Origin of the sequence: Bradyrhizobium diazoefficiens, assembly GCF_016612535.1 — a bacterium.
Classification (GTDB): domain Bacteria; phylum Pseudomonadota; class Alphaproteobacteria; order Rhizobiales; family Xanthobacteraceae; genus Bradyrhizobium; species Bradyrhizobium diazoefficiens_C.
Genome location: NZ_JAENXS010000001.1, coordinates 55,501 through 113,171, shown reverse-complemented (window position 1 = coordinate 113,171; position 57,671 = coordinate 55,501). Strand labels below are relative to the sequence as shown.

45 protein-coding genes, 1 tRNA gene and 2 pseudogenes (2 of these 48 only partly in view) are annotated in these 57,671 nt (G+C 62.1%); 30 read left to right on the top strand and 18 right to left on the bottom strand.

What is annotated here, in order from left to right; translation table 11 throughout:
• The 7 genes from JJE66_RS00515 to JJE66_RS00485 all read right to left on the bottom strand — a co-directional run.
• Positions 1-156: the 5' portion of a GCG_CRPN prefix-to-repeats domain-containing protein gene (locus JJE66_RS00515; RefSeq protein ID WP_200512183.1), read on the bottom strand. The gene continues 63 nt to the left of window position 1, outside the view; the window shows 156 of its 219 coding nt (coding positions 1-156); the start codon lies at positions 154-156; its stop codon lies off the left edge, out of view.
• Between the two features lie 170 nt (positions 157-326).
• A complete protein-coding gene (locus JJE66_RS00510; protein ID WP_200512182.1) occupies positions 327-1,637 on the bottom strand; it encodes an ABC transporter substrate-binding protein in 1,311 nt (436 codons plus the stop codon).
• A 184-nt stretch (positions 1,638-1,821) separates the two neighbouring features.
• On the bottom strand, positions 1,822-3,063 hold the full coding sequence (locus JJE66_RS00505; protein WP_200512181.1) for an ABC transporter substrate-binding protein: 1,242 nt from the start codon (positions 3,061-3,063) through the stop codon (positions 1,822-1,824).
• Between the two features lie 70 nt (positions 3,064-3,133).
• On the bottom strand, positions 3,134-4,615 hold the full coding sequence (locus JJE66_RS00500) for an ATP-binding cassette domain-containing protein (RefSeq protein WP_200512180.1): 1,482 nt from the start codon (positions 4,613-4,615) through the stop codon (positions 3,134-3,136).
• The gene (locus JJE66_RS00495) at positions 4,615-5,541 is read right to left on the bottom strand and encodes a branched-chain amino acid ABC transporter permease (protein WP_200512179.1); all 927 of its coding nucleotides are present in this window, start codon (positions 5,539-5,541) and stop codon (positions 4,615-4,617) included. Before JJE66_RS00495 ends, JJE66_RS00500 begins: the two co-directional genes overlap by 1 nt.
• A 1-nt stretch (position 5,542) precedes the next feature.
• The gene (locus JJE66_RS00490; RefSeq protein ID WP_200512178.1) at positions 5,543-6,418 is read right to left on the bottom strand and encodes a branched-chain amino acid ABC transporter permease; all 876 of its coding nucleotides are present in this window, start codon (positions 6,416-6,418) and stop codon (positions 5,543-5,545) included.
• Positions 6,419-6,528: 110 nt separating this feature from the next.
• Positions 6,529-7,773 (bottom strand): ABC transporter substrate-binding protein, encoded by a 1,245-nt coding sequence (locus JJE66_RS00485; protein ID WP_200512177.1) that lies wholly within the window; start codon positions 7,771-7,773, stop codon positions 6,529-6,531.
• A 574-nt stretch (positions 7,774-8,347) separates the two neighbouring features.
• On the opposite strand from JJE66_RS00485, the gene JJE66_RS00480 reads away from it, so the two are divergent.
• Positions 8,348-9,514 (top strand): hypothetical protein, encoded by a 1,167-nt coding sequence (locus tag JJE66_RS00480; RefSeq protein ID WP_246756017.1) that lies wholly within the window; start codon positions 8,348-8,350, stop codon positions 9,512-9,514.
• Between the two features lie 94 nt (positions 9,515-9,608).
• Here the strand turns inward: JJE66_RS00480 and JJE66_RS00475 are convergent, their stop codons facing one another.
• Positions 9,609-10,832, bottom strand: coding sequence for an SMP-30/gluconolactonase/LRE family protein (locus tag JJE66_RS00475; protein ID WP_200512176.1), 1,224 nt, complete (start codon positions 10,830-10,832; stop codon positions 9,609-9,611).
• Positions 10,833-11,109: 277 nt separating this feature from the next.
• On the opposite strand from JJE66_RS00475, the gene JJE66_RS00470 reads away from it, so the two are divergent.
• The 22 genes and pseudogenes from JJE66_RS00470 to JJE66_RS00365 all read left to right on the top strand — a co-directional run bounded on the left by JJE66_RS00470 (position 11,110) and on the right by JJE66_RS00365 (position 35,401).
• Complete coding sequence (locus JJE66_RS00470; RefSeq protein ID WP_200512175.1) at positions 11,110-11,382, top strand: hypothetical protein; 273 nt, start codon at positions 11,110-11,112, stop codon at positions 11,380-11,382.
• Positions 11,383-12,270: 888 nt separating this feature from the next.
• A complete protein-coding gene (locus JJE66_RS00465; RefSeq protein WP_200512174.1) occupies positions 12,271-13,833 on the top strand; it encodes a 2-isopropylmalate synthase in 1,563 nt (520 codons plus the stop codon).
• Positions 13,834-14,059: 226 nt separating this feature from the next.
• Positions 14,060-15,061, top strand: coding sequence for a TRAP transporter substrate-binding protein (locus JJE66_RS00460; protein WP_200512173.1), 1,002 nt, complete (start codon positions 14,060-14,062; stop codon positions 15,059-15,061).
• 208 nt (positions 15,062-15,269) lie between these two features.
• Positions 15,270-15,875, top strand: coding sequence for a Spy/CpxP family protein refolding chaperone (locus tag JJE66_RS00455; protein WP_200512172.1), 606 nt, complete (start codon positions 15,270-15,272; stop codon positions 15,873-15,875).
• Between the two features lie 22 nt (positions 15,876-15,897).
• A complete protein-coding gene (locus JJE66_RS00450) occupies positions 15,898-16,065 on the top strand; it encodes a hypothetical protein (protein WP_200512171.1) in 168 nt (55 codons plus the stop codon).
• Positions 16,056-16,131, top strand: a tRNA-Lys gene (locus tag JJE66_RS00445). Before JJE66_RS00450 ends, JJE66_RS00445 begins: the two co-directional genes overlap by 10 nt.
• 145 nt (positions 16,132-16,276) lie before the next feature.
• Positions 16,277-16,453, top strand: coding sequence for a hypothetical protein (locus JJE66_RS00440; RefSeq protein ID WP_246756015.1), 177 nt, complete (start codon positions 16,277-16,279; stop codon positions 16,451-16,453).
• 506 nt (positions 16,454-16,959) lie between these two features.
• Entirely contained in the window at positions 16,960-18,219 is a 1,260-nt protein-coding gene (locus JJE66_RS00435) for an extracellular solute-binding protein (RefSeq protein ID WP_200512170.1), read from the top strand.
• Between the two features lie 2 nt (positions 18,220-18,221).
• Positions 18,222-19,163 (top strand): carbohydrate ABC transporter permease, encoded by a 942-nt coding sequence (locus JJE66_RS00430; RefSeq protein WP_200512169.1) that lies wholly within the window; start codon positions 18,222-18,224, stop codon positions 19,161-19,163.
• On the top strand, positions 19,156-20,004 hold the full coding sequence (locus JJE66_RS00425) for a carbohydrate ABC transporter permease (RefSeq protein ID WP_200512168.1): 849 nt from the start codon (positions 19,156-19,158) through the stop codon (positions 20,002-20,004). The genes JJE66_RS00430 and JJE66_RS00425 overlap by 8 nt, the downstream gene beginning before the upstream one ends.
• Before the next feature lie 22 nt (positions 20,005-20,026).
• A complete protein-coding gene (locus tag JJE66_RS00420) occupies positions 20,027-21,124 on the top strand; it encodes a Gfo/Idh/MocA family protein (RefSeq protein WP_200512167.1) in 1,098 nt (365 codons plus the stop codon).
• A gap of 10 nt (positions 21,125-21,134) precedes the next feature.
• Positions 21,135-21,779, top strand: coding sequence for a ThuA domain-containing protein (locus JJE66_RS00415; protein WP_200512166.1), 645 nt, complete (start codon positions 21,135-21,137; stop codon positions 21,777-21,779).
• Positions 21,776-22,825, top strand: coding sequence for a LacI family DNA-binding transcriptional regulator (locus JJE66_RS00410; protein ID WP_200512165.1), 1,050 nt, complete (start codon positions 21,776-21,778; stop codon positions 22,823-22,825). The genes JJE66_RS00415 and JJE66_RS00410 overlap by 4 nt, the downstream gene beginning before the upstream one ends.
• Before the next feature lie 49 nt (positions 22,826-22,874).
• A complete protein-coding gene (locus JJE66_RS00405) occupies positions 22,875-23,930 on the top strand; it encodes a sugar phosphate isomerase/epimerase (RefSeq protein WP_200515233.1) in 1,056 nt (351 codons plus the stop codon).
• A gap of 9 nt (positions 23,931-23,939) precedes the next feature.
• Positions 23,940-25,115 carry a Gfo/Idh/MocA family protein gene (locus JJE66_RS00400; protein ID WP_200512164.1) on the top strand — a complete coding sequence of 392 codons (1,176 nt, stop codon included), beginning with the start codon at positions 23,940-23,942 and terminating at the stop codon, positions 25,113-25,115.
• Positions 25,112-26,647, top strand: a complete 1,536-nt coding sequence (locus tag JJE66_RS00395) for a sugar ABC transporter ATP-binding protein (protein ID WP_200512163.1) — start codon at positions 25,112-25,114, stop codon at positions 26,645-26,647. The genes JJE66_RS00400 and JJE66_RS00395 overlap by 4 nt, the downstream gene beginning before the upstream one ends.
• A gap of 5 nt (positions 26,648-26,652) precedes the next feature.
• Positions 26,653-27,657, top strand: a complete 1,005-nt coding sequence (locus JJE66_RS00390; RefSeq protein ID WP_200512162.1) for an ABC transporter permease — start codon at positions 26,653-26,655, stop codon at positions 27,655-27,657.
• Positions 27,658-27,715: 58 nt separating this feature from the next.
• A complete protein-coding gene (locus tag JJE66_RS00385; protein ID WP_200512161.1) occupies positions 27,716-28,663 on the top strand; it encodes a substrate-binding domain-containing protein in 948 nt (315 codons plus the stop codon).
• 538 nt (positions 28,664-29,201) lie between these two features.
• A complete protein-coding gene (locus JJE66_RS00380; RefSeq protein WP_246756013.1) occupies positions 29,202-30,317 on the top strand; it encodes an efflux RND transporter periplasmic adaptor subunit in 1,116 nt (371 codons plus the stop codon).
• A 10-nt stretch (positions 30,318-30,327) separates the two neighbouring features.
• Positions 30,328-33,420 carry an efflux RND transporter permease subunit gene (locus JJE66_RS00375; RefSeq protein WP_200512159.1) on the top strand — a complete coding sequence of 1,031 codons (3,093 nt, stop codon included), beginning with the start codon at positions 30,328-30,330 and terminating at the stop codon, positions 33,418-33,420.
• A 617-nt stretch (positions 33,421-34,037) separates the two neighbouring features.
• Positions 34,038-34,391: pseudogene (locus JJE66_RS00370) on the top strand (hypothetical protein); the annotation flags it as partial.
• A gap of 137 nt (positions 34,392-34,528) precedes the next feature.
• Positions 34,529-35,401 (top strand): acyl-CoA acyltransferase, encoded by an 873-nt coding sequence (locus JJE66_RS00365; RefSeq protein ID WP_200512158.1) that lies wholly within the window; start codon positions 34,529-34,531, stop codon positions 35,399-35,401.
• 131 nt (positions 35,402-35,532) lie between these two features.
• On the opposite strand, the gene JJE66_RS00360 is transcribed toward JJE66_RS00365, so the two are convergent.
• Together JJE66_RS00360 and JJE66_RS00355 are read right to left on the bottom strand one after the other, a co-directional pair.
• Positions 35,533-37,065 (bottom strand): hypothetical protein, encoded by a 1,533-nt coding sequence (locus tag JJE66_RS00360; RefSeq protein WP_200512157.1) that lies wholly within the window; start codon positions 37,063-37,065, stop codon positions 35,533-35,535.
• A 29-nt stretch (positions 37,066-37,094) separates the two neighbouring features.
• Positions 37,095-38,237 (bottom strand): glycosyltransferase family 4 protein, encoded by a 1,143-nt coding sequence (locus JJE66_RS00355; protein ID WP_200512156.1) that lies wholly within the window; start codon positions 38,235-38,237, stop codon positions 37,095-37,097.
• A gap of 291 nt (positions 38,238-38,528) precedes the next feature.
• Here JJE66_RS00355 and JJE66_RS00350 point away from each other — a divergent pair, with 291 nt between their 5' ends.
• Positions 38,529-40,637 (top strand): GumC family protein, encoded by a 2,109-nt coding sequence (locus tag JJE66_RS00350; RefSeq protein WP_200512155.1) that lies wholly within the window; start codon positions 38,529-38,531, stop codon positions 40,635-40,637.
• A gap of 90 nt (positions 40,638-40,727) precedes the next feature.
• Positions 40,728-41,849 (top strand): glycoside hydrolase family 5 protein, encoded by a 1,122-nt coding sequence (locus tag JJE66_RS00345; protein WP_200512154.1) that lies wholly within the window; start codon positions 40,728-40,730, stop codon positions 41,847-41,849.
• Positions 41,850-41,887: 38 nt separating this feature from the next.
• Here the strand turns inward: JJE66_RS00345 and JJE66_RS00340 are convergent, their stop codons facing one another.
• On the bottom strand, positions 41,888-43,234 hold the full coding sequence (locus JJE66_RS00340) for a lipopolysaccharide biosynthesis protein (RefSeq protein ID WP_200512153.1): 1,347 nt from the start codon (positions 43,232-43,234) through the stop codon (positions 41,888-41,890).
• Between the two features lie 306 nt (positions 43,235-43,540).
• Between JJE66_RS00340 and JJE66_RS38795 the strand changes: the two genes are divergently transcribed.
• The gene (locus JJE66_RS38795; RefSeq protein WP_409362787.1) at positions 43,541-45,076 is read left to right on the top strand and encodes a hypothetical protein; all 1,536 of its coding nucleotides are present in this window, start codon (positions 43,541-43,543) and stop codon (positions 45,074-45,076) included.
• On the opposite strand, the pseudogene JJE66_RS00330 reads toward JJE66_RS38795, so the two are convergent.
• Positions 45,072-45,197 (bottom strand): annotated as a pseudogene (locus tag JJE66_RS00330) (IS5/IS1182 family transposase); the annotation flags it as partial. The gene JJE66_RS38795 and the pseudogene JJE66_RS00330 overlap by 5 nt on opposite strands.
• A gap of 411 nt (positions 45,198-45,608) precedes the next feature.
• Here JJE66_RS00330 and bamA point away from each other — a divergent pair.
• Entirely contained in the window at positions 45,609-48,122 is a 2,514-nt protein-coding gene (gene bamA / locus JJE66_RS00325; RefSeq protein WP_200512152.1) for an outer membrane protein assembly factor BamA, read from the top strand.
• Here bamA and JJE66_RS00320 read toward each other — a convergent pair.
• From JJE66_RS00320 to JJE66_RS00295, 6 genes are all read right to left on the bottom strand, one after another.
• Positions 48,119-49,351 carry a Zn-dependent hydrolase gene (locus JJE66_RS00320; protein WP_200512151.1) on the bottom strand — a complete coding sequence of 411 codons (1,233 nt, stop codon included), beginning with the start codon at positions 49,349-49,351 and terminating at the stop codon, positions 48,119-48,121. The genes bamA and JJE66_RS00320 overlap by 4 nt on opposite strands.
• On the bottom strand, positions 49,344-50,129 hold the full coding sequence (locus tag JJE66_RS00315) for an ABC transporter ATP-binding protein (RefSeq protein WP_200512150.1): 786 nt from the start codon (positions 50,127-50,129) through the stop codon (positions 49,344-49,346). Before JJE66_RS00315 ends, JJE66_RS00320 begins: the two co-directional genes overlap by 8 nt.
• Complete coding sequence (locus tag JJE66_RS00310) at positions 50,126-50,899, bottom strand: ABC transporter permease (protein ID WP_200512149.1); 774 nt, start codon at positions 50,897-50,899, stop codon at positions 50,126-50,128. The genes JJE66_RS00315 and JJE66_RS00310 overlap by 4 nt, the downstream gene beginning before the upstream one ends.
• Before the next feature lie 72 nt (positions 50,900-50,971).
• A complete protein-coding gene (locus JJE66_RS00305) occupies positions 50,972-51,916 on the bottom strand; it encodes an ABC transporter substrate-binding protein (protein WP_200512148.1) in 945 nt (314 codons plus the stop codon).
• A 106-nt stretch (positions 51,917-52,022) separates the two neighbouring features.
• Positions 52,023-52,751, bottom strand: coding sequence for a histidine utilization repressor (gene hutC / locus JJE66_RS00300; protein WP_200512147.1), 729 nt, complete (start codon positions 52,749-52,751; stop codon positions 52,023-52,025).
• Positions 52,748-54,106: a formimidoylglutamate deiminase gene (locus JJE66_RS00295; protein ID WP_200512146.1), complete on the bottom strand. Its 1,359-nt coding sequence runs from the start codon at positions 54,104-54,106 to the stop codon at positions 52,748-52,750. The genes hutC and JJE66_RS00295 overlap by 4 nt, the downstream gene beginning before the upstream one ends.
• Positions 54,107-54,204: 98 nt before the next feature.
• On the opposite strand from JJE66_RS00295, the gene hutI reads away from it, so the two are divergent.
• The 3 genes in view from hutI to hutU are tightly spaced (at most 13 nt apart) and all read left to right on the top strand, a layout consistent with a single transcriptional unit that may run on beyond the window.
• Positions 54,205-55,419: an imidazolonepropionase gene (gene hutI, locus JJE66_RS00290; protein WP_200512145.1), complete on the top strand. Its 1,215-nt coding sequence runs from the start codon at positions 54,205-54,207 to the stop codon at positions 55,417-55,419.
• Positions 55,416-56,975 carry a histidine ammonia-lyase gene (gene hutH / locus JJE66_RS00285; RefSeq protein ID WP_200512144.1) on the top strand — a complete coding sequence of 520 codons (1,560 nt, stop codon included), beginning with the start codon at positions 55,416-55,418 and terminating at the stop codon, positions 56,973-56,975. Before hutI ends, hutH begins: the two co-directional genes overlap by 4 nt.
• Positions 56,976-56,988: 13 nt before the next feature.
• A protein-coding gene (gene hutU, locus JJE66_RS00280; protein ID WP_200512143.1) for a urocanate hydratase crosses the window boundary here: on the top strand, positions 56,989-57,671 show its 5' portion. It continues 988 nt past the right edge of the window; the window shows 683 of its 1,671 coding nt (coding positions 1-683); it begins with the start codon at positions 56,989-56,991; its stop codon lies off the right edge, out of view.

Genomic DNA, 57,671 nt, shown 5'->3' with positions numbered 1-57,671 from the left:
CCAGTCTTCGTTTTGACCGCCGGGAACGCAACGGCCTGCCCCATTGCGATGGGCGTTCGGACCGCAGCCGCCCAGAGCAAGAGCAGGCGTCGACGTCAACCACACGCCGGCCGAGAGAACAACGATTCCCAATAGAGCAGCAGAAAGAGCCTTCATGAATATCTCCACTTCTCACGCCATCGTCGGTGAATGGCGGCTTTCTATAGCACGGGCGCGTGAACCTCATAAATGACCGAGGCGCCCGGGCGTTGCGAAATGACATCGGTGTTGCGCGCTGGCCTCTCCCGCATGGATAGGGGCGTACTGTCAGCCTGCTGTCAGGAACCTCACGCCCCGTAGGTCGAGCCTTTTGGCAGCGGAAACACCGGGTCCTGAGTCCGGATGTTGGTCGGCCACACCACGGAAATATGCTTACCTGCGTTCTGCATCACCACCGGAGTCGAGCGTTCGTTCTGGCCGGAGAGCGGCGTGCCCGGCGGGAAGAATTTCACGCCATAGCCCTGGATGGTGCCGCCGGGTGGAATGTCGACGTCGAGGGCGGCCTTGCGAATGGCCTCCGGCTCGAAGCTGCCGTATTTCTCCTTGGCGACCGGCAGCACGTTGTTGAGCAGCACCCAAGTCTGGTTGAAACCCATGGAGCAGTGCGGCGGCACGTCGGTGGCGCCGGTCTTGGCCTGGTAGCGCGAGACCATGGTCTTGATCAGATCGCCAATCCCCGGCGCCAGCTTTGACGGATCGAGCAGCTGCGCCGGAACCGGATCGATGTTGCAGAAATTGTCGATGTCACCCGCGAACGTCGCGCGCAGCTTGTCGAGCTGGCTGTAGCCGGCACCGGCGCCGAACAGCATCTTGAAACGCAATCCGCTCTCGCGCGCCTGGCGCAGGAACAGGGTGATGTCGGGGTTGTAGCCGGCATGCGAGATCACGTCGGCCTTGGCGCGCTTGAGCTTGGTCACCAGCACCGAGAGATCGGGCGCGGAAGCCGAATAGCCTTCGCGCAACACGACCTGGATGCCGGCCTCCTTGGCGTAGGCCTCGTCGGCCGCCGCGACGCCGACGCCGTAGGGGCCGTCTTCGTGGATCAGCGCGACTTTGATGTCCTTCGGCTCCATACCGAGTTTTGTCTTCGCATGCTCGGTGATGAAGCCGGCGAAGGCCTGGCCGTACTGGTCGGAGTGGATCTGCGCGCGAAATACGTAGTGCAGGTTCTTGTCCTTGAACACGGCGGTCGACACCGCGGTCGTGATCCAGAGGATCTTCTTCTGCTGCTCGACCTTCGCCGCCATCGGCACAGCGTGCGCGCTGGAATAGACACCGTTGATGATGTCGATCTTTTCCTGGCTGATCAGGCGCTCGGCCTCGTTTATCGCGACATCGGCCTTGCTCTGGGAGTCGGCTGCGACCGGCACGATCTTGGTCTTGCCGCCAATGCCACCCTTTTCGTTGACGAGATCGATGGCGATCTGTGCACCTACAGAGGAGGCGACCGAGCCGCCGGCGGCGAAGGGGCCGGTGAGATCGTAGATCAGGCCGATGCGCAAATTCTCGGCTTGCGCCTGGGCCCGGGTCCAATCGAGGCTGAGTGTAGCGGCGGCAGCCGCCGTACCCTTCAGCAGCTGCCTGCGTGAAGTCGGCATCCTATCCTCCCTCAAATCCGTCTTATGATTGGTTGTTATTTTTTTTCGAAGTATGGGGAGGGGACAGGCGGAAAGTCAACATCGCCCAAGGTCGATACGGTCGGCGACGACACACGACGCAGCTGCGAAAGGAAAAGCCCGCCGTTCCTTACGGAGCGACGGGCTGAATGTCGGCTGATGCGCGTTACTGCGACAGCTTCACGAAGTTTGGAAACTTCAGCTGGCCTTCGGCAATTTTCTCTGGCCAGACCACGACCTGCTTTTCGTTCTGCCACTGGAAGACGAGGCCGGTGACGTATCCCGGGCCGGACTTGATGCCGTGGGTGAACTCGTCGTCCTTGCCGTAGAACTGGATATGGCCGATCGTGCCTTCGAAATTGGTCTTCTCCATCTCCGCGACCATCTTGTCGGGATCGGTCGAGCCGGCGCGCTTGATAGCGTCGGTGATGATGTAGACGTCGTCATAGGCGGTATAGCCGGTATAGGCCGGCGGCATGCCGTACTTGGCCGCGAAGGCCGCCGCAAACGGCTTTGTCTTCGGTGTCACCGCGACATCCGGCGTCGCGACCGCCAGCGAGGGCACGCCATCGGCGGCGCCATTGGTGTCCTTCCAGAAGGTCGGGCTCAGCGCCTGCGCGCTGATGCCGAACATGGGGATCGGCACCTGCTGGTTCTTCCATTGCACCGTCGGCTGCACGCCGACATGGGAGATGCCGGTGACGATCACGTCCGGCTTCTTGGCTTCCATGTTGTTGAAGATCGGCGTGAAGTCGGTGGTATCCGGCGAGAAGCGGACATGCTCCACCACCTTCAGGCCGGCCTTGGGCAGGCAGGCCTCGTAGCCGACGTCGAGCGGCTTGGTCCAGGCCGCATCCTCGCTCATGATCGCAACCGTCTTCATGTGCATCTTGTCGACGAGGAGATCCTTGGCCGCGTCGCAGACGATCTGGGCCTGCGCCGCCGAGGTCAGATAGCCGTGAAAGGTGTACTTGTTCTTCTCGTAGTCGTTGTGGATCGCCTTGGTGATCTCATTGGAGGCGGCGCCCGGCGTGATCAGCGGCATCTTCAGCCGCGCGGCCCAGGGCTCCAGCGCCAGCACGACCTCGCTGATATAGCTCGCGATCACCGCGGAGACCTTGTCCTCGCTCACCGCCCGCTGGAACGCACGCACGGAATCGGCCGACGAGCTCTTGTTGTCATAGGTGACGATCTCGATCTTGCGGCCCATAATGCCGCCCTTGGCGTTGATCTCGTCGGCGGCGATCTGCGCGCCGCCGGGCGTCGCAGCACCGGCGATCGACTGCACCTCGGCGATGACGCCGATCTTGATCGGATCGTTCGACTGCGCGTAGGCGGGGGCGGCGAGGCACAGCGCCAGCGCGGAGGCGAGGAGGAAGTTGTTGCTCAATGTCGTCGATGATCGCATGGTCGTTTCCCTTTCCTTGTTTTCTTGCCTTGTTTTCTTGCCTTGTTTTGTTGTTGTTGATAGGCGCGACCTAGAGAAAGTCGGCGCCGGCCTCGGTGGCGAAGCGGCCGGGATCGCCCTCCCAGACGATACGGGCGTGCTCCAGCACATAGACGCGGTCGGCATGCGGCAGCGCAAAGGTTACGTTCTGCTCGCCGAGCAGCACCGTGATCGACGTGGTCTGCCGCAGCCTCGTGAGTGCCTTGGACAGGAGTTCGAGGATGACGGGCGCGAGCCCCAGCGTCGGTTCGTCCAGGATCAGGATCTGCGGCTGCATCATCAGCGCGCGGCCGATGGCGAGCATCTGCTGCTCGCCGCCGGAGAGTGTCTGCGCCAGTTGCCCCTGACGTTCTCTGAGGATCGGGAATAGCTCGAACAGCCAGGCGAGCTGGACGGCACGCTTGTCCTCGGTGAGATGCTGCCCGCCGAGATCGAGATTTTCCCGCACGCTCATCTCGCCGAACAATTCACGCGATTCCGGACACTGCACCAGGCCGCTGCGGGCGATTTTGGCCGGGCTCGTGCCGCGCAGCTTGTCGCCGCCGCGGATGATCTCGCCGGTGTAGGGCAGAAAGCCTGAGATGGTGTTGAACAGCGTGGTCTTGCCGGCGCCGTTGAGACCGACGATGGAGACGAACTCGCCCTCGTGGATATGGATCGAGACGTTCTCCAGCGCCTGGGCTTTGCCATAGAACACGCTGACATTCTCGACCTGGAGCAGCGGCACCTTGTCCTTGAAGCTGGTCTCTGGCCGCGCATGGGTCCCAAGCGCGCCGCCGAGATAAACCCGCCGCACAGTCTCGTTCTTCATGACGTCGTCGGCTTTGCCGGTGACGATTTCCTCGCCGAGATACATCGCCAGAACGCGGTCGACCAGCGCCGCGACGCTCTTGACGTTGTGATCAACCAGCATCACCGCGCGACCTTCGTCGCGAAAGCTGCGGATCAGATCGGAGAAGATTTCGACCTCGGCGCGCGTCAATCCGGCAAAGGGCTCGTCCACCAGCACGACCTTGGGATCGCGCGCGATTGCCTTTGCGAGTTCGAGCCGTCGCAGATCGGCAAACGGCAGGGTCGGCGGGCGGCGGTTCATCACCGAGCCTAGCCCGACGCGGTCGGCGATCCATTTGGCGCGCTCGAGCAGCGCCTTGTCCGGAAACAGCATGAACAGGCTGTCCGGCAGCAGCGCGACCATGATGTTCTCCAGCACCGTCTGCCGGTTCAGCGGCCGCGAGTGCTGGAACACCATGCCAAAACCTTTGCGCGCGATCTTGTGCGCGGGCAGGCCGGCGACATTCTCGCCCTCGAAGATGACTTCGCCGGCAGTCGGGCGCTCGATGCCCATCACGGTCTTCATCGCGGTTGATTTGCCCGAGCCGTTCGGCCCGATCAGGCCAAAGATCTCGCCGCTGTTGACCTCGAAGCCGAGGTTCTTGACTGCCGTCAAGCCACCGAAACGCTTGGTCAGGCCGCGGACTTCGAGCACGGGCCGGTTTGAGAGCCTCTGATCCATTACGAGCGAGCCTCGCGCGAGAGGGCCGCTCCGAGGAAGCCGCCGGGGAAGAACAGCACGACGAGGAGGGCGACCGCCGAGACGATGAAGGTCGCAAGCTCGCCGGTGGGGCGGAGGAATTCGCCGGCGACGATCAGGAAGATCGCCCCTAACGCTGCTCCAAGCACGGTACGCCTTCCGCCGAGCACGGCGGCGACGATGACGTTGACGCCGACCGCGACGTCGACGACGGTGCCGACCGACGCCGTGCCGAAGTAGAACACCAGCAGTGCGCCCGACAGGCCCGAGAAGAACGCGCTGACGATGAAGGCGGCGAGCTTGTGCTTGACGATGTTGAAGCCGAGCGCGCCGGCCTGCACCGGGTCCTGGCCGCTCGCCTGCAACACCAGTCCGACCGGTGATTGCGACAGGCCGTAGAGGATCGCGGCCGAGATCGTCATGAAGCCGAGCGCGATCCAGTAATTGGCGCCGGCATTGATGGTGATGACGTCGGGGATGGTGAGACCGATCTCACCGCCGGTGAGGTCGGCGAACACGACGATGAAATTTTGCAGCATCAGCACCGCAACCAGCGTGGTCAGGCCGAAATAGGGCCCGCGTACGCGGAGCGCCGGCAATGCCAGCACGAGGCCGGCGATGACGGAAGCGAGCGCCCCCAACACGATGCAGAGATAGACCGACCAGCCGTATTGGGCATTGAGAATGCCGGCGGTGTAGGCGCCGACGCCGATCAGGAAGGTCGGCCCGAAATTCACTTCGCCTGCGAAGCCGAACAGCAAGTCCCAGGCCATCGCGAACACGCCGAAATAGAACGCGACCGTGAGCAGGCCCAGCACGTAGCCGGAGACATAGAGCGGCAGCGTCGCCGCGATCACGACCAGCGCAAGCGAGACGAAGAACAGGCGCGAGGTAAAGAACGTGCCCATCTCAGCGCCTCCCCAGAAGGCCCTGAGGCCGGATATACATCACGAACACCAGCAGCAGCAGCGCCGGAATGGTACGGTAGGCCGGCGAGACCAGATAGGCCGTCAGCGTTTCGAGATAACCGACCACGAAGGCCGCGATCAGCGAGCCGGAGACGCTGCCGAGGCCGCCGAGCACCACGATCGAGAACGCGCTCGCGGTCAGTGGTCCCACGCTGTAGGAGGAGACGCCGAGAAACATGCCGAGCAGCACGCCGGCGATGCCGGCGAGGATGCCGTAGATCGCCCACACCACGACGTAGATGTTGGTGAGCTCGAGGCCGAGCAGCGTCACGCCGCGCGGGTTCATCGAGGCCGCCAGCACCGCCTTGCCGGTGCGGGTGCGGTTCACCAGCAACCACAGCAGCGCGATGACGAGGCAGCAGACGATCGCGGTGAAAATCTCGTTCTTGGGCGTGCGGACACCGAGCACGTCGACGACGCCCTGGACGATCGGCAGCACGGTCTTGGCATTGTTGGTGAAGAAATAAGCGATCAGCTCCTGGATCATGATGCCCCAGAGCAGCGTTCCCGTGAGGACGAAGATTTCCTTCTCCTCGTTCGGAATGCGCCGGGAGTCCTGGATCGGCTTCACCACCGCGAAGTAGGTGGCAAAGGCAGCTATGAGGGCGACCGCGACCCCGATCAGCGCGCCGGCATAGGTGCCGACACCAAGCACGCTGGCCGCGGCCCAGGCCGCCACCGCTGCGGCCACCATGATGGCACCGTGGGAGAGATTGAGGACGCCGGAGACGCCGAAGATCAGCGTGAAGCCGGTGGCACCGAGAGCGTAGAGAGCGCTGATGGCAAAGCCATCGATCAGAATCTGGAATGCTTGCATCTATGATTGGCCTGGTGGCAGCCAGGCTGCCGCTTTGAGGGAGGGGCTGGCCGCAAGGAGCGCAAGTGGAAGCTCCCGGGAGGTGGTCCCGGGAGCATGTTCCTTGCCGATCAGTTGCTGAGCTTGATGAAGCTCGGGAACTTGATGTCGGCCTTGGCGACATCCTTGGGCCACACCGCGATTTGCTTGCCGTCCTGCCATTGCAGCATCAGCCCGGTGATCAGGCCCTTGCCGTATTTGATCGAGTGGGTGAACGGATCGTCCTTGCCGTAGAACTGGACGCGGCCGATCGTGCCTTCCCAGTCGGTCTTCTCCAGCGCATCGACCAGCTTGTCGGCGTCGGTCGAGCCGGCCCGCTTCACCGCATCGGCGATGTAGTAGACCTCGTCATAGGCGGTGTAGCCGGCATAGGACGGATAATTGCCGAACTTCTTTTTGAAGTTTTCGGCGAACGGCACCGATTTCGGCGTGACCGCGACGCCAGGCCCGGAGACGCCCTGATAGAGCACGCCTTCGGCGGCCTGGTTGGTGTCCTTGCCGAACGTTTCGTTGGTCGCCTGCGAGGAAATGCCGAACATCGGGATCGGCACCTGCTGGTTCTTCCACTGCACCGTCGGCTGCACGCCGACATGGGAGATGCCGGTGATGATCACGTCGGGCTTTGAGCCCTCGATCTTGTTGAAGATCGGGGTGAAGTCGGTGGTGTCAGGCGAGAAGCGGATGTGGTCGAGCACCTTCAGCCCGATCTTGGGCAGGCATTCCTCGTAGCCGACATCGAGCGGCTTGGTCCAGGCGGCGTCCTCGCTCATGATGACCGCCGTCTTCATGTGCATCTTGTCGACGAGCAGGTCTTTGGCGCCGTCGCAGACCGAGAGCGCCAGCGCCGCCGAGGTCAGGTAACCGTGGAAAGTGTATTTGTTCTTCTCGTAGTCGGCATGGACGCTCTTGCTGATCTCGTTGGAGGCGGCGCCCGGCGTGACGAAGGGCGTCTTCAGCCGCGAGGCCCACGGCTCCAGTGCCAGCACGACTTCGCTGATGTAGCTCGCGATGACCATGTTGACCTTGTCCTCGTTCACTGCGCGCTGGAAGGCGCGCACTGAATCCGCCGAGGAGGAGTGGTTGTCGTAGGAGATGATTTCGATCTTGCGACCGTCGACGCCGCCGCTCGCGTTGATCTCGTCGGCGGCGAGCTGTGCCGCCTGCGGGATCGATGCGCCGGCGATCGCCTGCGCCTCCGCAATCACGCCGATCCTGATGGGATCGGCCGCAAATGCCGCGCCTGACGCCGTCACCAGTGCGCCGATCGAGGCCGCACCGAGCGCTATTCGCAATGCAACAGAGAGTGCATTATTCATGTTGTTCTCTCCCTTTAAACAGGCCTCTTCGAGCCATTATGTCGCGACTATAACGGCGAGAGAATCCTCGGCAAGTGAAACTGTATTCAGGTTTGTACGATGGGGACTAAAGTCTAGCGCTGCGCAAATCGCAGGCAGCGGCGGGGCGCGGGCCCGCTATTTTTACGCGCAGGCATGCAGATTTCGTCGACGGGCATGCATTTGCATTGCGGACGCAGCGCGATGCATGGATCGGCCTGGCGTGCTTGCAGCGGCGACGCATCGAGCGGCCGAAGCCCAACGCGAAGCTCGGCGCCGTGCTCACGAGCTACGTCATCACAGCCGAGGCGAACTTGCGTGGACAGCGCGCGTGCTCTCTCTGCCTCGTTGATCACACAGCTCGTGGCGCTGCATCACGTGCACCGTGTTTCAAAATGTTTCACCGGGGCGTCACAACCCGCAGCTACGTTCACCGCGGCAATTCGAAGCTACGGGCGGCCTTTCTCTCATTCCGTAAATCAGGCTTGGCGCAGGACAACGCGACGTTGTCGCTGTGGTGAGTCTTCTTTTGTCAAAAACTATCAGGAGAGCAATCATGATGAGACTTGGTGGCGGGAAGTTGGAAGGCGTTTACCGCAAGCTGCGCAGGATGAGCTTTCTCGTGCTGGCAGCCTGCTTCGCGATTGGTCCGGTGGTCGGCGCGCATGCTGACGATGACGATCGGGACAGGGGCGGCGAGAGCCGGGCTTACGCCATCGGGCTGTGGGGCGATCTGCCCTATTCCGACCTCCAGGCGCAGGTCGGCGTGCCGAACCTGATCGCCGACATGAACGACCAGAAGCTCGCCTTCACGGTGCATGATGGCGACCTGAAAGCCGGCAGCGGCACGCCAGGATCCGTGACGCCGACCACGTGCAGCGACGCTCTCTACCAGCAGGGGCTCGGATATTTCAACGCGCTGAAATCGGCCGCGATCTTCACCCCCGGCGACAACGACTGGACCGACTGCGACCGGCCGGCGAACGGCGCGTTCTCTTCGCGAGAGAGGCTCGACTACGAGCGGAAGCTTTTCTTCAGCACCGACTATTCCCTTGGTCAGCGACCGATCAAGCAGCAGGTGCAGCACGACAAGCTGTGTCTCGACCACAACAACCAATTGACCGGCTGCGTCGAGAATCGCCGATGGATCATGAACGGCGTCGTCTACGCCACGCTCAACATTCAGGGATCGTGCAACAATCGTTGCGATACGCTGCCCGACGACGCCGAATGGGCCGCGCGCAACAACGCCAGCATCCTCTGGATGCAGCAGACCTTCGACATGGCGCGAACCTACCGCGCCTCGGCGATCATGTTCATCTCGCAGGCGGACCCGGGCTGGGATCAGTCGGACGGAACCCGCTCCCCGTTGCGTGACCCGAAGACGCTTGCGGAAACCGATGCCAATCCGGACGGTTTCCAGACCTTCCTGCTGGCGCTACGCGATGAAGTGGTCGGCTTCGGCAAGCCCGTCGCTTACGTCCATGGCGACTCCCACTATTTCCGGATCGACCGGCCGTTTCTCGATGCCAAGGGCCGTCGGCTGGAAAACTTCGTTCGCGTCGAGACCTTCGGCGACAATCAGGCGAACGGCAACAACGATGTGCACTGGCTGAAGGTGTTCGTTGACGACCGCACCCGCGAGGTGTTCGCGTTCCAGCCGCAGATCGTGCCAGCCAATCGAACCGCCGTGCCGGCGCCCCCGAAGCGTGGTGACAACTGACACGCGGTGCCAGGGCCGCTCAATCATCGAGCCCAATCTTCGGAATCTGGTGCCGGCGCATTGCGCCGGCACCATCTTGTGAAGCCGGGCTGCCTCAGCCCGGCCCTGCGCCTTGCGTGGCCGTGTACACGGCATAGAGCGACTGGCTCGCGGCCATGAACAGGCGGTTGCGCTTGGGGCCGCCGAAGCAGATGTTGGCGCAGACTTCGGGCAGGCGAATGCGGCCGAGCAGCTTGCCGTCCGGCGACCACGTTGTCACGCCGTTATAGCCGACCGCGCGGCCGGCATTGCTGGAGGCCCAGACATTGCCGTTGACGTCGCAGCGCACGCCGTCCGGTCCGCACTTGACGCCGTCGATCATGAAGTCGCTGAACAGCTTCTGGTTCGACGGCTTGTTGTCGCTGCCGACGTCGAATACGAAGACCTCGCCCTTACCTCCCGCGCCCGCATCGCCCGGACCCTTGCCGGTCGAGACGACGTAGAGCTTCTTGAAGTCGGGCGAGAAGCAAAGACCGTTGGGATCTGGCACTTGATCTTCGGCGACGACGAGATCGACGCGTCCACTGGGGTCGATGCGATAGCAATTGGTCGGCAGCTCGCGCTTGCCCGGTGTGAAGCCGGCCGGCTGTCCGATCCGCGGATTGAGCTTGCCGCCTGCATTGCTCGCACCGCCTGGTCCGTCCGGCTCGCCCTCGTAGAGCTGGCCGCCATAGGGCGGATCGGTGAACCAGTAGCTGCCGTCGGGATGGGCGACGACGTCGTTCGGCGAGTTCAGCTTCTTGCCATTATAATTGTCGCAGAGGATCGTGGCGGTGCCGTCATGCTCGTAGCGTGTTACCCGCCGGGTCAGATGCTCGCAGGAGAGCTGGCGGCCCTGGAAGTCGAACGAGTTGCCGTTGCTGTAGTTCGACGGCGTGCGGAACACGCTGACGTGGCCGTCGTCCTCGCTCCAGCGCATCTGCCGGTTGTTGGGAATGTCGCTCCACAAGAGATAGCGACCTTGCGCGCTCCAGGCCGGGCCCTCGGCCCACAACACGCCCGTGTAGAGGCGCTTGATCGCGGTGTTGGGCTGCGCGAGATCGTTGAAGGCGGGATCGACCGCGATGATGTCGGGGTCCCAGAAATAAGTGGTCGGTGCGCCGCGCGGGCTGAAATCGCGCGGCGGGGTGGTGATCGTCGTCGGCGGAGCGGCGGGGCTGGTCTGGGCCAGCGCGGTGCCAGCTCCGGCCATCGTGGCTGCGGCACCGAGCGCAAGCCCCTGCACCAGCGTCCGTCGTGAAAGCGCAGCATCCTGCTCACGCTGCTGTTGGCGTGTCATTCGCGTCCTCCCGGTCATGTTCGGCTGGCCGGTTGATCCGGCCGAGCGGCCAGAGGTTAGTCCGGTCCGCGGGCGGTTGCGAGCAATGGATGCGCATCCTTCGCGCGATATCGCAATGATGCCGCGAATTCGTCGCAGGTCTGTCTCAAATGGCGCGAGATAGGCTTGCGTATGTCGGTCCGTCAGGTGTGAACGACTATTCGTTCGGATGAGACAGGTCGGGCCTTGACCCCGCCCACATTGCTGCACACAAACCCGGTGGGGCGAAAGGCCGGAGTTGGTTGTGGGTGTCGTCGTATTGATCGTATTGCTCGGGATTGCGTTCGCGGCCGGTTATTTCACGCGCGAGCTCGTCTCTCAAAAGCGCCGTGCCGAAGCCCGCCGCTGGCGCGGCTACGCACAGCCGGACTGGCTCAACGCCAACGCGCCCGCCAACACCAACGAGGTTACGGCCGCCAACAAGATAACGCCCCCGGCTCCGGTCACGGGCGAACTTGGCCTGATGCTGAACCGTTGGGAGACCAGAGCCCGCGCGCGGCGCACGGGTTAGGGCCAGACGCCACAAGCTCGACCGTCATCCCCGCGCGAGCGCGTAGCGCTCGTCGCTGGAGGTGCGCGCTCTTGCGCGCCTCGAAGGATGGGCCGCGAGCGCCCGTGGCCATCCTTCGAGGCTTCACCTTGCGATCCGTCGCATCGCAAGGCTCGCACCTCCAGCGACGAGCGCTACGCGCTCGCGCGGGCATGACGGCGGCGCCTGTCGCAGGCGCTACAAACCTACAACGGCTTACGCTGCCCGACGGGCAAGACACGCAATCGCTGGGTCAATCGGCGTGCCTGAAAACATTCCACTTTACCGAAATTCGGATGTGTTGCTCCTGCGCTCGCGATGAGCAAGGCTGAGGCGTTGCGCAACTGCTCCTCATCGTGGTCCTGGCGAAAAGCGACGACCCATTACCGCAGGACGTGGTTTGGCGAAGACTGGTCGGTCGGTACTGATATGGTCGCAAAATCGATGGACCTCACGGTATGGGTCGAGCACTTGGCTGCATTTTCGCTTATCCCAACGGCTGTCCCCGGTGAGTCAGCCCCCCTGACCATCTTTTGGCGTTGCGGTTGCTGCCATTTCTCGTCTAGAAGCGATGCACTGAGCCTCCCGGCAACCAACCGTCAACGGTTTTGTCCGAGGATCAAGGGCTCAAAAGGGTCTGGCAATGCTGATTCGCGGCCAAATCGATGGGATTTCGGGGGAGGTGGCTCTGGCCGCCGCCACGATCCCGGCCGCGTCCCTGCTCACCCTTATTAGTGGCGAGCTCCTTCTTAGCTGCCCCTGAGGGCCGGCTGGGCGCACGCGCCTGGGCACTCAGGGGTTGGTCGAGATCACCGGACACCTCCAAGCGCCCAGGACCGACAGGCGCTAAAGCTCAAAAGGAAATTTGCAATGGCCCCCGCGAACAAGTCCGACAAGGACCGCGTCATCATATTCGACACCACCCTGCGCGACGGCGAGCAGTGCCCCGGCGCCACCATGACCTTTGAGGAGAAGCTCGAGGTCGCCGAGATGCTCGACGATATGGGCGTCGACGTCATCGAAGCCGGCTTTCCCATCACCTCGGAAGGCGACTTCCAGGCGGTGAGCGAGATCGCCCGCCGCTCCAAGAACGCTGTCATCGCCGGTCTGTCTCGTGCGCACCCCGCCGATATCGATCGCTGCGCCGAGGCGGTGAAATTCGCAAAGCGCGGCCGTGTTCACACCGTGATCGCGACCTCGCCGCTGCATATGCGGGTGAAGTTGAACAAGACCCCTGAGCAGGTGCTCGAGACCTCGGTCGCGATGGTCGCGCGCGCCCGCAACCAGATCGACGACGTCGAATGGTCGGCCGAGGACGGCACCCGCAGCGAGATGGATTATCTGTGCCGCATCGTCGAGGCCGTCATCAAGGCCGGCGCAACCACGGTGAACATTCCCGATACCGTCGGCTACACCACGCCCGACGAATACACCCACTTCATGAAGACGCTGATCGAGCGCGTGCCGAACTCGGACAAGGCGGTGTTCTCCGTTCATTGCCACAACGACCTCGGCATGGCGGTTGCGAACTCGCTGGCCGGCATCATCGGCGGCGCACGTCAGGTCGAATGCACCATCAACGGCATCGGCGAGCGCGCCGGCAATGCTGCGCTCGAAGAGATCGTGATGGCGATCAACGTGCGCAACGACAAATTCCCCTACTGGAACAAGATCGATACGACGCAGCTCACCCGCGCCTCGAAGGTGGTGTCGGCGGCGACCTCGTTCCCGGTGCAGTACAACAAGGCCATCGTCGGCCGGAACGCGTTCGCGCATGAGAGCGGCATTCACCAGGACGGCGTGCTGAAGGACGCCTCGACCTACGAGATCATGCGGCCCGAGATGGTCGGCCTGAAGCAGTCCTCGCTGGTGCTCGGCAAGCATTCCGGCCGTCATGCCTTCGTGCACAAGCTGGAGGAGATGGGCTACAAGCTCGGCCCGAACCAGCTGGAAGATGCGTTCACGCGAATGAAGGCGCTCGCCGATCGCAAGAAGGACATCTACGACGAGGACATCGAGGCGCTGGTCGACGAGGAGATGGCGGCCTCGCATGATCGCATCAAGCTGACCTCGCTGACCGTCATCGCCGGCACCCATGGCCCGCAGCGCGCGACCATGAAGCTCGACGTCGATGGCCAGACCAGGATCGAGGAGGCCGAGGGCAACGGACCGGTGGATGCGGTGTTCAACTGCATCAAGCGCCTGGTGCCGCACGAGGCCAAGCTCGAACTGTATCAGGTCCACGCGGTGACCGAAGGCACCGACGCGCAGGCGGAAGTCTCGGTGCGTTTGTCGCATGAGGGACGTGCGATGACGGCGCGCGCGGCGGATCCGGATACGCTGGTGGCCTCGGCCAAGGCCTATCTCGGCGCGCTCAACAAGATCGTCATGAAGCGCCAGCGCGACACCGTGACGGCGGCTGCGGCGAGCTGACGCGCGAAGCTGCGAGTTGTTGCACCTCTCCCGCTCTTGTCCGCCGAAGCCCGCCTTCGGGCGAAGACGGATGCGGGAGAGGGGGCGCAGCGGGGCTCGCATTCACCACGAATAGCTGCCCTGCTAACGGCCAATAGCACGCACGGACGCCGGCCTGTATTGATGTGCCCGGCATGAGGACAGACCGCCCGCGCGCCGGGCGGCCCAAGAACAACAGGGAGAGATTATGCGCATCTTCGTGATCGCGGCGTCCGTCGCGGCATTGGCTTTGGGCCTTGCCGGCCCCGCCAGCGCCGACCCGATCATTATCAAGTTCAGCCATGTGGTTGCCGCCGACACGCCGAAGGGCAAGGCGTCGGAGAAATTCAAGGAACTCGCCGAGAAGTACACCGGCGGCAAGGTCAAGATCGAGATCTATCCGAACTCGACGCTGTACAAAGACAAGGAAGAGCTTGAGGCGCTTCAGCTCGGCAGCGTGCAAATGCTGGCGCCGTCCAACTCGAAATTCGGCCCCCTCGGCATCCGCGAATTCGAGGTGTTCGATCTGCCCTACATCCTTCCCGACCTGAAGACGCTGCGGAAGGTGACGGAAGGCCCGCTCGGTGCGCGGCTGCTCAAACTGCTGGATTCCAAAGGCATCACCGGCCTTGCCTATTGGGACAACGGCTTCAAGCAGATGAGCGCCAACAAGAAGCTGGTGAGCCCGGCCGATTATCAAGGCGTCAAGTTCCGCATCCAGTCCTCGCGCGTGCTCCAGGCCCAGTTCAAGGCGCTCGGCTCGTTGCCGCAGGTGATGGCGTTCTCGGAAGTCTACCAGGCGCTCCAGACCGGCGTGGTCGATGGCCAGGAGAACACCTGGTCGAACATCTATACGCAGAAGATGCACGAGGTGCAGAAGTACATCACCGAGACCAATCACGGCTATATCGGCTACGTCGTGATCGTGAATAAGAAGTTCTGGGACGGTCTGCCGGCCGACATCCGCGACCAGCTCTCGAAGGCGATGAAGGAGGCGACCGACTTCAACAACGCGCAGTCGCAGAAGGAGAACGACGACGCGTTCGCCGAGATCAAGAAGAGCGGCAAGAGCGAGATCATCAAGCTCACGCCGGAGCAGGACGAAGCGATGCACAAGGCAATGGAGCCGGTCTACAAGGACGCCGCAAGCCGCGTCGGCCAGCCGTTGATCGACGAATTTCTGAAAGAATCCAAGAGCACGACGAACTAATCTCGACGAACTGATCTCATCGGCGATGAACGAAGGGCTTCCGTGCACTGCACCGAAGCCCTTTTGTTGCGAATGATTTCCGATTGCGACTGAACGGACATTCAGGGGCGTGACGTCCTGGTCAGCACGCTCTTCCTGTCCAAGTTGTAAGTTGCACCTCGGTCGTTCGGCGCTCATCATCACGGGCATCCTTCCAGAGGAGGTCCGGATGAGGAAGTTCACCATCGCCGCCATCGCCGTGCTCAGCATCGCCGGCTCGGGCGCGGTCTATGCCCAATATCACCGTCCGTGGATGCAGCACTTCCACCACATCCGCTTGAACCCGGAAGACCGCGCCGCCCTCGTCGACGCGCGGATCGCCGCCGTCCATGCCGGGCTGAAGCTCAACGCCGATCAGGAAAAGCTGTGGCCGCCGGTCGAGGCCGCCGTGCGCGAGTTCGCCAAGCTGCGCCTCGACCGCGCCAATGCACGGATGAATGCGGGCCCCGGCGATGCTGCCAAGGATAGCGACCAGCCGGAGGATCCGGTCGCCCGCCTGCGCCAGCGCGCCGATGACATGGGCGCGACGTCTGCGGCCCTGAAGAAGATCGCCGATGCCGCCGATCCGCTCTACAAGACCCTGGACGACGGCCAGAAGCGGCGCCTGGCGCTACTGACCCGCCACCGCGGCCCGTTCGGCGGCGGCGAAGACGGCCCGCACCACCGGTTCATGGAACGCGGCATGGACCGCATGATGGAGCGCGGCATGGATCACTTCCGCGGCGGCGACCATTCCGACCGCGATGGCGGCTCTGATCGGGAAGGCCGTCTGTAAGCGGATCGGGATTCCCCGGGAATTGGCCTTTGAATTGATCTTGGCGAAGCCGCTGGAATTCCAGCGGCTTTTCGCATTTTTGGGGCTGTGGAAGAACCTTGGAAAACATGCGCCGCATCGCTTGCCAGAGGCGGATCGCTTTGCTAAACGACCGGCCTCGCAAGGCATTGACCGCCTTTCGGGCGCATAGCTCAGTTGGTAGAGCAGCTGACTCTTAATCAGCGGGTCCCAGGTTCGAGCCCTGGTGCGCCCACCATCCTTAAGAGATTGGCCCGCAAGGGCTTTTTTAATTTCTCAGGCAGCGCAAGTCGGGTCTCGTGCGACGCTTTTCATGGTCGTACGTCGCAGGCCGTGCGACGAGCCGGCTAGTTTGGGAAGTGTTGTTCATCCGGCGCAGGCGATTGCCCGAAGCGCTCAAGCCCACCGCGTCGCGCTATGCCTTTCTCGCGACCATCGATCTGCTTGCCGCTTCGGCGGCCTATTGCAAGCCCCTCGAAGCCCAGGCCCGGATGCGGCGGATCAAATACGAATTGCTGAAGGGCACGGATGGCCATTCAGACGGACCGCTCGGCGACTGAAGCAAGCTGGCGGCGCGGCGCCTATAGCGGGCAGTGCTGCCGTGGCCCGTCCCTTGCGGGAGAGCGCGTGGGAAGCAACGTCGGCTACCGAAGTCACATGAGTCGTCTCCCGCGTCGACGCAACGATCGCGCGACGAGGGGACACGGCTGAAGGCGAGTGACAGAAACTCACTCTGCCGGCATCGGGCGAGCTTACGGCTCGCGAGCAGGCGATACCGATATTTGGATGTCATCCAATGAGCCATCGTTCCTTGCGGAGCTTGAACTCCACCGACCTTCGTCTCGCAGCGCCAATGTCCGCTGCGCCCGCCGTGACGGAGCGGCCTTGCCAGCGAGGTCGGAATAAACTGCGGATGTGGGTAGCCGTCGGTTGCGTTGCGGGCGGTGCGACGCTCAACCTTGCTTAGATCGCGCGTGAGGTGCATAGCGCAGAATTTTAGTTGCGTACCTCAAAAATCGGGGGCAGGATTGTAGCCAAAGAACAAAAGTCGGTTGGGAGGAAGGTGATGAGACTGCTCAGGAAGCTGGGACTCGCCGCTGCCGTATGCCTGCTTTTGGTCGACGTTGCCGCAGCCAACACGACGGTAAAGTGGCTGCATATTGAGGTCAATCCGGCCCAGGTGAAAATCTGGGAAGAGGTCGCGCGCAGCTATGAAGCGTCGCATCCGGGCGTCACGGTCGAGATGCAATTCCTCGAGAACGAGGCCTACAAGGCCAAGCTGCCGACCATTCTGCAATCCAAGGACCGGCCGAACATCATCTACAGCTGGGCCGGCGGCGTTCTGAAGGCGCAGATCGAGGCCGGCGTCCTCGACGACATCACCGACCAGGTGAAGGGCTACAGCGACAGCATCACGCCGGCGGCACTCGCTGCCTTCACCAGCGATGGCCGCGTCTATGGCTTGCCCGTCGCGTTGTCGCAGGTCGGTTTCGTCTGCAACAAGGAACTCATGGCCAAGGCGAAGGTCGATCCAGCCGCCATCAAGACCTGGGACGATCTGCTCGCCGCAGTGAAGATGCTGAAGGCGGCCGGCGTCACGCCGATCGTGGTCGGCGGCGCCGACAAATGGCCGCTGCACTTCTACTGGACGCATCTTGCGGTGCGCATCGGCGGCAAGCCGGCCTTCGACGCCGCGCTGCGCGGCGAGAATGGCGGCTTCGCCGGCGAGACCTTCCAGAAGTCCGGCGAACTGTTCAAGCAGCTCGTCGACCTGCAGCCGTTCCAGAACGGCTTTCTCGGCTTCAAGAATCCCCAGGCCGTCGGCTATTTCGGCGACGGCAAGGCGGCGATGACGCTGGCGATCTCCAGCATCTATAATCTGCAGCGCGCGCTGGCGGCCGACAAAGTCGGACTGAGCGAGGACAAGATCTGCTGGTTCGATTTTCCGGTGGTACCAGGCGGTAAGGGCGGGCAGACGGACACGCTCGGCGGCATCACCGGCTGGCTAGTCACCAAAGGCTCGCCAAAGGAGGCGGTCGATTTCCTGAAGTACTTTATCTCCAAGGACGTGCAGACGCGGCTTGCGGCGGGCAACTACATCATCCCCGTCGTGCAGGGTGCCGACGCCGGCCTCAACAATTCCTTCATGAAGCTGATCGCGGCCAATCTGGCGAAGTCGGATTATCACCAGAACTTCTATGACCAGAGCCTCGGCCCCTCGGTCGGTCGCGTCGTCAATGACGTCAGCGCGGAGATCGCCGGTGGCAGCATGAGCCCGCAGGACGCAGCGAAAGCGATCGAAGCTGCGCGTAAGCAGGGCAACTGACGGTGGCGCGGCGGATTGCGATCGTGTCGGCGATGGGCGTTGCTGACGAGACGGTCCCGCAGGCCGCGATCCGCGGCCCGAGCTGGGACGGCCGCTTCACGGTGCTGATCCTGTTCTTGCCGCCGGCGCTGCTGCTGTTCACGTTGTTCGTGGTGCTGCCAATCGGCGAGGCGGCCTGGTATTCCGGCTTCAACTGGAATGGCTTCGGCAGGCCGACCAACTGGATCGGCTTCGACAATTACCGCTTCGTGCTGGAGACTCGCGCCTTCTGGCTCGCGCTGCGCAACAACGGGCTGATCATCGCGGTTTCGCTCGCGGTCCAGCTGCCGCTTGCGCTCACGCTGGCATTGATGCTCGCTGAGCGCTTTCGCGGGGCGGTCGCGCTGCGCATGCTGTTCTTCATGCCCTACATCCTGGCCGAGATCGCGACCGGGTTGATCTTCTCTTTTGTCTACGACGGCGACTACGGCCTGGTCGCCTCGATCTGGCGCACCTTCGGCGCCGAGCCGCCGCATCTGCTGGCCTCGACCGACACAGCGATTCTGGCGGTGCTGATCGTGATCGTCTGGAAGTATTTTGGCTTCCATATGATGCTGTTCATCGCGGCGCTGCAGAGTCTCGACAAGAGCCTGATCGAGGCGGCGCGGATCGACGGCGCAACGCGCTCGCAAGCCCTGCGCCATGTGGTGATCCCCTTGCTCTATCCGACGATCCGGCTCTCCATGTTCTTCGCTATCGTCGGCTCGCTGCAGCTGTTCGACGTCGTCATGCCGCTGACGCGCGGGGGGCCTGCCGATTCCTCCAACACCATGGTGAGCTTCCTCTACAACAATGGCATCTCGCGCATGCGGGTCGGCTATGGCAGCGCCATCGGCGTCATCCTGTTCGTGATTTGCGTGACCTTTGCGTTCACCTACCAGCGATGGTTCATGCGCGATGAGTAACGCCGAGACCGTCCGCGCGCCGTACGATCCCGCCGTGCTGTTCAAGGCGGCGTTCCTCGCTGCCGTTGCCGTCTTCGTGCTGGTGCCGCTGCTCGCGACCCTGCTCGGCGGCTTCAAATCGCTCGGCGAATTGCGCGTGAATCCGTTCGGCCTGCCACGTCATTGGGAATGGCAGAATTATGCCGACATCCTGTTTTCAGGGCGTTACTGGCAGCTCTTGCGCAACTCGCTGATCATCTCGACGCTCACGGTGACATTGACCCTGATCACAGCCTCGATGGCGGCGTTCACCTTCGCCCATGTCAAGTTTTACGGCTCATCGATGCTGCTGAGCTACCTGACGCTCGGCCTGCTGTTTCCGGCAGCGACCGCCGTGCTGCCGTTGTTCATCAAGGTGCGCGATCTCGGACTGCTTGATACGTATTTCGGCGTCGCGCTGCCGCAGGTCGCATTCAGCCTCGCAATGAGCGTGCTGCTGCTGCGGCGCTTCTTTAGGGATATTCCCCATGAGCTGCTTGAGGCTGCGCTGGTCGATGGCTGCAGCTATATCAAGTTCTTCCGCTATGTGACGCTGCCGTTGTCGCGGCCGATTCTGGCGACTGTCGGTATCATCACCTTCGTCAACAGCTGGAACGCCTATCTGTTGCCGCTGGTGATGCTCAACACCGATGCGCTCTATCCCTGGCCGCTCGGTATCATGGTCTATCAGGGCGAGTATTCGTCCGAGTGGCATCTGATCCTGGCCTTCATCACGCTGACCATCCTGCCGACCATCATTCTCTTTCTTCTGGCGCAGAAGCACATCGTCGCCGGCCTCACCGCAGGCGCGGTCAAGGGATGAACGGTACTTCAGGGAGATCGAGATGAGAAGAGTCGGCATCGGAATCATCGGCTGCGGCAATATCAGCACCGCCTATTTGAAGGCGGCCCAGCGCTTTCCGGTCATCGAAATCAAGGCGCTCGCCGATATGCGCAGCGATGCCGCGGAGCGGCAGGGCGCAGCCTTCGGGCTGCCGGCGATGCGGGTTGACCAATTGCTCAAGCGAGACGACGTCGAGATCGTCATCAATCTCACGGTACCGCTCGCCCATACGGACGTCAGTCTCGCGGTGCTGAACGCCGGCAAGCACGTTCATTCCGAGAAGCCGCTCGGCATCAACGTCGCGGAAGCCCGCAAGGTGATGGATCTTGCCGCGCAGAAGAATCTTCGCGTCGGCTGCGCGCCCGACACCTTCCTCGGCGGCGGGCACCAGACCGCGCGCAAGCTGATCGACGACGGGGCGATCGGCACGCCTGTGGCGGGCAGCGCCTTCTTTGGCTGCCCCGGCCACGAGCGCTGGCATCCGGCGCCGGGCTTCTATTATCTGCGCGGCGGCGGGCCGATGCTGGATATGGGCCCGTACTACATCACCGATCTCGTGCAGCTGCTTGGCCCCGTTGCGAGCGTGATGGGCTCGACTGCGCGCCCGAAATCCGAGCGTCTGGTCACCAGCCAGCCGATGAACGGCACGCTGATCCCGGTCGAGGTTTCGACCCATGTCGCGGGTACGCTCGAATTCGAGAGCGGGCCGGTCGTCTCGATCGCGATGAGCTTCGATGTGCCGAAGCATCGGCACGCGCCGATCGAGATCTATGGCAACAAGGGTAGCATGCTGGTGCCCGACCCGAACCGCTTCGGCGGCGAGGTGCAGGTCGCCAAGACCGGTAGCGAATGGGAGACGGTGCCGTTGACACACGGCCATGTTGAAGGCGAGTTCCGTTCCATCGGCGTCGCCGACATGGCCTCCGCGATCCTGAACAACCGGCCGCATCGCGCCAGCGGCGCGCTCGCATTCCACGTGCTGGAGGTGATGGAGGCGTTCCAGACCTCCGCCGACGAAGGACGGCGCGTCAAAATCGAGAACCGCGTCGAGCGACCGGCGATGCTGCCGGCCGGACGTGAAACGGGGCAGATCGACTGAGGACAGAGACATGCGCAAGGCAATGATAGTTTGGGGCGGCTGGCCGGGACACGATCCCGATCTCTGTGCTTCGATGATCCGCGGCTGGCTGAAGGCGGAAGGCTTCGAGGTGCGGATCGAGACCACGACGGCGGCATTCGCCGATCCTGCCATTCACGATCTCTCGTTGATCATCCCGATCTATACCATGGCGAAGATCGAGAAACCGGAGGCGCTCAATCTCTGTGAGGCGGTCCGGAGCGGCGTTGGGCTCGCCGGCCATCATGGCGGCATGGGCGATGCGTTCCGCGAGTCCGTCGACTACCAGTTCATGTGCGGTGGGCAGTGGGTCGCCCATCCCGGCAACATCATCGACTACAGGGTCGACGTGACGAAGCCGGATGACCCCATCATGAAGGGTCTGAAGAGCTTCGAGTATCGTTCCGAGCAGTACTACATGCATGTCGATCCCGCCAACGAGGTGTTGGCGACGACCACCTTCACTGGCGAGCACGCGCCCTGGATCGATGGCGTGGTGATGCCTGTAGTTTGGAAGAAGCGCTACGGCGCCGGCAGGGTGTTCTACTCCTCGCTCGGCCACCGTGCCTACGAGCTCGACGCACCGGAGATCCGGACGTTGATGACCCGCGGCATGCTGTGGGCGGCGCGCTCATGAGCGTTGGTGCGACCCAGCCGCCGGTTCGCGCCACGCTTGAGGATGTCGCGCGCGCGGCGGGCGTTTCCCTCGCGACCGCCGATCGCGTCGTCAACCGGCGCGAGGGCGTGCGCGCCAAGACCGTCGCGCGTGTCGAGGCCGCCGTGGCAAAGCTCGGCTATCGCGCCGACGTCGCGGCCGCGCGGCTCGCCCGCGGGCAGACATACCGCTTCGCCTTCGTGCTGCCGGCCGGCAGCAACAGTTTCATGACCAATCTGACCGAGCAGGTTCAGCGCACCGCAGGCTGGCTCGCCGGTCAGCGTGGCTTCATCGATATCCTCCATGTCGACGTGTTCGATCCGGATGTCCTCGCCGGCGCGCTGGAAAATCTGCCGCGGGCTTATCAGGGTGTCGCCGTCGTCGCGCTCGACCATCCCAAGGTGCGCGACGCGATCGACGAACTCGCCGCGCGCGGCGTCGCCGTGGTGACCCTCGTGTCGGACGCGCCGAGCTCGCGCCGCCTGCACTATGTCGGTATCGACAACCCGGCCGCGGGGCGAACTGCGGCAACGCTGATGGGACGCTTTCTCGCCGACCGCGAGGGGACGGTTGCCGTGATCGCGGGATCGTTGTCGCTGCGCGATCACACCGAGCGGCAGTTCGGCTTTCACCAGATCCTGTCCAGCGAGTATCCGAACCTGGTCGGACTACCGGTCATTGAAGGCCGCGACGACAGCGAGCGCACGCAACAGCTCACTGCCGCGTTGCTCGCGCGCCATGCCGATCTCCGCGGAATATATTGCTGCGGCGCCGGAAACCGTGGCATCGCCGATGCGCTTGAGGATCTGGGCCGCGCGCGAGAGGTGGTCTGGATCGCTCATGAGCTGACCCAGCACACGCGGCGTTTCCTGGTCCGCGGTACGCTCGATGCTATCATCAACCAAGATCCCGGCCACGAGGCCCGGTCTGCGGCGCGAATTCTGCTCGCGCATTGTTCGGGTGAGCCCATCAGCCCCGACCAGGAGCGCATCCGTATCGATATTTTTCTGCGGGACAACCTGCCGTAATTTCGGTTCTACCTGTGTAAACCCTAAGGGACGTTCGGGAGGAAAGCTCATGAAGTCGATAAAGGGCCCAGCCATTTTCCTGGCGCAGTTCGCCGGGGATGCGGCTCCGTTCAATTCGTTTGACGCGATCTGCGCGTGGGCATCGTCGCTCGGCTACAAGGGTGTACAGATCCCCACTTGGGACGCGCGTCTGTTCGATCTGAAGAAGGCGTCCGATTCAAAGATCTATTGCGACGAAATCAGCGGGATCGCCGCACGTCATGGCCTGCAGGTCACCGAACTCTCCACTCATCTCCAGGGCCAGCTCGTCGCCGTCCATCCTGCCTATGATGCTGCCTTCGATGGCTTTGCTGCGCCGGAAGTGCGCGGTAACCCGTCGGCACGTACCGAATGGGCGATCGATCAGGTGACGCGCGCGCTGAGAGCATCGAAACATCTCGGTCTGCAGGCGCATGCCACCTTCTCCGGGGCGCTGGCATGGCCTTATATCTATCCGTGGCCGCAGCGTCCGGCCGGACTCGTGGAAGCAGCGTTCGACGAGCTGGCGAGACGCTGGACCCCGCTGCTCGACTATGCCGACGAGAACGGCGTCGACGTTTGCTACGAGATTCATCCCGGCGAAGATCTGCATGACGGCGTCAGCTATGAGATGTTCCTCGAACGGGTGAAGAATCACGCGAGGGCGAATCTGCTCTACGATCCGTCGCACCTTCTGCTGCAGCAGCTCGACTATCTCGACTACGTCGACATCTATCACGAGCGCATAAAGGCCTTCCACGTGAAAGATGCAGAATTCAATCCCACCGGCCGACAGGGCGTTTATGGCGGTTTCCAGAGCTGGGTCAACCGGGCCGGGCGGTTCCGCTCGCTGGGCGACGGACAGGTCGATTTCGGCGGCATCTTCTCCAAGCTGACAGCCTACGATTTCGACAGCTGGGCGGTGCTGGAGTGGGAATGCGCGCTCAAGCACCCCGAGGACGGCGCGCGCGAAGGCGCGGAGTTCATCAAGCACCACATCATCCGCGTGACCGAGCGCGCCTTCGATGATTTTGCCGGGGCGGGCACCGACGACCTGGCGAACCGCAAGATGCTCGGTCTGGCTTAGGGGGTTCGCATGGCGATTGAAGCAAGCGGGTACGACAGCACAGGCGGCCGCATCAGACTTGGCATGGTGGGCGGCGGTCAGGGCGCATTTATCGGTGCCGTCCATCGCATAGCGGCGCGGATCGACGGGCAGTTCGAACTGGTCGCGGGGGCGCTGTCCTCAGACCCTGTCCGGGCGAAGGCGTCGGCCGTGGAGCTCGGAATCGCGGCCGAAAGATCCTACGGATCGTTCGAGGAGATGGCCAGGGCCGAGGCCGCGCGCCCCGACGGGATCGAGGCAGTGTCGATCGTGACGCCAAACCATGTGCACGCGCCCGCTGCCCGCGCTTTCCTCGAGGCCGGAATCCATGTGATCTGCGACAAGCCGATGACGACCACGGTGGCCGACGCCGAGCGGCTGGCCGAGCTCGTGGAAAGCAGCGGCAAGGTGTTCGTCCTCACCCACAACTACACTGGCTATCCGATGATCCGGCAGGCGCGCGCCATGATCGCCAACGGCGAGTTGGGTGACGTCCGCGTCGTGCAGGTCGAATATCCGCAAGACTGGCTCACCGAGCGCGCCGAGCTTTCGGGAAGCAAGCAGGCCGAGTGGCGCACCGATCCAAAGCGCTCGGGAGCCGGCGGCTGCATCGGCGATATCGGAACACATGCCTACAATCTCGCTGCATTCGTCACCGGACTAAAGACAGATGCGCTTCTGGCGCAGCTTACCACCTTCGTGCCTGGCCGCCTGCTCGATGACCACGTCCAGATCATGTTGCGTTACCAGGGCGGCGCGCGTGGTCTGCTGTGGGCAAGCCAGGTCGCGGTCGGCAACGAAAACGCCCTGAAGCTGCGCATCTACGGCACCAAGGGCGGGTTGGAATGGAGCCAGGAAGACCCGAACTATCTGTGGTTCACCCGTTTCGGCCAGCCGAAGCAATTGCTCACCCGCGCCGGCGCCGGGGCGCGGCCTGAAGCTGCCCGCGTCTCCCGCCTCCCGGGTGGACACCCCGAGGGGTATCTGGAGGGCTTTGCCACGATCTATGCCGAAGCTGCGCGGGCAATCCGCGCTGCGCGGACCGGCGCTCCGCCCGATGCCGGAACGATCTATCCAACCGTATATGACGGCTTGGCCGGCATGCGCTTCATTGAGGCGGCCGTAGCGTCTTCGAAAGCCGGCAACATATGGACCAAGGTCGAATGAAGGCGCTCGCCGCCGATCTGTCCGGTGCCACCGGCGCCTCGATGCTGGAGGCGGTGGGGCTGTCGAAGTCCTTCGGTCCGGTGGAGGTCCTGAAGGACGTCAGCCTGGCGGCGTATCCTGGGGAGGTTCACGCCATTATCGGCGAGAACGGTGCCGGCAAGTCGACTCTCATGAAGCTGCTGGCCGGCCATTTGCAGCCGACGCGCGGCGAATTGCGGATCGACGGCGAAACCGCTGTTCTGACCGGGCCAGTCGACGCGGAACGTCGCGGCATCGTCCTTGTCCACCAGGAGATCCTTCTTGCGCCCGATCTTACGGTTGCGCAGAACGTGTATCTCGGCCGGGAATTGCCCAAGGGCATTGTCGTAGACGACCGCGCCATGAACGAAGGCGCGCGCCAGGCCATACGCAATCTCGGCGCCGACGTGGATCCCGATGTCGTGGTGCGACGTCTGTCGATCGCGCAACGTCAGCTCGTGCAGATAGCCAGGGTGCTTCTGGTTCCGCACCGCGTGGTGATCTTCGACGAACCGACCGCCTCGCTCACGGCAATCGAAACCAGGGCATTGCTCAAGGTCATCGCCGATATCCGCGCCAAGGGCGTGAGCATCCTCTATATTTCGCACCGTCTGCCGGAGGTCAAGCAAATCGCCGACAAGGTCACCGTGCTGCGCGACGGCCGCGTTGTCGCCAGCCACGCGACGCGCGAATTGCAGCCGGTCGATATGGCGCGTTTGATGGTTGGTCGCGATGTGGCCAAGCTCTATCCCGATCGCCACGCCGCGGCCGCGCGGGAAACAATTCTGGAGATCGAGGATTTTTCCGTCTCCGGCTTCGCGCAACATGCGTCGTTCCAGCTAGGCAAGGGCGAGATCCTCGGCTTTGCCGGTCTGGTCGGCGCCGGGCGGACGGAGCTGATGGAAGGCCTTGTCGGCCTGCGGCCCGGCCGCGGCGTCATTCGCATCAACGGCAAGCCGGTGCAGTTTCCGCATGTCGAGGCCAGCCTGAAGGCCGGAATCGCCTATCTCAGCGAAGATCGAAAGGGCAAGGGCCTGCTGCTGGCCGAGGATCTGTGCGTCAACCTGACGCTCGCCTCGCTGGACAAATTCCGGCGCGGGTTTCAGATCGACCGGGCCAAGGAGCGCGTCGCGCTCGACAAGGCGATCGGCGAGTTCGACATCCGCGCCAGCCGCAAGGACATGCTCGTTGGCCAGCTTTCGGGCGGCAACCAGCAGAAGCTGCTGCTCGCCAAGATGATGATGAGTGACCCTTCCATCATTATCATCGACGAGCCGACACGTGGCATCGACATCGGCACCAAGGAACAGATCTACAAGTTCATCGCGGTACTCGCCGAGCAAGGGCGCTCGATCATCGTCGTCTCGTCCGAAATGCAGGAACTGATCGGCATTTGCGACCGCATCATTGTCATGCGCTCCGGGCAGATCGTCGGCGCGGTCACAGGCGAGCACATGAACGAGAACGAGATCGTCGTGCTGGCGACTGGCGTCAAATCCGGAGAGGCTGCATAACCGAAATGACCGACTTCGCAGCAGATACTCGAAAAATGCGGAAGTCCTGGAAAGACATTGACTTGCGGGCTGTCGCCCCTTTCCTCGCGCTGGCCCTTCTTCTGGTACTCGGGGCGATCGCAAACCCGAACTTCATCAGCATCGACAACCTGCTGAACGTCATCACCCGCAGCGCCTTCATCGCCATCATCGCCGTCGGTGCGACCTTTGTGATATCGGCCGGCGGCCTGGATCTCTCCGTCGGCTCCATGGTCGCGTTCGTCGCCAGCTTGACGATCATGTTCATGAACAGCGGCGTTATCGCTGATCCCGCGACGATGCTCGTCGTCGCCATGGCGCTTGCCATCGTCATTGGCGCTGCCTGCGGCCTGGCCAACGGTCTGATCACGACGGCAGGCGGCATAGAGCCCTTCATCGCCACGCTCGGCACCATGGGGATCTATCGCGGTCTTACGACATGGCTGTCGCAGGGTGGCGCCATCACGCTGCGGTCTTCGGAGATCCATTCCCTGTATCGTCCGGCCTATTTCGGCTCGGTTCTGGGAATTCCGGTGCCCATCATCGTCATCGTCGTCACAGCCGCCGTGGGCGCCTTCGTGCTGCACAGAACGCGTTATGGCCGCCATGTTCTGGCCGTGGGATCCAATGAGGACGTGGCGCGCTATTCCGGCATCTCCGTCGAACGCGTGCGCACGATGACCTACGTCATCCAGGGCCTGTGCGTGGCCGTAGCATGTCTGCTCTACATCCCGCGGCTGGGATCCACGTCCGCAACGACCGGGCTCATGTGGGAGCTGCAGGCCATCACCGCGGTCGTGGTCGGTGGCACCGCGCTGCGCGGCGGCGTCGGCCGCGTCTGGGGCACGATCTGCGGAGCGTTCATACTCGAGATCGTCGGCAACATCATGCTGCTTTCGAATTTCGTCAGCGAATATCTGATCGGCGCGATCCAGGGCGCCATCATCATCGTTGCGATGTTGGTGCAACGTTCCCTGGTACGGAAATCGTAAACGGCCGGGTTATCGGGTCGCCGGTCGCTGATCACAAGACCCGCTCTGGGAGGAAGACATGCGGAAGCGAATACTGGGCTTGGCCGTCGTCATGGCGGCTTTGATGGGCGTAGCTCACGCCGAAGACAAGAAAGTGACGATCGGCGTTTCCATTCCCGCCGCCGACCATGGATGGACCGCCGGCGTGGTGTTTCATGCCGAAAGGATGGCGAAGCTGCTGATGGCGCAACATCCGGGCTTGAACGTCATCGTGAAGACGTCTCCCGATCCAGCAACGCAGGCAAATGCGGTGCAAGATCTCGTGACCCGAGGCATCAACGCCTTGGTCATCCTGCCATCCGATCCCGATCCCCTGGTCAATGCCATCAAGGAGGTGAAGAACAAGAATATATTTGTCGCACTTGTGGACCGGGCACCCAGCAACAACGACAATTCGGTTCGCGATCTTTATGTAGCCGGTAACAACCCGGCACTCGGTGCCACCGCAGGTGAATACATCAAGAAAAACACGCCGAATGCTCAGGTCGCCGTTATCCGCGGCCTGCCGATCCCGATCGACCAGCAGCGCCAGGACGGCTTCGACAAGGCGATCGCCGGCTCCAACGTGAAGGTTCTCGCAAAGCAGTTCGGCAACTGGAATCGCGACGATGCCTTCAAGGTCATGCAGGACTACCTGACCAAGTTCCCCAAGATCGACGTGGTGTGGTGCCAGGATGATGACATGGCAGTGGGCGTGCTTCAGGCCATCGATCAGGCAAAGCGGACCGACATTCAGTATGTCATCGCCGGCGCCGGCTCGAAGGACATGGTCAAGAAGGTTATGGACGGCGACAAGCTGATCCCGGTGGACGTGCTTTACCCGCCGGCAATGGTTGCAACCGCCATGGAATTGACCGCCGCCAACTTTTATAATCAGGCCCCGGTTCGCGGCAGCTACATCCTGGACGCGACACTCATCACCAAGGCCAACGCGAAAGATTTCTACTTCCCGGATTCGCCGTTCTGAACAACGTCGTATCGCAGCAACAGACGAAGGGGCCCGTGCCCCTCCGTCGATCTTCTTGCGACCTGAATAAGCTCGCCTGATGCGGACGATCGGCGAGAATATCGCAGATTCGGCTGGTGTGGGGAGAGGCCGCAGCGCCAAGCAGTGTCGTCGCCCAATAGGTGGGCGAAAAAGCGGTGTGCCGCCTCATGGAACGTGACCGCAATGATCACGGGGAGGACAGATGGTGGCGAGATAGATTGGATTGCCAGTCACTGCACAGGTTCCGCATGCGCGCTGCGATCATTCGCTGACCACCTTCGGGCGGGCTCCAAAATTGGGCGCAATAGTAAAGACCCCAGCTTTAGCCGTTTAACGTATCCGGGCGCCTCCCGGTTCCGATCGCAACATTAAGTTGCGGCCAAAGGGGGCGTCGTGGGCGGCGTCCGTACCAAGGTGCTGACCGTCTCGATCAATTTCGGGAGAGTGTGATGCGGCGGACGGCTGCGTGCGTTATCGAACGTAATTTGCACGAGCCGGAACCCCGATGCTTCGACGAATGACCATCATGCTGGTCGCGGTCGGCCTGGTTTTTGCGGCGGTCTTCGGGTTTGAAGCTTTCAGGGCCAGGATGATCCAGAAGGCAATCGCGGGTTTACGGAACCCGCCGCAGACCGTCTCGACGATTAAGGCCAGCACAGAACGGTGGCAGGATCGCCTGGAGGCGGTCGGTAGCATGCGCGCCGAGAAGGGGGCCGACCTTAGCCCTCAGGTCTCCGGCATCGTCAAGGCGATCCATTTCGCTTCCGGTCAGAGAGTAGAGGAGGGAGCGATGCTCGTCGAGCTCGAAGACGCCGACGACATCGCCCATCTCCACGCGCTCGAGGCGACGATGGCGCTGGCCCAGCTCAACTTTGACCGCGACAGCAGGCTGGTCAAGACTGATGCCATCAGCCAACAGACTGCTGATACTGATCAGGCGACGCTCAAGAACAACCAAGCGCAGGTGGCGCAGCAGCAGGCGCTGGTCAATTACAAGTCGATCAGAGCTCCTTTTGCTGGGCGGCTCGGAATCAGGAAGGTCGATCTTGGCCAATATATCGCGCCTGGCACGCCGATCGTGACGCTGCAGCAACTCGACCCGATTTTCGTCGATTTCTACCTGCCGCAGCAGGCGCTGGCGAAGATCAAGGTCGGCCAAGCCGTGACCGCCAAGGTCGATACCTATCCTGACCAGACATTCAACGGACAGATTCTGGCGATCAATCCGCTTGTCAACACCGCGAGTCGGAATGTCCAAGTTCGGGCGACATTCAAAAACCCCGACGAGAAGCTGCTGCCGGGAATGTTCGCAACCGTCGACATCGAGGTCGGTGCGCCGAAGGATTATGTGACCCTACCGAAGACCGCGATCTACTACAATTCCTACGGCGATATCGCCTATCTTGTCGAAAATGCCGGCAAGGGCGAGAACGGGCAGCAGCAGACTGCTCGCCAGGTCTTCGTGAAGACCGGGCAGACACGGGGCGACCAGGTCGCGGTGCTGGATGGCGTGAAGCCGGGCGATATCGTGGTCACCGTCGGGCAGAACAAGCTGCATAACGGGTCACCGGTCCGGATCAACAACAAAGTCGCCGTGCCCTTCAGCGCTAACCCGCAAGTCTCGGAAGAATGAAGGGCGCGAGATGAACTTCACGGACCTCTTCATTCGCCGGCCCGTCCTCGCCACCGTGGTCAATCTGATGATCCTCGCGCTTGGCTTGCGCGCGATGAACTCGTTGCCGGTGCTGCAATATCCCAACACGCAGAATGCGGTCGTGACCGTCACCACGACCTATTACGGCGCCGACCCCGATGTGATCGCAGGATTCGTCACGACCCCGCTCGAAAACGCCATCGCTCAGGCGAATGGCATCGATTACATGAGCTCCAAAAGCGCAAGTGGCGTCTCGACGATCACGATTAATCTCCGCCTCAATTACGATGCCGACAAGGCACTGACCGAAATCAACACCAAGGTGAGCTCGGTTCTTAACCAGCTTCCTGCGGGAACGCAGCAGCCGGTGTTGAAGGTGCAAATCGGCCAGACCATCGACGCCATGTATATCGGTTTCGACAGCGACGTACTGGGCCGCAACCAGATCACCGACTACCTCACCCGCGTCGTTCAGCCGAAGCTGCAGGCAGTACCTGGCGTTCAGACGGCGGAAATCCTCGGGCAACAGAACTTTGCGCTGCGGGCCTGGCTAAACCCCAAGAAAATGGCGGCCTACGGTCTCAGCGCCGCCGATGTCTCAGCCGCACTGACGCAGAACAACTACATCGCTGGACTTGGCACCACCAAAGGACAGATGGTGGAGGTCAACCTGACCGCCTCGACCAGCCTCCACTCAGCGAGCGAATTTGCCAACATGATCGTCAAGCAGGTGGGCGGCGCGATTGTGCGGCTCAAGGACGTTGCGGACGTCTCGCTGGGCGCGGACGACTATGAGACGCAGGTCGCATTCGACGGCAAGCCGGCGGTCTATATCGGCATCCAGGTGGCACCAACCGGCAACTTGCTCGATGTGATCGCCGGCGTGCACAAGATCTTCCCGGGTATCCAGCAACAGCTACCGAACGGGCTGCACGGCGAGATCGCCTATGACTCCACCAACTTCGTGCATGCGGCGATCTACGATGTGGCGCGGACGCTCGTCGAAGCATTGTTGATCGTCAACCTCGTCGTGTTCCTCTTCCTGGGCTCGGTGCGATCCGTCGTGATCCCGATGGTCGCGATCCCGCTGTCGCTGGTCGGCACCTTCACGTTGATGCTGGCGGCCGGATTCTCCATCAATCTGCTGACGTTGCTGGCGCTGGTGCTTGCGATCGGGCTCGTGGTCGATGACGCCATCATCGTGGTCGAGAACGTGAACCGCCATCTTGAGCAAGGCAGGGCGCCGGTCATGGCCGCCATCGAGGCGGCGCGGGAGCTCGGCCGTCCGATCATCGCCATGACGGTTGTCCTGATCGCCGTGTACGTGCCGATTGCATTCCAGGGCGGCTTGACCGGCGCCCTGTTCACGGAATTTGCTTTCACCCTGGTCGGCACGGTAACCATATCGGCCATCGTCGCGCTGACGCTCTCGCCGATGATGGGTTCGCGGCTGCTGAAGCCGCCCGCTGCGACGCGCGGCTGGCAGGAGCGGCTCACCGCCTTTATCGACACCCGTTTTGAGGTCTTGCGCGGCCGCTATCTGCGCTGGCTGCATGGCAGCCTTGGCTACATTCCCGTCACCGCCGTGTTCGCGCTGCTCGTGCTCTCCAGTATCTACTTCCTCTATTCCGGCGCCAAGAGCGAGCTCGCACCTCAGGAAGACCAGGGAGTCGTGATCGCGTCGTCGACGTTGGCCCCCGACGCCACGCTGGAGCAGAAAGTGCTGTATGCGCAGCAGGTGTATCAGATCATGAGGAGCTTTCCGGAGACCGATCATGTCTTCCAGATCAACTCTCCCGCAACCGTGGTTGGAGGCATGGTGCTGAAGCCGTGGGACGAGCGCACCAGGACGAGCAACCAGTTGCAGCCGCTCGCGCAGAAGGAATTCGACCAAGTGGCCGGCGCGCGGATCGCCGCCTTTCAGCTCCCGCCTCTTCCGGGGAGCCAGGGCCTCCCGATCCAGTTCGTGATCAAGACCACCGATTCATTCGACAAGCTCGACGCTGCCTCCCAGCAATTTCTGAAGGCCGCGATCGACAGCGGAATGTTCATCTTCCTCGATACGGACCTGAAGATCGACAGCCCCGAAGCCGTGGTCGACATCGATCGCGACAAGGCGGCCCAACTCGGGCTCAAGATGAGCGATATTGGCACGGCGATGGGGACGATGCTGGGGGGCGGCTACGTGAACTATTTCAGCCTCGACCAGCGCTCCTACAAGGTGATCCCCCAAGTCCACCGGCGCGACCGTCTGAACACCGATCAGTTGCTCAACTATTATGTAGCCAATGTTTCCGGCATACCCGTACCGCTCTCGACGATCGCGAAAATCACCACCAAGACGGTCCCGGAGACACTCAACCATTTCCAGCAGCTCAACAGCGCCACCATTCAGGGCGTCGCGGCGCCGGGCATCGCGCAGTCCGACGCGCTGAACGTCCTCAACAACCTCGCCGCCAAGACGTTACCACGAGGCTACAGCGTCGATTACAGCGGATTGTCCCGGCAATATGTCCAGGAATCCTCCGGGTTCGTTGCGACCTTCGGATTTGCGCTGGTGATCATCTTCCTGTCGCTGGCGGCGTTGTTCGAGAGCTTCCGCGACCCCTGCATCATTCTGGTGTCGGTACCGATGTCGATCGCCGGCGCGCTGATATTTGTGAGCCTCGGCATCGGGGGCGCATCGCTGAACATTTACACCGATGTCGGCCTCGTCACGCTGATGGGCCTGATCAGCAAGCATGGCATTCTCATCGTAGAATTCGCAAATGAGCTCCAGCGCGGCGGCACGGCCAAGCGCGAAGCTATCGAGCAGGCGGCAGCAATCAGGTTGCGGCCGATCCTGATGACGACGGCCGCGATGGTGTTCGGCGTGATTCCGCTGATCCTTGCAAGTGGCGCCGGCGCGGTGTCGCGTTTCAACATGGGCCTTGTGATTGCAAGCGGACTTTCGATCGGGACGCTGTTCACGCTTTTCGTGGTGCCGGCGATCTATCTCTTGATCGCGACCGATCATTCCCGGGAGGCGGAGCTGGACGCCTCACAAATGCCGGCCGGAGATCACGCGGCGAGCGGGGTTTGAAGGGCTCTAAATTTTCAGCGCGCTGAGCCTCAGATTGCTCCTTGCTCAACGTGAGCAACGGGTTGGATCAGACCTGCTTCCCGCGGGAAATGGGGTTCTGGGGCACGCCGGCGCGTCTCCCGAGCCGACCCAGCGGGTCTTCGGCATTTTCGTGGGGCTCCCGGGCAGTCGCGGCTTGACCAGCGAAACCCTGTGAGCAAACGGCGATAAAGGTGGTCAACCACGGGCGAACTTCCTTGTTCTTGTTGATCTTTCGGTCGCTATTTACGTTCGGGACGTGGGTGCCGACGGGACCAACACTGCCACATTGGCCGAAGCGGCGGACGGAGGCGACCTGCTTTCGTGGGTCGATTCGGCGGGCGGTGTAGCCAAAGATTGAGCCGCGCTGCACGAGCAGCTGGTGCCCCCGTTCCAACCATTAATGCAGTTGTTCAGAATTTGAACGATGCAAAAAGATGCGCTTTAACCGCTCACTCGAAATGTAGCGTTGTTAACCCTCTATTTCGTCGACCAATTTGAATCAAATCTCTACCCTCGGGCTCCAAAACTCGCTGCGGTGTGCCCGCGAGCCCGCACGACTGACAAGAACAATTGCAGACAACAGGAAGTCGAAAGCCATGACCGTCGCTGTTCTGCCCACTTCGCCGGACATCGCGCCGCAGACCGTCGATCCGCTCGATCGTCTGAGGGATATCTTGTTTCATCGCATGGGTGCTGACGGCGTCTATGCGCGCACTGCGCTCTATGAGGACGTCGTGGAGGGTCTGGCCGCCCTGATCACCCGGCCTCGCGAAGCCGGCACCGAGGTGATACGCTTCCCGCCGGTGATGAGCCGGGCCCAGCTGGAAAAGTCCGGCTACGTCAAGAGCTTTCCGAACCTGCTCGTCTGCGGCCTGCATGGCACTGAACGCGAGATCAACGCTGCGGTGAGCCGCTCGGCATGGACCGCCTGGCGATCGCCATGTTCGCCACGCACGGTATCGATACCTTCGCCCGGCCCAGCAAGGCGCAGGAAGTCCTCGGGCTCACGCCGCATATTGCGGCGGACGCCCATGTCGAAAGCTGGCGCTAAAAAGCGAGTACCACCATTACCACGGGTAAGACGAGCGTGATCCAGACCAAGGTTCGTTGCCGCGAAATCAGGGAGTCCGACGTCGATGCGGTCGCGGATTTGCTGACGCGCGGCTTCGTGGGTCGCTCGCGCGACTACTGGATCCAGGGCTTGCGGCGGCAGGCCTTCCGGCCGGTGCCGGACGGCTATCCGCGCTTCGGCTATATGCTCGACAATGAGGGCCTGCCGTTCGGCGTGCTGCTCCTGATCTACACCGCGCGGAAGGACGGCGAGGAGACCACCATCCAGTGCAACCTCTCGAGCTGGTATGTCGAGCCGGCCTACCGCAACTATGCGCCGCTCCTGACCAAGATCGCCCAGCGCCACAAGGAGGTCACCTATCTCAACATCAGCCCGGCACCCTGGACTTGGCCGATCATCGAGACGCAGGGCTTTCGGACCTACTGCCAAGGACTGTTCATCTCTGTGCCGGCGCTCTCGCGCGTGCCGCGCTGCTCCAAGATCGATGTGATCGCACCACATACCAAGCAGATCGAGGGCCTCGGCGAGGTCGAGACCGAGCTTCTGACCCGGCACGCCCGCTATCACTGCCTGAGCGTCGTCTGCCGTACACCGCAGGGTGTCTTCCCGTTCATTCTCCAGCCTGTGAGCATCCGCCGCGGCAGGATCGCACCACCGGCAATGCGGCTAATCTATTGCCGCAGTGTCGACGAATATGCCGCCTGCGCGGGGCGCATCGGGAGGCTGCTGTTAAGGTTTGGCAAGCTCCTGGTGCTCGTCGATTCCAACGGCGGGATGACAGGCGTGCGAGGCGCCTATACCGAACGTGGTCGCAAATATTTTAAAGGCCCGCATTGCCCCCAACTTGGTGATCTTACCGACACGGAGCTGGTGCTGTTCGGTCCCTGATGGAGCTTGCGGCTCGTCAACTCGCGCTCGACCTCATATTTTGCGAAGTACGTTCTGAGGCGGAGCGCAGTTGAACGATAGCTCTTGCTGCGATTTGAGACCTCTGAGGTTAAGCCGCTCGTCGCCCCCGCTCATCGCGGCGCTGCCGCCGCCACTCCGGTCCCGGAAGGAGAAGATATGGGCCTGCGCAGGAGAGAGCTCTTTGGCTGAATCCGTGATCCATCGATGACCTCGAGATTGCCGCAACGATTGAGGGTGTGGAGCTTTCTGCCGGGCCACAGGAGGCCGGGCCCAATGATCCGCCGAACGACTTGCTGGAACGTCGTCGGGGATAGTTCCAAAATTTCCGCAAGGCCGAGCGCGGTACCATATCCATTTGAACAATCCTGCACCGGCCGCCACAGCTTTCCATCGATTTTTACGAAATTTCCTGCCGGTCTCGTGCTTGCGCGGTCCATCAAGACCGGATTGCTTGCATGGGGTAGCCAGGGACCGAACAGATTGTCGGCATAGAAAATCGATAACATGTCGGAGTAACCGGCGGTGCCGTCGCGCCAGGCTCCGAATAAATAATTCAACCCGTTGTGGTGCGTGATGGTGATATCGGAGAGCTCAAAGTCGGACAGCAGCGTGCAGTAACGCTCCCATTTGTCAGGAAATCGAACGCATCGATAGAGCTCGACCGCTCGATGTTCGGAGCTTTCAGGAATCATCCATAAATCCTCGCCGTCCTTGATCAGGAACGGATATGAGAGGTGCCATGGCTCTTCCAGCACTGGCATGACCTCTCCAACTGGGCCCGTGCCGTCGAACTCAATTGCAGAAATGATTCCCTTGCCCACCCGGTGGTCAAGGTCCTCAAAGAAGACAAACGTTTGTCCTTGCCATTCAACCGGAAATGGATCCGCGTAGAACCGATGTCCCGGATCTCCAAGCACGTTCCAGGCAGGTCCCGACAAACTCCCGGACTGAAACACACTCGTGGTCGTACTGTAACGCCATCCGACATGCCAATGAGGCGCGTAGCAGCACAGCCGGTATATTTCCTTTGCGATTGAGGTGGCCAAGCCCCGCAGAACATAGCTGGTAGGTTTTAGCTCGGCGCTGCTGGCAGCAGGATAAGCCAGCTGAGGCAGTATCCTGGGAGCGCCACTGAGGATTGCCGTTAGCATTGTCAGGGTGCGCGCCATGACGGTTTCAAGCGAGCCACTTAGTCCGACCGCAATTTCTCCAGAGGGACGACCGCGATCGAGTATTGTTCCGTCGAGATCATTGACGATTTCGATAACAGGTAGATCACCTGCCAAGATAGCCGCTAAGGCGGCGTTTTCTCCTGCGGCCCCATTGAAGCGCGGCCGCAGATAAAGCGAGGCCGGGCAGTTAGCTTCCCGTTGCCCGGTGGTGAAATCAACGACCACGTCGGCTTTACTTGGGATGCAGAGGGCGCCTTTCGGGATAGTAGTTAGTTTATCAGCGCCACCCCGTTTCCCTCTACGTAGCACCAATCGCTCAAGCTCGAACAGAGCTTCTAGTCCGGATGGTCGGGCCTCGGTCGTTGCAGACCAGGCGATCTGGATGGGGATATCCTGGCCGTCGACGGATAAGGCGCGGCGGTTCATCCAGAACCGGGCATGTTCCTTCTCGCAGCGGAACTCGATCGTCATCTGCGCCATCTTCCTGAGGCAGCCAAGCATCAGATCGCCTGATTGAGAATTTGCACATACTCCTCAATCATCGTCTCTACCGAATATCGAGATCTCAGGCCTTTGGCATTTTGCCGCAGCTCGCTACTCAGACTTTGGTCAGTTAAAACTCTGGATACGGCCTCGAATAGCTTTGCGCCGTCCGACGAGTCGACGAAGAGTGCTGCTGGCCTGCCCTCGACCGATAACACTTCTCGTAAGACTTCTAGATCGTTAACGACCAAAGGAAGGCCCGCGCTCGCCGCCTCAACCGCCGCGAGGCCAAAGGTCTCGGCTTGCGAGGGGAACACGAAGACGTCCAGGCAGGCTAGGAAGCTCGCCATCTTCTCCGGGGAAATCTCCCCGATGAAATGGAGTCTGTCGACTACATTCAATTCATCCGCCAAAAGCCTTAGCCGCTCTTCGTCCGCACCCTGACCTGCAAGGGCGAGATGCCAAGACGGTTGGTGAGCCAGCAGACGGATGGCAGCATCAAGCCGCTTGTGAGGGTGCAATCTTGCCGCGCAGCCAAGCAGCGCAGGATCGAGCGGCAACTTGAACCGCTGCCGTGCGATCCTCTTTGGCACGTCCAGCGATTTGTCCTCGAACCCGTGCGGGACATATTTCATTCGCGCACGATAGGGGGAGGGATAACGGGTATATTCGCGCTGCATATGTCGCGAGTTGAGCGTTATGCAATCGAAGAAGCCGAGGCTTCCCATCACGATGTCGGCGGCTCGGACCGGCCAACTCATCGACATCGCGGACGATACCTGATTTGCAATAACGGGGGCTCGGCAAACAAGCCGGCTGACGCCGCCGCCGATCACATTGCCGAAGTGTTGAAAGGTGAGGACCGCATCCGGCTTAACGCTTCTGATGTGGGAACCGAGGGCCCATAGCATTCGTAGCAGGGCGATCGGAGTTCCCGGTCGGCTGGAGGCGCAATAAAAGGTGCTGGGCGGCTCGTCGAAAGACTCCGATTTACGAAAAAAGAACACGTTAAAGATTTCGTAACCGCGGGCGCCTAAACCCTTTCCAAGAAGCCTTGTGATCTCCTGTGCGCCGGCGTTTTCAGCCTGGGTCTGCAACAGAAGCACGCGCCGCTTAGGCGTACTCGTGCTTGTGATATGAGTGGCGGTCGACGACCTCATTGCTGCCCCCTGGGCTTAATTGCTTGGCTCAAATAGAGCACGCATGCTTCGCAGGTCTTCGCGAGTATGCCTGTATCACCTACCATGCGGTGAACGCGCGGACATCGACTTGCTTCCAACGGAGTTAATGCAGCGGGCGCAATGCAGCGAGACGACGATCCGCGCCATCGGTGGAATCGTTGGCCCTTACCCGTCCGGGCGCAACAGCCGTCAACTGTAGGTTAACCATGAATACTTAGGCTGCAGTGGGCCACTGAACAGTGACTCTCGGTTGAATTGAGTCCAAAAGCCATGACGTTCGGTAGCCGTGCATCTCAGCGAAGCCCGATGAGGCCTGCAGCCTCTTGGGAAGCGCCGCGAGCTGGGATGGCGAAGCCGAGCCGCTCCGACAACACGTTCATCAAGGGACAGCTCACCCTCTCCGGCGCATTTTCGTTCCTGCGTGAGAATGGCCGACGCATATTGCTCTTGAGTCTCGCTTTATTCGGGCTAGGCACAGTGGTCCTGATGGTGCTTCCGGTCCGATTTGCCGCGACTGCACTGGTCGTCGTAGATCCCAGAGAGCAGCGCGTCACCACTGATCAAGACGTGCTTCCCGGCATTGGGCAGGACGCCGCAGCGCTTCAGAGCCTCATTGAAATTGCCAAATCAGACGGCTTTCTGAGGCCGCTGATTGAGCAGCTCAAGATTGCAGACGACCAAGACATTGCGGGCGGTCAAACCGATACAACGCGCCTGCTTGACAAGTTCCGCAGCCGCCTCGACATATCGCGGCGTGGGCTGACATACGTCATCGCTATTGCATTCACCTCGGACCGGCCCGACAAGGCCGCCCACTACGCCAACGCCGTGGCCGAGGCATTCGTCGCAAGCCAGGGCCGCACGCGAACAGAGGCCACCGATGAAGCGGCTGATTGGCTCAAAAATCGTCTAAAGACGCTGAATGACCGCCTGCGCGCCTCGGAAGACGCGGTCGCGGCCTTCAGGCTCGAGCACAAGATCGTCAATGCCGGTAGGGAGTCCACGACCCAGCAACTGCGTGTCACCGATCTCACCCAGCAGGTCTCGACAGCCAGGGCCCGGACCGAAGAAGCAAGGTCGCGTTACGAGCAGGCGCAACGTGATCTCAAGGCTAATGTGGACAGTCCGGCCAAGCAGGACCTATTGAGCATGTTGCGAGCGCAGCGCTCGGCGCTGAACGACCAAATCGCCCAAAAAAAGGCGGTGTTCGGCGATCGCCACCCAGACCTCGTGATATCGTACAGCCAGCTGAACGATCTCAACCGACAGATCGAGATTGAGCGAAAGAAGAACATCGATACCACCAAGTCCGAATATGAGGCACAGCTAGGACAGCAAAATTCGCTGGAGAACCAGCTGAAGGCGGTCGAGACGCAAATGCTGGTCGACGGTCAGGCGCAAGTCAGGCTGCAGGAGTTGCAGCGAGACGCCGAGGCCAACAAGAACATTTATGAGCAGTTCTTGTCTCGGTTCAAATCGACCAACGAGCAGCGTTCACTGCAAACCTCTCAAACAAAACTTGCCTCGCTCGCCACCCCTCCTCTTCGCCCCACGCGTCCGCCTCTCGCTTTGCTCCTCGCAGCTTGGGCGTTAGCCTCGCTGTTGATAACGACAGCCGCCGTAGCGATGACGAAGGCCATGTCGGACGACCCGGATGTCGCCATATCTCCTTCCTATGCCGCACCGGAACAAGCAGAGCCTCCAAAGGTCCAAAAATCAACGAATGCCTTACCACCGCTCAGAGTGTTGCCGAACTTTCCGGTGTGGAGTCGCATCCCAGACCTGACGCCGGGTTCGGGCAAGGCTATCTGGCAGAGGCCAATGGCTGCGGCACATGAACCAGACGTAGCTCCGTACCTGCGTCCCGTGCTTGAAAAAATCGATGTTGTGGCAGGCTCGGGCTGCAAGGTCGCACTCGTGCTCTCGGTGGGCAAGAGCGCCGGCGGCAATACTGTCGCACGGGCGTTGAATCGCGCGGCGGTGAACGGAGGCAAACTAAGCGCCCTGATCCAAGTTCTGCCCGAATTCGGCGTGGCAACGGTCGATGAGCAGGATGGCGCCACCGCGGCCGCAGTTCAGTCCGTCAACGAACTCCTCGGCGTGGGGAGAGGGGCGGTTGCCAGACCTGCGGACGACATTCGTTCAGACTTTGATCTCATCATCCTGCACGCATCGTCCCTGGCTTTTCAGCCCGAGGCGATATCGCTGGCCGAGCACGCGGATCTGATCATCCTAGTCGCTCGCGCCTCCGAGCTTGATTCGGCGGCAATGAAAAGAACAACCGCGGCGCTGTCCAGGTTTGACGGCGTGCCCAGCGGCCTGATCATCAATTATATGCCGTTGAGCTCACCCGCTTCTTATGCTGAAGCAACATTCTGACGGTTAGATCCTGTAGACTTCACCGGCAAACGCGGTGGCGCTGTAGTAACGGTAAGGCGATCGTCAATTCAGGTAGATCGGCGTGTCCAAATGCGAGGATGGCTTGTTGCTGCGATTTTCCTCTCGATCTGGTACGGCCACCCGGTGTCCGCGAATATCTGCGTATCGTTGGCCGATACGGTTCCGGCGGACAGGCTCGATGCGTTGTCTCGCGGGTTTAATGCCGACGGCTGGATCAACGGCGCAAAGTCTATGCCGCCAAGCTTGGAATTGCTGCGACGGCTTCGCAAAGCGGGGATGAGCCACGTCCGATTGCCGGTGCCTGCCGAGCAGATTATGCCTCTGTTTGCTTCGCAGGAGCAGAGAGACCAAACGCTTTGGCGCCTCAATCGAGCATTGGAGCAGCTCACATCCTTGGGCTACTCCGTCTCCGTCGATCTGCATCCCGGCGAGCGCTTCAATCGCCTGCATCAGGAAGATGCGAACGCGTCGTTGCGCGAGATGGAACGCGCGTGGAGCGTTCTTGCTGAGGTTGTTCGATCATATCCATCCGATCGTGTGTTCGCCGAGTTGCTCAACGAGCCCAATGTGAAAGCCGACAGGTGGCAAGTGGAGTTCGAAGCGCTCGCGACCTTCGTTCGCAGATTGCTTCCCAAGACCACCCTGATTGCCGGCCCGGCCAATTGGCAGAGAGCGGACTCGCTTCCGGAGTTTCGTCCGTTGCAGGATGAAAATGTCGTGTACGCCATCCACTTCTACGATCCGATGGTATTTACACATCAAGGCCATTGGGAAGCGCAAGAACCGCTTCACTGGATCAAAGGATTGCCTTACCCGATCGGCGCTCAAGATCCCAGGGTTCAAGTGCTCCGGCGGGAGTTGGAAAACGAGGGCGCCGCGGCAGCCCTCGATATGCTCGATCGGGCACTTGATCTCGGGCGTGGAAAGCCCGGGATTGACCGATGGCTTGATCCCGCCGTTGCCTGGCAGCAGAAATTCTCACGCCCACTTATCATCAACGAATTCGGCGTACTGAAGGCCAGCGCTCCACGAGAAAGCCGGCTGAGATGGCTCGCGTTAGTGACCTCCTATGCTCGTGAACATTGCTGGGGCTGGACGCATTGGGAATTGGCTCAAGGGTTCGGTTTACTGGACGACATGACCGGAAAACCTGACGAAGGTGTCATGCGGGCGTTGCTCGGCGCTCCTTAGCAGTAGGGCAACCGGCCGAAACGTGCTCCAAATCCCGCTTACTCGTGCGTTTCGGCCGTAGGGACAGAGTAGGTCACGATTTTGGAGGATCTGAAACCGGCCAGCACGAGGATCGATGGATCAACGCCCGTTGTTCGACGACATAGGATGTTAAGAGCGATCGTCGCCAGCGCGAGTGACATAGTTGCCGAAACGGCGGCACCGAGTACACCAATCCAGGGAATGAGAACAACGAAGCCGAGCAGCCGAAGAACCACGTTGGCGGCGACGATGGGAATATATTTGCCCTCGTGACCGGTCAACTGAAGGATTGCGGCAGCGGGCCCTCCGGCGGCCTGAACAGCTGTCCCGATCGCCAATACGACCAATACCGATTGTTGATCGGCGAAATGTGCGCCAAACAAACGAAGCAGGTAGGGAGCGCCGATACAGACAAGAGGAAGAGCGCTCATAACGCACAGCGCCGTCACCTCCGCCATGAGATGCAAGGTGCGTTCAAACTGCGCATGGTCCTTGCTGAAATAGAGTGAGGGTAGTCGGCGCGCTCCAAAAGTATATAGCGCAGCAGATAACATCGCAAAGATATTAGCCAAACGCGAGGCCGCGAAATAGACCCCGGCGGTTGCCGAATCCAGCATCCAATAAACAAGTATGACGTCGAAGTACTGGTTTGCCGCCTCAAGAATCGAGGCGATCCAGAAACGAAGCGCGCTCCACCGCCAGCGCGATCTTTCCGATTGCGCAGGTACATCTCGCAAGTTCGGCAGGGCTCGTGCGATTGAAGCGATCTGCACGAACAGTCCGAGCGCCATCGCAACGGTGATCAAGCCAAACAGCACGGCCGGCTCGAGCCGCCCGTGGCGCAGGAAAATAGCGAGCAGGATCAGGACTACAGCAACACGCCAGAAAAACTCCCTGTTGCCTTCCCCCATCACAATGCTAACGACGGATCGGGCAATCTGGCTGCCGAGCATCAATCCGGCGTTCACTGCGGCGAAGGCGCAAACGATAACTGTCAAGACCCACCACTCGCCTCTGATGGTTGCCACAGCCGCAATCGCGCAGATCGCGATCGACATCGCAACCGATGAGATGCTCAAACTGGAGAGCAAAACGCCCTTGATGAGGCTGGTTTGCTGATTGACTTGGTACTCGTTCAGGAACCGAACGAGAAGTAGCTCCTGGCCAACCAGGCCCACAACCGATGCGATTTGTGCAACTGAAAGCAGCGTTGCAAATTCGCCGAAGCCGCTGGGCGACATCGTTTGTGCCGCCAACGAAAACATCGCGAAAGCAAGACCGCCGCTGCCGACCTTGAGCAGAATGGTTCCGGCAACGCCACGCGTTACGTCACGCTGTATCAGGTGGAGAATGAAATCAAACATGAGAAGATCCGGTGCACCTCTCTCTTCAAGAGCAGAGACGTGGTTGGCTACATAGCATGCCTACGAGCCGGGTGTGTTAATGCGGTGCTTTGGACGCGCCGGCGGCCTCTCCTAGAGCCATCAGCGGGATCCGAGTTAGTTTATTGCGGGCAAGGTGACGGGGGAGCAAGCGGAGGCGCTCCTGCAACTCAAAACTGGCCCGCACGGTGATCTCGCGTTCTACATCTTGGCGGAACTCGCAACTGTTAACGAGACGTTACACATTCGGCGCTATTGCCATTAGGTTCGAAGCCGAAAGTACACTATATGAGCGGCCCGTATCCGGCGCAGTATCAGATCGCGGAGCTCGAAATTGCAGAGCAATTGCCTGCGTCCGCGCGCGATCTGGTCCCGACGATATGCCTTGCAGTAGCGTCGATCGGCTTTGCTTCGATCTTGCACGTGGCGAGTCCAATTCTAGCCATTGCTGTCGAGACGCTAATCGCCGTCGCCATCGTCATCGCTGCCCCGATGCATGCGCCGCTAATCGCCATCTTTATTTTGTTTTTCCAAAATCTGTTCATCTCTGTTCTGTCGCCGCTCATTCCTGGCCCATCCGATTTGGACTTCATCAAGGGCTACAACTTTCTCGTTTGCTCCGCCATGTGGCTGCTCACCTTCGCGCTTTATGTGCTTGGCCAAGGGAAGCAGTCGGCTGAGGTTAATCAGATCATGCGCTGGGGTGTCGCCGCTCTGGCATTGGCAGCGCTCTATTTCGCGCTTGGCGTCGATCACGATGCGCGAGCGGCACTGGCTTATCTCCGCAATATTGTCCTTCCGCTGTTCTTGTTTCAACTGTCGCTACTGACTGCCGTCACCTATCAGGTCCGGGCCACGCCGTTCCTGGTGGCGATGGCGGTCGTTTTGGTTCTTCTGGGTTATATCGAGTTTGCATTCCGAGATTCTTGGCTAGCCATCACGAACGGCTATACCTTCTGGGGTTTCGAAGAGCTGAAGGCTGCTCATTCGGGCGCCTGGGAAGCTGAGATGCGAGCCACGGGAAATGTTCCTGTTGATCTGAAGGACCATTTCAAGTTTGATTTCTTGAATACTCCTTTGCTCGAAGGGTCCGGACTTTCCCAGCTTCTCCGCATTAACGGCCCAAACATGCATCCGATTAGCTTCGGATATGGCATCGCCTTTTTCGGCCTTTTTGCGTTTTCAGTCGGACGTCCGTTTTTGGCGCTCGCCGCGCTGCCTCTTCTGGTGCTCTGCAGTGTCAAGGGTGCGCTCATCATGGTCATCTTTGTAAGCGCTGCCTGGATATCGACCCGCTTGCTTGGAGCTTCCGTGACACTCGCGTTAGGTTTGGTCGCGTTGATTGTCTTTGCGGTCGTTGCGATCCGTATCGGCTTGCAAATTGGCGACTATCACGTCATTGGCCTCATGGGCGGGTTGAATGGATTTCTCGAAAAGCCGTTCGGTCGCGGTTTGGGTGTCGGCGGAAATCTGTCAGACAGCTATTTCTCAATCGACTGGGGCGCTGCGCAGCAAAGCGGCACGATCGATGGTGCGGTCGAAAGCGCAATCGGCGTCTTGCTGTACCAGATGGGCATCGCCGCTTTGGTGCCGATTGGTTTTTATTGTGCGGTAGCTCTAAAAGCCTGGCGGCTGTACGCGTTCTCGGGGAACCTGACGCAAGGCCTTGTTGGGTTTGGCGTCATGGTCGTGCTCCTGAATGGATTGTTTCAGGAAGAAGCTCTGTTTGCGCCGCCGGCGCTTGGGCTCTTGCTGGCGCTCGCCGGACTCGTGATCGGAAGCCAAATAAGGGTTGATACCGCGAGTGCGTCGACCGAGGCATGAGTTTGGTGGTCAACCCGCCACGCGAGCGACCTACGGCCTGATTTTGAGTCCCCCCATTTGCGCCGGTGCCATGCTGGTGGACCCGGACGCGCGTGTTATCGATCATGACATATTCGAAATTCGGAAGTCCTAGGGAGGCGCGGTGTTGAACTCTTAATCAGCGGGTCGCCGGTATGCCAACGCGTTTTCGATGAAATATTCCACTGTGCCGAAATTCGGATGTGCTGCATTAAATACGCATCCCGGTTCACTCCGATGGTGTTCCGCAGGTCGTAACTCCTTCGAGCGGTTTCTGTGGGCGCAGCAGGCTTCCATCAGAGGTGTGGGCAGGGCGGCGTCGCGGTGAGGCTGTTGGCAGACAAGTGATCTTTTGCCCGATGTTGCTGACTGTCCTGACCGACGGGACGGGGGCGTTCCGCAGGCGGGCGGCTCAATCAAACTCAATCACCGGAAACGGTACAGCAATCCCAAAGCCACACCGTGGCCACAGCTTTCCCGTTTCAGAGCAAGTCGGGTGCTCTTGAGGTGTGGAATGTCGGTTTTGCGGGCCTGGCTTGTCGCGGTGGTCGTGTGTGGCGTGTCGATGGCTACCTCGCTTCCCCTGGCGTTGTTGCCGCAAGCAGCGGCGGCGCAAGCCACGGACGTGATCGTGGTCGAGGGCAATCGCCGCATGGAGGCCGAAACGGTCCGCTCCTATTTCAAGGCCGGTGCGAACGGCCAGTTCGATCAGGCAGCCATCGACGACGGCCTCAAGGCGTTGGTCGAGACCGGCTTGTTTCAGGATGTGAAGGTCAACCGGGTCGGTAGCCGCATCGTCGTGTCGGTGGTCGAGAACGCGGTGATAAGCCGCATCGCATTCGAGGGCAACAAGAAGATCAAGGACGAGCAGCTCTCGGCCGAAATCCAGTCCAAGCCGCGCGGGACCTTCTCGCGCGCGATGGTGCAGTCCGACACGCTACGGATCGCCGAAATCTACCGCCGGTCGGGCCGCTACGACGTGCGCGTCACGCCCGAGATCATCGAGCAGCCGAGCAACCGCGTCGATCTCGTCTTCACGGTCGAGGAGGGCGTCAAGACCGGCGTCAAATCGATCGAGTTCATCGGCAACAGCGCCTACTCGGCCGCGCGCCTGCGCGACGTGATCAAGACGCATGAGAGCAATCTGCTCTCCTTCCTCGGCAACAACGACATCTACGATCCAGATCGCGTCGAGGCCGACCGCGACCTGATCCGCCGCTTCTATCTCAAGAACGGGTTTGCCGATGCGCAGGTCGTGGCGGCGCTGACTGAATATGATCCGGACAAGAAGGGTTTTCTCGTCAGCTTCAAGATCGAGGAAGGCCAGCAATATCGCGTCGGCATCGTCGACTTCCGCACTGGCATCGTCAATTTCGACGCGAGCTCGTTACGCGCCTTTTCGCGCGTCCATGTCGGCTCGCTCTACAATGTCGAATCGGTCGAGAAGTCGACCGAAGAGATGCAGATCGAGGCCTCGCGCCGCGGCTATGCTTTCGCCGTCGTGCGGCCGAGCGGTGACCGAAACTTCGAATCGCACACCGTCTCGGTTGTGTTCAACATCGACGAAGGTCCGCGCACCTATATCGAGCGCATCAATCTGCGCGGCAATACCCGCACGCGCGACTACGTGATCCGTCGCGAATTCGACATCTCCGAAGGCGACGCCTACAACCGCGCGCTGGTCGACCGCGCCGAGCGCCGGTTGAAGAATCTCGACTATTTCAAGAGCGTCAAGATCACCACGGAGCCCGGGTCGTCCAGCGACCGCGTCATCCTGATCGTCAACATGGAAGAGAAGTCGACCGGCGATTTCTCGATCTCGGGCGGCTACTCTACGACCGACGGCGCATTGGCCGAGGTTTCGGTCTCCGAGCGCAATCTGCTCGGCAAGGGGCTCTTCGCGAAAGCGTCGGTGACCTACGGCCAGTATGCGCGCGGCGTCTCGCTGTCCTTCGTCGAGCCGTATCTGCTCGACTACCGCATCGCCCTCGGAATCGACACCTATTGGCGCCAGCAATTGTCGAACAGCTACACCAGCTATGGCGTGACGACGCTGGGTTTCTCGCCGCGCCTCGGCTTCGCGTTGCGCGAGGATCTTTCGCTCCAGCTGCGCTACTCGCTCTATCAGCAGAGCATCACGCTCGCCAGCGACTACAACAACTGTAACAACAACGCGGCCAACACGTCGCTGGCCTTCAACCCGACGCCGGCCTACATCGCGAACGTGCTGGGCGGCGTGGATCCGACCAACTCGACGAGTTCGGGCGTCTATGGCTACGGCTGCTACGGCGACGGCGAATCGAGCCTGCCGGTCCGGAAGGAGCTCACGAACGGTCCGACCTTGACGTCGGCGGTGGGTTATACGCTGAACTACAACACGCTCGACAACAACAAGAATCCAACGGACGGTCTGATCATCGACTTCAAGCAGGATTTTGCCGGCGTCGGCGGCGACGTGACCTATCTGAAGACTGCGCTCGACACCAAGTACTACACGCCGCTGGTGTCCGAGATCGTCAGCGTGATCCATCTCCAGGGCGGCGTCCTCAGCAAGATCGGCAACAACGATCTGCGCATGCTGGATCACTTCCAGATGGGCCCGAACCTCGTGCGCGGCTTCGCTTCCAACGGCATCGGTCCGCGCGACATCACCTATGCGAGCTACGGCACCGTTGGCGATGCGCTGGGCGGCACCAAATATTGGGGCGCGTCGATGGAGTTGCAGATGCCATTCTGGTTCCTGCCCAAGGAGGTCGGCCTGAAGGGCGCGGTCTACGCCGATGCCGGCTCGCTCTGGGGTTACCAGGGGCCGACCTCGTGGGCGGCCACGGGCGAAGTGAATACGAAGGCGTGCCCGACCTGCGGACTGCAATATGACGACAGCAGCCTGGTGCGTTCGTCGGTCGGCGTCGGCCTGATCTGGGCCTCGCCGTTCGGACCGCTGCGCTTCGATTACGCCGTGCCGCTCACGAAGGGTAAATACGACGTGGTCCAGGAGTTCAGGTTCGGCGGCGGCACGTCGTTCTAGCCGCCGAGAATGCGCCGGCAGGCGTCGACGAAGACCTCTGCGCCGGTAACGATATCGGCGTCGGCGGTGTTCTCGGTCCAGTGATGGCTGATGCCGCCGATCGAGGGCACGAATAGCATGCCTGCCGGCATGATGGTCGCGAGCATCTGTGCGTCATGGCCGGCGCCGCTCGGCATGCGGATCGATCGTCCGCCGGCAAATGCTTTGCTCGCGGCGTCGATCGCGTCCTGAAAACCGGCATTCATCATCGCGGGCGCGCCGGTGCGGATTTTCTCCACTGTTACGGTGCAGGGACCATTCGCGTTGACCTCGTCCGCCACAATCCGCAGCAATTCCTCCAGCCGTGCGATCACGGAAGGATCGTCGTCGCGAATCTGGAACAGCATCTCGGCGCCACCCGGAATGATGCTCGGCGCGCCCGGATCGAGCGTGACGCGGCCGGTGGTCCAGACCGTGCGCGGCCCGCACGCAGCCGGAAAACGCTGGTCGATCGTCACGCAGAATTTGGCGAGCGCCAGGCCCGCGTCCTTGCGCACGGCCATGCGCGTGGTGCCGGCGTGGTTCTGCTCACCGGTGAAATCGATGCGGTACTGCCAGATGCCGACGATGGAGGTCACGACGCCGATCGCGAGCTGCCCGCTTTCGAGCGTGTCGCCCTGCTCGATATGCGCCTCCAAATAGCCGACGTGTCGTCCCGGTTCGGCCGTGATACGCGCCCGTCCGGCAAGCCCCATGTCGCCAAGCGCGTCGCGCATGGTGCGGCCATCGGTGCGGTCGCGTGCGGCGTTGATCTCGGTCTCGCTCACCTGCCCGATATAGGAGCGCGATCCGAGAAAGCTGCCGAAATGACCTTCCTCGTCGCACCACGCGGCAACTTCAACCGCGCCTTTCACGGAGGGATCGATATTGAGCACGCGCGCAGCCTCGAGCGCATAGACGACGCCAAGCGGCCCGTCGAGCCAACCGGCGTAGTTCTGGCTTTCCAGATGCGAGCCCGCCAGCAGCTTCGGTCCCGGCGTTGCGCTGGTGCCGAAGACGTTGCCGATGCCGTCGATCGTGGGCGCGAGCCCGGCGCCGGGCAGCTTCCGCACCAGCCAGTCCAGCGACTGCCTGTGCGGCTCGGAGAAGGTCGGCTTGTGCACGCCGGTCTTGTAGGCGCCGAGGGCGCGCAGTGCATTGAGATCGGCGAGAACGCGCATCCCATCGGCGCTCGGCTGGGTGTCAGGCATGTTCGGCAACCTTCAGCGCCTCGATGCGGATTTCCTCGACCAGCCGTTCCTTCAACTGAACGAATTCGGGCGTGGTCTTGATCTTGTAGAAGCGCGGATGCGGCAGGTCCACATTGATCTCGGCTTTGATGCGGCCGGGACGGGCGCTCATGACGATGACGCGGCTGCCGAGGAAGATCGCCTCTTCGATGTCGTGGGTGACAAACAGCACGGTCTTCTGGTCGCGCTCCCAGATGCCGAGCAGCATTTCCTGCATCAAGGCGCGGGTCTGGTTGTCGAGCGCGCCGAAGGGCTCGTCGAGCAGCAGGATCTTTGGATCATTGGCGAGCGCACGCGCAATCGCGGTGCGCTGCTGCATGCCGCCGGAGAGCTGTTTTGGCCAGTGGTTCTCGAAACCGGAGAGGCCAACCTGGCGGATGAAGGTGTCAGCGATCTTGTTGCGCTCCGCCTCGCGCACGCCGCGCTCGCGCAGGCCAAAGGCGATGTTCTCGCGCACCGTCAGCCACGGAAACAGCGTGTAGGACTGGAACACCATGCCGCGGTCGGCGCCGGGGCCGGTGACCTCGCGCCCGTCGAGCGTGACGCGTCCGCTGGTCGGACGGTCGAGGCCGGCAACGATGCGCAGCAGCGTGGACTTGCCGCAGCCGGAGGGGCCGAGGATGGTGACGAAGTCATTGTTGCCGATTGTGAGGTCGGTCGGCTCCAGCGCCCTGGTCGGCGCGTTGCCATGGCGGGCGGGGAAGGTGCGCGAGACCTGCTCGATCTTGAGAATCGTCACGCGAGCCTCCACGGGAACAGCCAGGCGTTGAACGCCTTGAACATGAAGTCCGAGAGCAGGCCGATCAGTCCGATGACGATGATGCCGAAGATGATCTGGCCGGTGTTGAGCAGAGCCTGGCTGTCGGTGATCATGTGGCCGATGCCGGAGGACGAGCCGATCAACTCGGCGACGATGACATAGGTCCAGGCCCAGCCGAGCACCAGCCGCAGGATCTCCGCGATCTCGGGCGCGGAGGATGGCAGCAGCACGCGGCGGATGATGCCGCGATCGCTGGCTCCGAGCGTATAGGCGGCCTCCACCAGATCGCGCCGCGTGGCGCCGACAGTCACAGCGATCATCAGGATGACCTGGAACACCGAGCCGATGAAGATGACGAGCAGCTTTTGCATCTCGCCGATGCCGGCCCACAGAATCAGGAGCGGAATGAAGGCGGAGGCGGGCAAGTAGCGCGCAAAGGAGACAAAAGGCTCGAGGAAGGCCTCGATCGGCTTGTAGGCGCCCATCAGCACGCCGATCGGCACGGCAATGATCGCGGCCAGCACAAAGCCGCCGACGACGCGCCAGATGGTCATGCCGATGTCGAACAGGAAGCCCTGATTGGTGAGCAGGTCGACGCCTTCCTGCACCATGGTCAACGGGTTGGCGAGGAACACTTTCGACACATGGCCGCCGAAGGTCGCCCAGGACCAGAGGGCAACGAACACCACGAAGAACGCGAGGCCGTAAGCCACGCGCTGCTTTGACGTCACGGGGTCGAGAGGACGCATCAACGGTCTATCCGGGCGGTGAACAAGTTTTCCGGCCCCATCGCGAGATGGGGCCGGCTGCTCTTGGGAGGCTTACTTGATGTAGCTCGCGTCAAAGAGGTCCTCGACCTTCGGCGCGGCCTTGATGATGCCGATTTCGAGCAGCAGCTCGGCGGCTTCCTTGTTGAAGGCGAGGAAGTCGCCCGCGAAGAATTTCTGGTTCGTGGCCTTGTCCTGCCAGCGCAGGTATTTGGCCGAGTTGCCGAACTGCTCGCCGGTCTGCTTCACGTCGGCGCCCATGATCTCATAGGCTTTGGTCTGGTCCTTGGCGATCATGTCGAGCGATTCGAAATAACTGTTGGCCAGGGCCTGCGCCGCCTTCGGATTCTCGCTCAGGAATTTCGGCGTGCAGCCAAACGTGTCCATCACGATCGGATAGTCGAGCGTGGTTGCGATGATCTTGCCCTTGTCGGGCGCGGCGCGCACGGTCGACAGATACGGCTCATAGGTCATCGCGGCGTCGTTCTGGCCGGAGACGAAGGCCTGCGCGGCGGCGGCCGGCTCGAGGTTCACGACCGTGACGTCCTTCACCGTGAGTCCGTTCTTCTTCAGCATCCAGGCCAGCGCGAAATAGGGCGAGGTGCCGGGTGCGGAGGCCGCAACGGTCTTGCCTTTCAATTCCTTGATCGACGTGACGTCGTTGCGCACGGCCATGCCGTCGGCGCCAAAACTCTTGTCGAGCTGGAAGATCTGCTTGGTGGCGACACCGTTGGCGTTCCAGGAGATCCAGGTCTCGACCGTGGTGGCGGCGCATTGGACGTCGCCGGAGGCGATGGCGAGGTGGCGATCTTTCTGCGGGATCTTCTTGATGGTGACGTCGAGGCCGTTCTTCTTGAAGATGCCGGCTTCTTTCGCCAGCGTCAGCGGCGCGAAGCCGGTCCAGCCGGAGATGCCGACACCGACCTTGACGTCGTCGGCGAGCACGGGCGTTGAGGCTGTGAGAGCAATGATTGTCGCAAAAACTGTCGAACTACGCATGATTGTCGTCCTCTTGCCGATCGATGGATTGACGTCCTGTTGATCTCTGTTGGCCCCAACGGACCGTTGCCCGAAGCATTGCACGATTTGTGCCGACATCGTTCTCTCAGCCTCCCTTGAATCGGGCGACAAGGCGGTGGGAGTCACCGGGATAAAGCAGGCGCACCGCGGTGATCGTGCGGGCGCTGCGCCAGGTATAGCGGTCGATCACGAGGCATGGCGCGCCGATTGCGATATCGAGCGCTTCGGCCGTGCGATGGTCCGCAACGATGGCGCTGATCGTGTGCTCGGCCTCTGTCCATGGGACATGATGTAGCAGCCACGAGCCCGGCGGCTCGCGCGAGAAATCCGCGGTTGCGGCATCCGGCACGGATGACAAATCGATCAGCCGGTCCTCGACCGCGAACGGCACATTGTCGGCGCTGTGGCGGCAGGCGATCGCGACCACTTTGCCGGCTTTCTTGACGCCGAGACGCCCGCGATCGGCGGCGGTCGCCGTACGCTGTTTGCGGCCGATCAGCTCGTAGCCGTAAGCGCGGCCGAGCGCGGTGATCTCGGCGCGCATGTCCGCGATCTTGAGAACCGCCGACTGGTGCTGCGGCCGGCGCACAAAGGAGCCGGCGCGCCGCCGCCGCTCAATCAGGTCTGCCTGCGCCAGCTCCGACAGCGCCTTGTTCACCGTCATGCGCGAACAGCCGTAGCGCGCGACCAACTCGTGCTCGAAGGGAATGCGGTGGCCCGGCGGCCATTCGCCGGTCAGGATGTGCTTCTCGATGTCGGCGCGGATGCGCTTGTAGAGCGTCGGCTGGTCGGCAGCATCGGTGGCGAGGCTCATGCGGCGAGCCTCCGCACGGATGCGTTGAAGCGCTCGCGCGCAGACCGCCGCAGCCTGTGCCGGCCATCTTCAACGACCTTGTCGCCGCCGGCCCAGACGCAATCGATCGCGCCATGGCCCGCCGCAAAGATCCAGCCGTCTATCACGGCGTCGCGCGAGCGTCCTGCCAGCGACGGATGCCGAGCATCGAGCGTGACGATGTCAGCACGCGCGCCCGGAGCGAGGCCCGCAATCGGCTGTGCCAGTGCCCGGGCGCCGCCCGCAAGGGCGCCGTCGAATAGCGTGCGTCCGGTCGAGCGACCGGTGCCACCTGAGAGAACATTGCGTGCGCGATGCTTGAGTCGCTGGCCGTATTCAAGTTGACGGAGCTCGTCGGCTACGCCGATCAAGACGTTGGAATCGGTGCCGACACCGAACGAGCCACCGGCATCGAGAAACTCGCGTGCGGGAAAGATGCCGTCGCCGAGGCTGGCCTCGGTGATAGGGCAGAGGCCCGCCACCGCGCCGGTCTTTGCGAATGCGGTGACTTCTTCATCCGTCGTGTGGGTTGCGTGAATGAGGCACCAGCGTTGATCGACGGGCGCATGCTCCAGCAGCCACTGCACTGGACACCGCCCCGACCAGGCCAGGCAATCCTCGACTTCCTTCACCTGCTCGGCGGCATGAATATGCACCGGCCCCCCATCGGCCAGCGGAATGATCGCTGCAAGCTCGTCCGGCGTCACCGCGCGCAGACTGTGCGGCGCGATGCCAATATTGGCGCCCGGCAATGTTGTGATCGTCTTGCGCGAGGCCGCCATCAGCGTCGCGAATTGATCGACCGAGCAGATGAAGCGGCGCTGTCCGTCATGCGGCGCCGCTCCACCGAAGGAGCCATGCGCATAAAAACTCGGCAGCAGCGTCAGCGCGATGCCCGACGCCTCGGCAGCCTGCGCAATGCGCGCGGCCATCTCGGCGGGATTGGCATAATGCGAGCCGTCGCGATCATGATGCAGGTAATGGAATTCGCCGACGCGGGTAAAACCCTGCTCCAGCATCTCGACATAAAGCAGTGTCGCGACATCAGCGACATCGTCCGGCGTCATCGTCAGCGCAAAACGATACATCGTCTCGCGCCAGGTCCAGAACGTATCGGTCGAGTCGCCGCGCAGCTCCGCAAGTCCCGCCATGCCGCGCTGGAAGGCGTGGCTGTGCAGGCTCGCAAGTCCGGGAAGCGCGATGGCGTGGCGTTCGTCGCCCGCGGCCGGTGCTGCGCCCGGCGTCACCTCGGCGATCGCGCCGGCGGTGATCACCACCTGCACGTCATTGGCCCAGCCCGAGGGCAGGAGCGCGGAGGCGAAATGCAGTCGGGTCATGAACACACGCCGGCTGGACAGAACCGCCTTACGATTATATGTCTAGACATATAAGTCAAGCATCCCAGGGCGCAGGGACTTCGCGAAGGGAAAGTTGCATGGCAGAGCGCTTCGACCGGATCTGGCATAATGCCCGGCTCGCCACGATGCGGGCCGACCGTCCCGATCTCGGCGAGATCGAGCATGGCGTTATCGCCATACGCGGCGGCCACATCGTCTATGCGGGCGCGGCGGCGGATTTCCCTGCGAACGCCGACGCGATCGAGCGGATCGATTGCGAGGGGCGCTGGATCACGCCGGGCCTCGTCGACTGCCACACCCATCTCGTCTATGGCGGCAACCGCGCGCACGAATTCGAGCTGCGCCTGAAGGGCGCGAGCTACGAGGAAATCGCACGCGCCGGCGGCGGCATCGTCTCGACGGTGGCCGCGACGCGCAAGGCGAGCGAAGCCGAGCTCGCAGCACACGCATTGCCGCGGCTCGATGCGCTGATCGGCGAGGGCGCCACCACGGTCGAGATCAAGTCCGGCTATGGCCTCGACACCGAAACCGAGATGCGGCAGCTCACAGCCGCGCGCAGTCTCGGCCGTCAGCGGCCCGTCGCGATCCGCACGTCGTTTCTGGGCGCGCATGCGCTGCCGATGGAGGCCGATGGCGACAAGGATCGCTATATCGATCTTGTCTGCAACGAGATGCTGCCGGCCGTCGCAAAGGCGGGCCTTGCCGATGCCGTTGATGCCTTTATGGAGGGCATCGCGTTTTCGGCTGAGCAGACCGCGCTTGTGTTCGAGGCGGCGAAGATGCTCGGTCTGCCGGTCAAGCTTCATGCCGATCAGCTGTCAAACCTCGGCGGTGCAGCGCTTGCCGCAAGATTCTCCGCGCTCTCGGCCGATCATCTGGAGCATACCGACGAGGCCGGCGCCGCGGCGATGGCCAGGGCCGGAACGGTGGCCGTGCTGCTGCCCGGCGCCTTCTACTTCATCCGCGAGACGCAAAAGCCGCCGGTCGAGGCGTTTCGCAAGCACGGTGTCCCCATGGCGCTTGCGACCGATTGCAATCCCGGCAGCTCGCCGCTGACCTCGCTGCTCCTCGCCATGAACATGGGCGCGACGCTGTTCCGGATGAATGTCGCCGAATGTCTCACCGGCATCACCCGCGAAGGCGCGCGCGCACTCGGTATGCTCGATGAAACGGGCACGCTGGAAGCCGGCAAATGGTGCGACCTCGCGATCTGGGACATCGAACGTCCGGCCGAGCTCGTCTACCGCATTGGCTTCAATCCGCTGCACCGCCGGGTGTGGAGGGGGCAATGACGGAGCAGGGCGCAGAGATCGTCGTCAGGCCGGGAGCGGTCGGCCTCGACGATCTCGCGCGTGTGCTCGCAGGCGCCTCCGTCGTGCTCGATGGCGCGTTCTGGCCATGCGTCGAGGCGGCGGCGGCGATCGTCGCGAAGGCTGCTCAGGCCGCAGCGCCGGTCTATGGCATCAATACCGGTTTCGGCAAGCTGGCCTCGAACCGCATTCCGCCCGACCGGACCGCGCTGCTCCAGCGCAATCTCATCGTCTCGCATTGCTGCGGCGTTGGCCCTACGACGCCCGAGCCGATCGTGCGGCTGATGATGGCGCTCAAAATCATCTCGCTCGGGCGCGGCGCCTCCGGCGTGCGCCGCGAGGTGATCGAGCAATTGCAGGGCATGCTGGCGCGAGGTGTCTATCCGCTGGTGCCGCAGCAGGGCTCGGTCGGCGCCTCCGGCGATCTCGCGCCGCTCGCGCATATGACCGCTGTGATGATCGGCGAGGGAGAGGCGATCGTCGAGGGCAGGATTGTGTCCGGCAGCGAGGCGCTCGCCGCCGCCGGCCTCACGCCGCTGACGCTCGGCCCCAAGGAGGGGCTCGCGCTGATCAACGGCACGCAATTCTCGACCGCCTATGCCATTGCCGGCGTGTTGCGCGCGTTTCGCCTGGCCCGCGCGGCGCTCGTCACCGGCGCCTTGTCGGTCGATGCGGCGATGGCGTCGACTGCGCCATTCCGTCCCGAAATTCAGGCGCTGCGCGGCCATGCCGGGCAGACCGCCGCGGCCGCAACGCTGACCGCGCTGCTCGACGGCAGCGACATCCGCCTGTCGCATCTCGAAGGCGACGAGCGCGTGCAGGATCCCTATTGCCTGCGCTGCCAGCCGCAGGTTGCCGGCGCGGCGCTCGACCTGATCATGCAGGCCGCGCGCACGCTGATGGTCGAGGCCAATGCCGTCACCGATAATCCTCTGGTGCTGGTCGAGACCGGCGAAATCGTCTCGGGCGGCAATTTCCACGCCGAGCCCGTGGCCTTTGCCGCAGATACGATCGCGCTCGCGCTATCGGAGATCGGCGCGATCAGCGAGCGGCGCATTGCGACGCTGGTCGATCCCGCGCTCAATTTCGGCCTGCCGCCATTCCTGACGCCGGACCCCGGCATCAATTCCGGCTTCATGATCGCTGAGGTGACGGCGGCTGCGCTCTACGCCGAGAACAAGCAGCGCGCGGCGGCCTGCTCGATCGACTCGACGCCGACCAGCGCTAACCAGGAAGATCACGTCTCGATGGCCGCGCATGCCGCGCGGCGTTTGTTGGACATGGCCGACAATCTGGCTTCCATCCTCGGAATCGAGCTCCTGGTCGCCGCGCAAGGCATCACACTGCGCGCACCGCATGCGACCAGCGCGCCGCTCGTCGCCGTCATCGCCAAGCTTCGCGAACAGGTGCCCGCGCTCGGCGCGGACCGCTACATGGCCGGCGATCTCGCCAAGGCTGCCGCGCTCGTCGAGGCCGACGCGCTGCCGGCCTCGGCGATCACGGTGCTCTCATCCGATCCGTTTCCGAGAATTAGCTGAAGAGGTCCTCCGCATGAACCGCCGACTGGACAACGACCGCACCATCCGCGCGCCCCGCGGCGGCGAGATCAGCGCCAAGAGCTGGCTGACGGAAGCGCCCTTGCGCATGCTGATGAATAATCTCGATCCCGACGTCGCTGAGCGCCCGAGCGAACTCGTCGTCTACGGCGGCATCGGCCGCGCCGCGCGCGATTGGGAGAGTTTTGACCGGATCACGGCCGCGTTGCGCAAGCTCGAAGCCGATCAGACGCTGCTTGTTCAGTCCGGCAAGCCGGTGGGCGTCTTCCGCACGCACCCGGACGCGCCGCGCGTGCTGATCGCGAACTCCAACATCGTGCCGCATTGGGCGACGCTCGATCATTTCAACGAGCTCGATCGCCTGGGCCTGATGATGTACGGCCAGATGACGGCGGGCTCGTGGATCTATATCGGCAGCCAGGGGATCGTGCAGGGCACCTACGAAACCTTTGTCGAGGTCGGCCGTCGCCACTATGGCGGCAGCCTTGCCGGCAAATGGATCCTCACCGCCGGCCTCGGCGGCATGGGCGGCGCGCAGCCGCTGGCCGCGACCATGGCCGGCGCTTCCATGCTTGCGGTCGAATGCCAGCCGAGCCGCATCGAGATGCGGCTACGCACCGGCTATCTCGATCGTCAGGCCGCAACGCTCGACGAAGCGCTCGCGATCATGGAAGACGC

Excerpts from the sequence above, each read along its gene's own strand:
- JJE66_RS00510 (WP_200512182.1), bottom strand. The coding sequence starts at position 1,637 with ATGCCGACTTCACGCAGGCAGCTGCTGAAGGGTACGGCGGCTGCCGCC.
- JJE66_RS00505 (WP_200512181.1), bottom strand. The coding sequence starts at position 3,063 with ATGCGATCATCGACGACATTGAGCAACAACTTCCTCCTCGCCTCCGCG.
- JJE66_RS00500 (WP_200512180.1), bottom strand. The coding sequence starts at position 4,615 with ATGGATCAGAGGCTCTCAAACCGGCCCGTGCTCGAAGTCCGCGGCCTG.
- JJE66_RS00495 (WP_200512179.1), bottom strand. The coding sequence starts at position 5,541 with ATGGGCACGTTCTTTACCTCGCGCCTGTTCTTCGTCTCGCTTGCGCTG.
- JJE66_RS00490 (WP_200512178.1), bottom strand. The coding sequence starts at position 6,418 with ATGCAAGCATTCCAGATTCTGATCGATGGCTTTGCCATCAGCGCTCTC.
- JJE66_RS00485 (WP_200512177.1), bottom strand. The coding sequence starts at position 7,773 with ATGAATAATGCACTCTCTGTTGCATTGCGAATAGCGCTCGGTGCGGCC.
- JJE66_RS00480 (WP_246756017.1), top strand. The coding sequence starts at position 8,348 with ATGATGAGACTTGGTGGCGGGAAGTTGGAAGGCGTTTACCGCAAGCTG.
- JJE66_RS00475 (WP_200512176.1), bottom strand. The coding sequence starts at position 10,832 with ATGACACGCCAACAGCAGCGTGAGCAGGATGCTGCGCTTTCACGACGG.
- JJE66_RS00465 (WP_200512174.1), top strand. The coding sequence starts at position 12,271 with ATGGCCCCCGCGAACAAGTCCGACAAGGACCGCGTCATCATATTCGAC.
- JJE66_RS00460 (WP_200512173.1), top strand. The coding sequence starts at position 14,060 with ATGCGCATCTTCGTGATCGCGGCGTCCGTCGCGGCATTGGCTTTGGGC.
- JJE66_RS00455 (WP_200512172.1), top strand. The coding sequence starts at position 15,270 with ATGAGGAAGTTCACCATCGCCGCCATCGCCGTGCTCAGCATCGCCGGC.
- JJE66_RS00435 (WP_200512170.1), top strand. The coding sequence starts at position 16,960 with ATGAGACTGCTCAGGAAGCTGGGACTCGCCGCTGCCGTATGCCTGCTT.
- JJE66_RS00425 (WP_200512168.1), top strand. The coding sequence starts at position 19,156 with ATGAGTAACGCCGAGACCGTCCGCGCGCCGTACGATCCCGCCGTGCTG.
- JJE66_RS00420 (WP_200512167.1), top strand. The coding sequence starts at position 20,027 with ATGAGAAGAGTCGGCATCGGAATCATCGGCTGCGGCAATATCAGCACC.
- JJE66_RS00415 (WP_200512166.1), top strand. The coding sequence starts at position 21,135 with ATGCGCAAGGCAATGATAGTTTGGGGCGGCTGGCCGGGACACGATCCC.
- JJE66_RS00410 (WP_200512165.1), top strand. The coding sequence starts at position 21,776 with ATGAGCGTTGGTGCGACCCAGCCGCCGGTTCGCGCCACGCTTGAGGAT.
- JJE66_RS00405 (WP_200515233.1), top strand. The coding sequence starts at position 22,875 with ATGAAGTCGATAAAGGGCCCAGCCATTTTCCTGGCGCAGTTCGCCGGG.
- JJE66_RS00400 (WP_200512164.1), top strand. The coding sequence starts at position 23,940 with ATGGCGATTGAAGCAAGCGGGTACGACAGCACAGGCGGCCGCATCAGA.
- JJE66_RS00395 (WP_200512163.1), top strand. The coding sequence starts at position 25,112 with ATGAAGGCGCTCGCCGCCGATCTGTCCGGTGCCACCGGCGCCTCGATG.
- JJE66_RS00390 (WP_200512162.1), top strand. The coding sequence starts at position 26,653 with ATGACCGACTTCGCAGCAGATACTCGAAAAATGCGGAAGTCCTGGAAA.
- JJE66_RS00385 (WP_200512161.1), top strand. The coding sequence starts at position 27,716 with ATGCGGAAGCGAATACTGGGCTTGGCCGTCGTCATGGCGGCTTTGATG.
- JJE66_RS00380 (WP_246756013.1), top strand. The coding sequence starts at position 29,202 with ATGACCATCATGCTGGTCGCGGTCGGCCTGGTTTTTGCGGCGGTCTTC.
- JJE66_RS00375 (WP_200512159.1), top strand. The coding sequence starts at position 30,328 with ATGAACTTCACGGACCTCTTCATTCGCCGGCCCGTCCTCGCCACCGTG.
- JJE66_RS00360 (WP_200512157.1), bottom strand. The coding sequence starts at position 37,065 with ATGACGATCGAGTTCCGCTGCGAGAAGGAACATGCCCGGTTCTGGATG.
- JJE66_RS00355 (WP_200512156.1), bottom strand. The coding sequence starts at position 38,237 with ATGAGGTCGTCGACCGCCACTCATATCACAAGCACGAGTACGCCTAAG.
- JJE66_RS00350 (WP_200512155.1), top strand. The coding sequence starts at position 38,529 with ATGACGTTCGGTAGCCGTGCATCTCAGCGAAGCCCGATGAGGCCTGCA.
- JJE66_RS00345 (WP_200512154.1), top strand. The coding sequence starts at position 40,728 with ATGCGAGGATGGCTTGTTGCTGCGATTTTCCTCTCGATCTGGTACGGC.
- JJE66_RS00340 (WP_200512153.1), bottom strand. The coding sequence starts at position 43,234 with ATGTTTGATTTCATTCTCCACCTGATACAGCGTGACGTAACGCGTGGC.
- JJE66_RS38795 (WP_409362787.1), top strand. The coding sequence starts at position 43,541 with ATGAGCGGCCCGTATCCGGCGCAGTATCAGATCGCGGAGCTCGAAATT.
- bamA (WP_200512152.1), top strand. The coding sequence starts at position 45,609 with ATGTCGGTTTTGCGGGCCTGGCTTGTCGCGGTGGTCGTGTGTGGCGTG.
- JJE66_RS00320 (WP_200512151.1), bottom strand. The coding sequence starts at position 49,351 with ATGCCTGACACCCAGCCGAGCGCCGATGGGATGCGCGTTCTCGCCGAT.
- JJE66_RS00310 (WP_200512149.1), bottom strand. The coding sequence starts at position 50,899 with ATGCGTCCTCTCGACCCCGTGACGTCAAAGCAGCGCGTGGCTTACGGC.
- JJE66_RS00305 (WP_200512148.1), bottom strand. The coding sequence starts at position 51,916 with ATGCGTAGTTCGACAGTTTTTGCGACAATCATTGCTCTCACAGCCTCA.
- hutC (WP_200512147.1), bottom strand. The coding sequence starts at position 52,751 with ATGAGCCTCGCCACCGATGCTGCCGACCAGCCGACGCTCTACAAGCGC.
- JJE66_RS00295 (WP_200512146.1), bottom strand. The coding sequence starts at position 54,106 with ATGACCCGACTGCATTTCGCCTCCGCGCTCCTGCCCTCGGGCTGGGCC.
- hutI (WP_200512145.1), top strand. The coding sequence starts at position 54,205 with ATGGCAGAGCGCTTCGACCGGATCTGGCATAATGCCCGGCTCGCCACG.
- hutH (WP_200512144.1), top strand. The coding sequence starts at position 55,416 with ATGACGGAGCAGGGCGCAGAGATCGTCGTCAGGCCGGGAGCGGTCGGC.